The organism is Marinomonas lutimaris (assembly GCF_019426345.1).
Classification (GTDB): domain Bacteria; phylum Pseudomonadota; class Gammaproteobacteria; order Pseudomonadales; family Marinomonadaceae; genus Marinomonas; species Marinomonas lutimaris.
This window is the reverse complement of the sequence record NZ_JAHLLW010000004.1, coordinates 173,015-230,685: the sequence shown is the minus strand read 5'-3', so window position 1 is coordinate 230,685 and position 57,671 is coordinate 173,015. Positions and strand designations below refer to the sequence as shown.

Here is a 57,671-nt window from a genome sequence, read left to right as displayed (position 1 = left end):
TTCTGCTGTAACAATGTCGGTTGGTGCTAATGCTAAGGTTTCAGTTGACTCTATATCAACTGGACGGACATCAATACCAAGTGGTGTTCCGGCTTGTTTTAGCATGGCTCCTAATTGACCGGCTCCTAATACCCATAGAACTGACATAGATTAAGCCTCTCTTGGGTCTGGATTAGCCAATACAGTTTCAGTCTGATTGGTTCTGAACGCTTCAATTTTTTTAGCAAGTTCTGGATTGGAAATGGCTAGAATTTGACAAGCCAATAGGCCGGCATTAAAAGCCCCAGCACTACCAATGGCAAGTGTTCCAACCGCAACGCCTTTTGGCATTTGAGCGATAGACAATAAACTGTCCATGCCGTTTAATGCTTTGCTTTGCACTGGTACGCCTAGAACAGGTAAGCGTGTATGAGCAGCAACCATGCCAGGCAAATGAGCTGCGCCGCCAGCGCCACCAATAATTACCTTAAAGCCTTTGTCTGCAGCGCTTTCTGAAAATTCTGCAAGTTTGACTGGTGTCCGGTGAGCGGAGACAACTTCGACGTGGTAACTTACGCCAAGAGCGTCCATTATTTCTGCGGCACCTTCCATTGTCGCCCAGTCACTTTTTGATCCCATTATTAGGGCTACATCTGCTTGCAAAACTCTTCTCCTATAAGTGGTGTTCAACGGGGTGCTGAGGGGGTTGTACGTTGAACCTAATTAGTAAGTTTGTCTTGTCTAAACGTGGCCTAACACATTTTTGCATGACAATAATGGCGGCTAATATAGCCGATTTTGAAGAAAACCGCGAGCTTTGAAGGTCGTTGAAATACGTAAGTTGGAAGATAGATAGAGGCAAAAGAAAAGAGCGACTAGAGTCGCTCTTGAAGGTATTTTTCATAATCTGGAATTTGCCGCTCAAATTCGTTTTCGAATAAGGGAGACGTAACCAGAAAATTAGCAGAAGAAACGCTACAAGCAATTGGGATATTCCAAACAGCAGCGACTCGAAGCAGGGCCTTAATGTCAGGATCATGGGGCATTGGCTCAAAAGGATCCCAGAAAAAAATCAGCACATCAATCTTACCTTCGGCAATGAGTCCCCCAAGTTGTTGGTCTCCGCCGAGAGGGCCGCTAATCAGAGAGTGAACTGGAACGTTTAGTTGCTTTTGCATTAAGTTCCCAGTCGTACCTGTAGCCATCAAATTGTGTTTTATCAATTTTTCTTTATGCTTTTCTGTCCACTCAATAAGAGCGGGTTTCATATTGTCATGAGCAACCAGAGCGACGTTTTTACGCTCTGGTGTCGTGATCGTTTTTTGTTGCAACGTTTTGCTCTTCACTGTGAATTATTCCTCAACAGCGCCGACTTTTACGACTTTCATCATATTGGTTGTGCCGTAGCTCACCAAGTGATCGCCTTTTGTTACAATAACCAGATCTCCATCTTTGATTAGGCCAAGAGATTTAACATGATTAACTAAGCCCGCAACGATAGTCTCTACGTTGAACTCTTGTGAAGAGAAAGCCACCGGCGTTACACCACGATAAAGATTTACTTTATTCAGTGTTGCTTGGTTTGGAGACAATGCGTAGATTGGCAAACCAGAGCTAATGCGAGACATAAGTAGTGGTGTTGTACCTGAATCAGTCAAGCTGATGATCGCTTTTACGCCTTCCAAGTGATTGGCAGCGTACATTGCTGACATCGCGATCGTTTCATCAATGCTGGTAAAGGTCACATCGATACGGTGTTTAGAGCGATTGATTGCAGGTTGCTTTTCAGCACCCAAGCAAACGCGGTTCATGGTTTTAATAACTTCTTCAGGGTATGCGCCAGCCGCTGTTTCGGCTGAAAGCATGACAGCATCTGTGCCATCTAGAACAGCGTTAGCTACATCAAATACTTCAGCGCGAGTTGGCATTGCACTGGTGATCATGGTTTCCATCATTTGAGTTGCTGTAATAACAGGGCGGTTCAACTGACGGCAGCGCTTGATCATGTGTTTTTGTACACCGATCAATTCTGCATCACCAATTTCAACACCAAGGTCACCGCGAGCAACCATGACGGCATCAGAGGCTAGAATAATAGCATCCAATGTTTCGTTGTCAGCTACGGCTTCCGCACGTTCTACTTTAGAAACAATACCTGCTTTAAGGCCAGCAGCTTCAGCTAGTGCGCGAGCTTCGTGAAGGTCGTCTGCGCAGCGAGGGAAAGAAACAGCTAAGTAATCGGCTTTTAATGCAGCAGCAGTTATAATATCTTCGCGATCTTTATCGGTAAGTGCCGCTGCTGAAAGTCCACCCCCTTGACGGTTGATGCCTTTGTTATTAGACAAAGCTCCACCAACGATGACTTTAGTAATAACTTCTTGGCCTTTTACTTCTAGTACTTCAAGAACGACTCGTCCATCATCAAGTAGCAAAACGTTACCGGGCTGTGAGTCTTTTGCTAGTTGTGGGTAGTCGATACCAACGCGAGTTTCGTCGCCATTGTTTTTGTCAAAACCAACATCAAGAACAAACGTTGCACCGTCTTTTAGCTCGACCTTGGTGTTTTTAAAGCGAGCGATACGGATTTTAGGGCCTTGTAAATCACCCAGAATCGCCACGTGACGACCATTTTTTTGAGCCATTTCACGAACTACTTTAGCTCGTTCGATGTGATCTTCAGGTTGGCCATGAGAAAAATTTAGACGGAAAACGTTGGCACCAGCAAGGATCAATTTCTCAATCATTTCTGGGGAGCTGGAAGCAGGGCCTAAAGTGGCAACAATTTTAGTTCTACGAGTCATTTTAAATACCAAAGATTAGAAAGCGTGAAGAGAAGTATAAGAGACGACGAAGGCTGCGTCAGCAGCCTTCGTGTATTTTGACTATTTCGCAGCCATTAATGCGATAGTATTATCAAGCATTCGGTTTGAGAAGCCCCATTCGTTGTCATACCAAGCCATGACTTTGACTAATTTGCCTTGTACACGAGTTTGTGTCGCATCGAAATTAGAAGTGTAGGCATTGTGATTGAAATCAGAAGAGACAAGAGGTTCATAATTGACATGCAATACTTGCGCAAGAATTGGATCCGCTTTGATAGCGTCTTCAATGATTTTGTTAATTTCTTCTACTGTCGTTTCTCTAGGTGCTAAGAAAGTTAAATCTACTAGCGAAACGTTGATAGTAGGTACGCGAACGGAAAGACCATCAAATTTACCAACAAGTGCTGGGATAACAAGGCCAACCGCAGCTGCTGCACCAGTTTTACTTGGAATCATGTTCATTGCAGCTGCACGTGCACGGTAAAGATCTTCATGATAAACGTCTGAAAGACGCTGATCATTTGTATAAGCATGAATTGTCGTCATCAAACCGCTTTCAATGCCAAGCTTTTCGCTTAGTGGTTTGGCAAATGGTGCTAGGCAGTTAGTAGTACAAGAAGCATTTGAAATGACCGTCATTTTAGATGTCAGTACATCTTGGTTAACACCGTATACAACAGTGGCATCCACTTCTTTACCAGGTGCTGAAATAATAACTTTCTTCGCGCCAGCAGTGATGTGAGCACTTGCCTTTTCTTTTGTTGTGAAGAAGCCTGTGCATTCATAAACGACATCAATATCTAGCTCAGCCCAAGGAAGGTCTGCTGGATTGCGTTCAGAGAAAGTGCGAATTTTATCTTTGTTGATATAAAGCGCTTCTTCATCAAAGGTGACTTCTTCGTTGAAGCGACCGTGGACAGTATCGTATTTCGTCAAATGAGCGTTGGTTTTTGAATCACCAAGATCATTAATCGCTACGATTTGGATTTGATCACGCTTGCCTGATTCATACAAAGCTCTAAGCGTATTGCGTCCAATGCGTCCATAACCGTTGATAGCTACCTTAATCGTCATACTCACCTCTAACATAGTGCAAAAGTTGCTTGATGTTCGAATTCGAACAACATGCGTTCAATTTTATTCTTTACGTAAAAATACTACATAAGTAATTTTTTAAGCAAGGATTAGTAACAAATTCCTGTCAATATGGATGTTTTTTGATCATCTATTGATCTAAGACTAACATTGTACAGAATTATGTTACAGAAGTTCGGGTATATTAGCTGAAGAAGCGCCTTTTTCGAATTCTTTTTGTAAAAAAATTACATAATAATGCGGTTTTATTAGTTTTTTATCTGTTTTAGGCGTGAAATAAATTAAAAATGTAGTAATATTACATAATATTATAGTGTCAGGCCGTGTGCTGAGATAACTGAACTAAAAACGGAGAGAAGCATGAATCCGATTGTTGCTAAGGTAACGAACGACATCATTGAACGAAGCAAAGCGCTACGTGAGCAATACCTTAAAGATATGAAGAAAGCGCAAGAGCAAGGGCCGCACAGAGGAACATTGTCCTGTGGTAATTTGGCTCATGGCTTCGCGGCATGCCAACCTCAAGATAAACAAAAGCTGACTCTCATGGAGGAAGCGAACATAGGCATCATATCTTCTTACAACGATATGTTGTCGGCTCATCAGCCTTACGAAAATTACCCAGATCAAATTCGTGCAGCGATTAAAGAAATGGGTTCTGTTGCTCAGTTCGCTGGCGGTGTTCCTGCTATGTGTGATGGTGTCACTCAAGGGCAAGACGGCATGGAGTTGAGTCTATTTAGCCGTGACAACATAGCACAAGGTGCGGCAATAGCGCTTTCTCATAATATGTTTGATGCCGCTATCTACTTAGGTATTTGTGACAAGATAGTTCCTGGCCTGTTGATTGCTGCGCTACGTTTTGGTCATTTGCCTGCCTTGTTTATTCCTGCGGGCCCAATGCGTTCAGGCATTACTAACGCGGCTAAAGCGGCTGTTCGCCAGCGCTATGCTCAAGGCCAAGCAACTCGTGAAGAATTGCTTGAGGCGGAATCGGCTTCTTACCATAGTGCAGGTACTTGTACCTTTTATGGTACTGCTAACTCGAATCAGTTATTAGTCGAAATTATGGGGCTTCAGCTTCCTGGTTCTTCTTTTGTTAACCCAGATGATCCATTGCGAGGCGCTTTAACTAATTATGCCTCTCAGTTGTCCACGAAGATCACTGCACTTGGCCGAGATTACCGACCTTTATATGAAATAGTTGACGAGCGCAGCATTGTTAACTCGATTGTTGGCTTGTTAGCGACGGGTGGTTCCACTAACCACACCATGCATATTGTCGCTTATGCTCGTGCTGCAGGCATTATTGTTACATGGGATGATTTTTCAGCTCTTTCTAAAGTTGTGCCATCATTGACTAGAATTTACCCGAATGGCCAAGCTGATATTAACCATTTTCACGCGGCTGGCGGTATGGCGTTTTTGGTTAAGCAATTACTGAAAGGTGGCCTAGTGCATGAAGATGTAAACACCATCGTAGGTAAAGGCTTAACTCACTACACCAAAGAGCCTTTCTTGGAAGGCAATAATCTTGTTTGGCGTGATGGTACGGATGAAAGCTTGGATCTGAATGTTGTCCGGCCTATTGATAATCCGTTTAGCAAAGAAGGCGGATTGGCTTTATTGAAAGGTAACCTTGGTCGCTCTGTGATTAAGGTATCAGCAGTAAAAGATGAAAATCGAATTATCGAAGCGCCTGCAGCAGTGTTTCATAGTCAAAATGCTTTGGCTGATGCGATTGCAAGTGGTGCATTGAAACGCGATTGTGTGGCGGTTGTACGTTTTCAAGGACCGAAAGCATTGGGTATGCCTGAATTGCATAAATTAACACCATACCTTGGTAATTTACAGGATCAAGGTTACCGAGTGGCCTTAGTGACAGACGGCCGCATGTCTGGTGCATCCGGTAAAGTACCTGCTGCGATTCATTTGACGCCAGAAGCGTTAGCTGGCGGTTTGATCGCTAAGATTCATGATGGTGACATGATTCGCTTAGACGCAGTCGAAGGTACTTTGTCTGTACTGATTTCTGAAGAAGAGCTGAGTAAGCGTGAAGCGGCTCACCAAGATTTAACTGACTCTCATCAGGGTATGGGGCGTGAATTATTTAGTGCGCAACGTATTTTGGTGAGTGGCGCAGAGCAAGGTGCTTGCAGCTTGTTTAATGATTAAACCTTTCCTCTGACTACTAACATTTGTTAGTAAATGGTGTTTAGGGGCTTGTTTCAAGCCCCATTTTTTTGCCTGAAATTTGCCATTCTTGTTTATCGTTTCAAATCCTTTACTCTTTATTTCACCCATAGTATATCGATGAATCATTAACCGAATATCATCTTAATTCAAATCAAGTCTCTATATTTTAAAGATAAAAAAAGGCCCGAATCTGAGTGTGGATTCGGGCCTTCTTAAGTAACTAGCTCAAAAGAGCAGGCTATTTAGTCCATTGTATCTAGTGCTTTTTCGTATTCATCAAAAGAATCTGTTACAGACTCTTCTGGAGCGCCTGTTGCTAGGCTTACTACAAAAATAGCAATAGTCGAGAACAAGAAGCCTGGAACGATTTCATAAAGATCGAAAATGCCACCAGTTAATTGTTTCCATACCACAACGGTAACGCCACCAATAACAATACCCGCTAGAGCTCCGTTACGGTTCATGTTACGCCAGAACAAGCTTAGAAGGATAGCTGGGCCAAATGCAGCGCCAAAACCAGCCCAAGCATAAGACACTAGGCCAAGTACTGAGCTTTCTGGGTTCAATGCAAGCACTAGTGCAATAATAGAAATAGCCACAACCGCAAAACGTCCAACGTTGACGATTTGTTTTTGAGTTGCTTCTTTATTGAATAGTTGCTTGTAAAAATCTTCGGCTAGTGCAGAAGAAGATACCAGAAGTTGAGAATCTGCTGTACTCATGATAGCCGCTAAGATTGCAGCAAGAAGGATACCAGCAACCACCGGGTGGAAGACCGCATTCACTAGAATCATGAAGATTTTTTCTGGGTCAGCTAAGTCACCGGCTAGATTACTATCGACAAAGGTTATGCCGACTAGGCCGATAAGTAGTGCGCCAGCCATGGAAATCAATGTCCAGATAACTGCGATACGACGAGCTGTTTTAATGTCTTTGTTAGAGCGAGAGGCTTTAAAACGCGCTAGGATATGCGGTTGACCAAAGTAACCTAGACCCCAAGCGACGAGAGAGATAATCCCTATTGCTGTCAAAGGTTCGCCACTGACATTAGTCCAGATATCTAGTAATTCAGGATTTTTTGTCATTAACGTGTTAGAAAGATCAGACCAGCCGCCATCGATGGCAACAAGAGGGACGATGACTAGTGCCGCGCTCATCATTAGGCCTTGTACAAGGTCTGTCCATGCTACCGCAAGAAAGCCACCAAATAGCGTGTAGGAAACCACACATACTGTGCCGATAATTACTGCATAGGTGTAATCTAAGCCAAATACTGTTTCAAACAATTTGCCGCCTGCAACCAAACCGGAACTTGTATAGAACAAGAAGAACAGCAAAATGAACAGAGCTGAAATGGTTTGAATAAGCTTCGATTTATCATTGAAGCGTGTAGACAAAAAGTCTGGAAGTGTTAGTGCGTTGTTTGCTTTGATGCTGTACGTTCTTAGGCGTTTTGCACAGATTAGCCAGTTAAGCCAGGTACCAACAAAAAGGCCACCTGCAATCCAGAACGATTCTAAGCCTGCTGCAAAAGCGTAGCCTGGTAAGCCAAGTAATAACCAGCCGCTCATGTCCGAGGCGCCTGCTGATAGTGCGGTAGGCCAAGGTCCTAAAGAGCGTCCGCCAAGAAAGTAATCTTCAGAGCTGGAAGTGCGTTTGTAAGCGTACAACCCAATTCCTAGCATAACTACTAGATAGGCTAGGAATGTAAAGCTGATCGCATAGCTGCTTTCTATCATTATTGTTGTCCCCTAATGAAATTATTACGGGTGAAATAACCTTTGATGGATAAGGTTATTTATCAGTATGGATAGTCTTTATCCTTATATTGCGCTGTTCAGCAATATCTACTGATTGAAAGATTGCGCTTAAAAAAGCTTCGTCTAGATCACACCCGAAAGAGTTATAATTGTTAAATCGTTATTGTGATAGCCGTTGATATCAAATGTAAAAATAATCACCTGATCGTAAAGAGAATGGATCGCATTTTTGACATATTTCAAGACCTGCGCCGATTCTAAGTGGCTGAGATCGGATAATCTTTCAAATTTCTCTGACAAAATTACGAAAAAATCTGATGCGCTTGGCAAACTGATTGGTTTGGGTAAATATCTTGTGATCTGAGGTGATTTCGCAAAGCTAACGTAAAAAAATAAAGGCACATGAAATGTGCCTTATATTGTGTAGTTATTTCTTTTCAACTTTTGGTAATCGAGTGTCTTGTACGCTTTGTTTCAGTTTTTTTAGATGGGCGTTGAATTCTGGGCCGCGTTTTAACAACACGCCAGTAGCCAATGCATCGATTAACGTAAGATAAACAATACGTGAGCTCATTGGCGTATAGATATCGGTATCTTCAGTTTCTTCAATCGGTAAGACGATAGAGCAGTGCTCTGTGAGAGGAGAATCTGGATTAGTGATACCAATAACGGTAGCCCCAGCTTCACGAGCGACACGAGCTGTTTCTATTAACGGCAAGGTGCGGCCTGTATAGGAAATGATGACGATAGCATCGCCAGAATGGGCGCCAGCGGCAGCCATGCGTTGTACTAAAATATCCGTGTAAGCAACAACCGGCATGTTTAAGCGGAAAAATTTATGATGTGCATCTTTGGCAACTGGGCCTGATGCACCTAAACCATAAAACTCGATTCGACGAGCTTGCGCCAATACATCAACTGCTCGACTTATCAGTGACTCAGGTAAAATGTCCTGAGCTCTGGTGAGGTTGTTTTTGGCGGCTTCAAAAATTTTCGCCGTAACGGCGCCTGGAGCATCGTCAGGTTCTACGTTTAAGTTGACGTAAGGTGTGCCTGTCGCAAGGCTTTGGGCAAGTGATACTTTAAAATCAGGAAAGCCACTACCTATTAGACTACGACAGAAACGGTTTACCGTAGGTTCACTCACTTCAGCTCTAGCGGCAAGTTTCGCAATACTGGAGTGAATGGTTGTTTTTGGATCGGCAAGAATCGCTTCCGCTACTTTTCGCTCGGATTTGCTTAACGTGCTCAGTCGTTCTTGTATCTTACGAATAATGTCTTCGTGTTTAATCATTGATCTGCTTCAAAGTTGACTATTGACTCGGATGGTTCAGTTGTTCATTCTGACAGCCACTTACAATTCTGGCAATAAAATGATTAAAAATGACCGTTCTATCTGAGTATTTCTTAAAAATGGCTGACATATTACCAGCCACCATGGAGGTTGAAACTACTTTATTTGAGGAAGGCTTTTCAAACAAGGTGTATTTGATTCATTGGGAGCAAGTTTCTCGTTTTGTATTGCGCATTCCCTATATTGATATTAGTGCTTTTTATATTAACCGTACGGAAGAAATGAATACCTTAAAACATGCTGCATCTATTGGGCTTTCTCCTGCTGTTGCTTGGCACGACAGTGATGGCAGCTTTGCTTGTCAATTTGTCTCTCAGCCTTCTCTTGATTGGACTGTGTATCATCAAGATAAAGATATACCGCGAATTGCTCAAGCCTTAATAGCGGCGCATAGTTTGCCAATGGGTCATCATCACTATGATGTGTTTGAAGTAATTAAGCATTATTTGAATGGCATTCAACGTTATGACGTTGAAACACCAAGCTTGATGGCTGAATATGATTACCTTACTGCTCTTTTGAAGCAGCTAAAGCCGCCAGAAATAATTTTACCGTCAGTACTTTGCCATAACGATTTAAACCCTAAGAACGTTTTAATGGACAGCGATAAGCTCTGGCTTATTGATTGGGAATATTGTGGAGTTGGAGATCCATTATTTGATCTTGCTGTAGTGGTTAAGTCTCACAATTTAGACGCAAGACAAACTGCATTATTACTACGTTCTTACCGATCAGATCTTCCGAAAGAAAAGGCTTTAAATACGATCCAAGAGTATGTGAAAGCCTACGGATTAAGGGAAATGGCTTGGTTGTTATTGAAGCACTTAGTCACACCTGAGGATAAGCTGTCGCTGCAATATTATTATGAATTTAAAGCGACGCCAGCATTAAACCCTTTTTATGAAACCAAAAGCAGTGCAGAGAATAAAGTGAGCTAATGATGAATTTAACGGGTGATTGGCAAGAATATTTAGCTGATGAGTTTGAGAAAGACTACATGTTGGCTTTGCTAAAATTCTTACAAACAGAGAAACAAAATAAAACACTTTATCCTGCAGAAACAGAATATTTTACAGCGTTAAATGTGACGCCTTTCAGTAAGCTAAAAGTGGTGATTCTTGGCCAAGATCCCTATCACGGAGAAGGCCAAGCTCATGGTTTATCCTTTTCGGTAAAGCCTGGTATAAAAGTTCCTCCTTCATTGGTGAATATCTACAAAGAGCTTGAGATGGATTTGGGTATCACACCAGCCCAGCATGGTTTTTTACTACAATGGGCAGAGCAAGGCGTCTTATTGCTAAATAGTGTGTTGACCGTCGAAGCGAGCAAGGCAGGTTCTCACCAGAATAAAGGTTGGGAAATATTTACTGATAAAATCATCGAGCTCATTAACAACAAGCACCAAGGCGTTGTTTTTATGCTGTGGGGATCTTACGCACAGAAAAAAGGCCGTCATATTGATCGTGATAAGCATTGTGTGCTGGAAAGTGTTCATCCATCACCATTGTCGGCATATCGTGGATTTTTAGGTTGTCAGCATTTTTCCAAGGCGAATAATTATCTAATTGGTCTTGGCAAAGAGCCTATTAAATGGGCATTAGAGCCAGTCAGAAATAGGGATGAGGTAGAACAAAATCAGCAGATTGGTTTGCCATTCTAAATTAATTTTATAGCGCCTATCTGGCGCTATAAAATACCTCGAATATAGCCTCTATTTCTTGCTATCTAGCGAGTAGGGAAGTGGAAGTAAGGTGATTTCTTGGTTATCCAAAAGGATTTTTTCTGCGTCACTTGGATCAATATTCAAAATAACTTGTGCGTAGTGTGTGTCTTGAATATAAGTGAAATCAAAGATTTGCCCTATGTTTTTGCCTTGTTCATCTACAATGTCTTTTGTCGTATCGAGATTTCCTTGCCAAGTTACTAATGCTAGCTGTTTTTTCGACTTGCCTTTATATTGCATGCGAGCAACGATTTCTTGTCCTGTATAGCAGCCTTTTGTGAAGCTGATGCCGCCCGTACTTTGCATGTTAAGCCATTGAGGCAAAATAGTTTCACTTTGCTCTAGATTAATAAGTGGACGGGCTGCAAGTATTGCTAATGCAGCCAATTCTGAATTCTTCTCCTCAATTTCTGCTTTGGCTGAGGTAATCAGAAACTGAATTTCTAATGGCTCCTGGCTAATCGTCAATGTAATGATGTCGTTATCTTGAGTGGTTGTAAAAATACTCGATGCTACATTGGAATCATCTTCTATTTTTTGGTTCACTAGCCTTGTATAAACCGCAAAATGATCTTGTTCATCCGTCAATGTTGTTTTGAAAAACACTGCGTACTTTTTTAGATGTAATAAGGTTTTCTCGACTAAATCTTTTGCCATGATCATCAACACATCGTCATTGCGTTGAACGATATAAAAGCTGCTGATAATACGTCCTTTAATGCTACATATAGCACCGTATAGACCATTATCTTGGGACAGTTTGTTCATGTCGCAGGTTGTCTGACCTTGCAGGAATTTCTTTGAATCTAAACCAGATACTCGCAAAACGCCGATATCCTGCTGTTTCATGACGACGTCTTTGTTTTGCAGTGTTGAGTCAATAATATCGTGAAGAGAAGTCATAAAACGTTCCATAAAATAGATCGGGCATAAAATAGGTTGCAGTTGTTCTGCGTGAATAGCCTATCAGTAATGCCTAAATTTTACTTTTCAATGGGCAGATCGATAATGATTTTTTATACACCTAAGACTATTCGGCAAATTGTTTTTGTATTTCAAGTAGTTTGGGTAACTCTTGTTGGAGTAATGGAATTAGCGTTGGATCAAAGTGTTTTCCACTTTGCTCAGTGATGTAATGAATTGCTTCTTCAGTAGACCAAGCTTTTTTATAAGGGCGCGCACTGGTAAGTGCATCAAATACATCAACTAATGCAATGATACGACCTTCAATAGGAATTTCTTCGCCGGATAAGCCATTCGGATAACCAGAGCCGTCCCATTTTTCATGATGTGTCATGGCAACAGAGTGGGCAAGTTCGATAAGATAAGAACTTGGGTTAGAAAGAATTTCACCACCGATTTGAGCATGTGTCTTCATGACTTCATACTCTTCTTCTGTAAGCTTGCCCGGTTTTAGCAGTATGTTGTCTGCTATGCCTATTTTTCCTATGTCGTGCATAGGTGCTGCCATCATTAAATCGTTCGCTGATTCTTCACAAAAGCCGTATGCCGAAGCAATGACTTTTGCATATCGGCTCATGCGTTGTACGTGCATACCGGTTTCGTTGTCTTTGTATTCGGCAGCTCGCCCAAGCCTTTGGATCAAATCGATATGCGTATTTAGCAACTCATCCGCTCTAATTAATGACAGGTGTGTTTTGACACGAGCTAAGACAATAGCAGGTACGATGGGTTTGACGATGTAATCAACGGCACCAATTTCAAAGCCTTTTGCTTCATCTATACTGTCTTTCAATGCTGTGACAAAAATCACTGGAATATTAGCTGTTGTGGGATTTTGTTTTAAGCGTTCGCAGACTTCTAAGCCTGTCATATCTGGCATCATGATATCGAGTAGTATGAGGTCCGCCGGCTCTTTTTCTACTAGTTTTAATGCGTCTTGCCCTGATCGAGCAAAAGATAAACGGTATCGAGCTGCTTGCAATACTTGCTTTAAAACTCGTAAGTTTGATGGCTCATCATCAACTAATAGGATGCGAGGTGCGGGTTTACTTCCGATTCTCATTTGGTGGCTGTCTCCTGTGCAATTAATTCTTTTAAGCTGGTAAGGCTGTTAATAGCACTATCAAATTCAAAGTTAGAGAGAGCTTTACTTGCTTCGATGGCTTGTATTTTCATGTTTTTTGAGACGCTGTTAATAAGCAAAGCTATGTTGTCGTCATCTACTTCGCCTGAGTCTGCGGAGAAAATAAGTGCATCGATAAGTGCTATTAATTGTGTGGTAGAAAGTTCATTCTGAATGTCTATCTCTGGTATCTCAGAATGGATACAATGTTTATTAATTAATAGCTGTAGCTCTTCAAAGAAGTGAGCCAATAAAGCCGTTAAATATTGGACGCTTTTGAGAAATTGATCATAGTCTTCTGTCTGTGCTGCTCGCTCTATATTTGCCATACAATTAGAAATATTTAACAATGCAAGATTACCTGAAGAGCCTTTTATCGCATGCGCTAAAGCGTAAGCCTCTTGGTATTCTTGATTGTCTACATGAGTTGTTAGTCTATTGACCAAATTTGCGTTAGTTTCTGCAAACCTAGATAGCTCTGTGATGTATACTGGAAGGTCGCTCCACAGCGATAGACCTTTATCCATATGGATTTGCGGATTTTTATGATTAACTTTTTCGTGATTACTATCCTGCTGATGAATCAATGTGGGCGTTTCATTTAAGATTCTCGCCATTTCAATTATTAAAGCCTGAATATCAATGGGTTTATTGGCAAAGCCATCCATTCCCGCTTGTTGAGCATCTAATTTATCTTCTATTAGGACATTGGCTGTTAAGGCAATGATCGGAGTGTGAATAAGCTGATTTTCTTTTTCATAGCTGCGGATAATTTGAGTGGCGGTTAAGCCATCCATTTTCGGCATCTGAATGTCCATTAGAATGATGTCAGGTTTGATCATTTTAAATTGGTCAACAGCATCAATACCGTCTTTTGCAAAAAATATGGCATGACCATGTCGTTTAAGTAAAATAGTCAGCAGCGTTAGGTTTTGTTCTACGTCATCAGCCAATAGTATTCTTTTAGGTGTGATAACAGGCTGCAGAGTTGTTTCTGCACTCGCTGGCATATCCGTTTCTGTAAGTGGTAAATCAAAAGAGAAGCAACTCCCCATTCCGACTTCACTTGTTACATGAATTTGACCACCCATGAGGGTTACTAATTGCTTAGATATGCTAGTACCTAAGCCTGTGCCGCCAAAACGACGGCTCATAGATGCATCAGCTTGTGTAAATGGGTCAAAAATGTGCGTTAAGCGTTCTGCTGGTATTCCTATCCCAGAGTCTGCAACTGAAAAGCGTATTTTATCATCTTGTAGTTTCGATATTGTTAAGGTCACATACCCTTTTTCAGTGAATTTGATCGCATTGCCTAGGATATTCATGAGTACTTGGCGGATGCGATCTTCAGCTCCCCAGTAGGCGTCGGCAACATCTGCTTCTATATGAATGTTTAGTTCTAGACCTTTATTTCTGGCTTGTAGCCATAGAGTTGAAATTACAGTGTCTACTGAATTGGCAAGTACAAAAGGTTGTATGTCTAATTCAAGTTTGTTTTTTTCTAATTTAGCACTGTCGAGTATATCGTTGAGAAGGTGTAGTAGAGATCGAGCAGATTTACTGATAATTGAAAGGTGTTTTTTATTTTCTCCCGATATTTCTGATTCCAATAAAATGTCAGAAAAGCCAATAATAGCATTCATTGGCGTGCGGATTTCGTGGCTCATGTTTGCTAAGAAAGACGCTTTGCTTTCTGCTGATGCTTCGGCTTTTGCTTTTGCTTGACGAAGTTCATCTTCCATCACAACACGTTGTGATATGTCTAAAATGACACCATCAATCCATTCGGGTTTGCCATCTTCGTTATAGATGATTGAGCCATTTTCGAGCACCCAAACATAGTGACCTTTTTTGTGCCTTAATCGGTATTCTAATTTATGTGTTTTACGTTCTCTAATAGCCTCGTCCATAACAAGAGAGATATTTTTTTCATCATCAGGGTGAACGAGTTTGGCGAAGGAGGCTGTTTTATCGTAGAAATCAGATGTTTTCCATCCAGTAATATCATAGATAGCATCACTTACAAAAAGAGTGCTCCAATGTTCATCCATTAAGCAGCGAAAAGAGGCGCCAGGTATATTTTTTATTAAGGAGCTGTATCGCTTCTCACTTTTTTTGATGGTTTCTTCCAACGATTTTCGAGTCGAAATATCGGTAATAAAGCCAACAAATAATGTATCACCGTCAGGGATATCAACTTTTCCAACACCCAGTCTAATAGGAAAAACATGCCCATTTCTGTTGGTTGCATAAATTTCTCGTTCAGTGCCTGCTATGTTTATTTCGCCAGTATCACGAAATGAGGCTAGAAAATGATTGAATTCATCGGCGTATTTTTGAGGGAATAGAATGCCAAAGTGCTGATTGATTATTTCATCTTCTTGCCAACCAAAAATGACTGAGGCAGCTTTATTAAATTCTTTAATAGTGCCGTAGCTGTCTATGGATATAATGCCATCTACAGCGGTGTCTAAAGTTGTTTTTAGCCGAACTTCACTGGCCGTTTTTTCCAATAATAGTTGACGGTAACGCAATTGTGATGCGATGTTTGCTGCCAGAATAGAGAGCAATAATGTAATGATAGCAACAACGAACGAAAGTTCATTATTAGAGTTTTCTTGCATGTGAGGCATTCCAGCATCACCGGATGAAATGAACCTTGCTCCTGCCATGCCAGCATAATGCATACCAGAAATAGCGGCTCCCATAATAATTGCACTGATGCAGCTGACCCACTTGGAGCTTAAATTGGTCCAAACTTTTCTAACATAGTAATGGGTTGATAAGGCAATAAAAGCAAGAACCACAGCAATAATCAGTGATGCTAAAAACCACACTGGATCATATTTCAGTTCAACGTCCATTTTCATTGCTGCCATGCCGATATAATGCATAGCACCAATACCACTACCTACAAATACACCATTAACGAGTAGCTGCCAGATGGTAAGATCACTTCTGGTTAATCGTTTCAATGTTATATAGGAGGCCAAAATAGCGGGTATTAGAGAGATAGCTGTTAACAGTGGGTCATAAGAGATTCCATGTCCCATGTTAAACGCCAGCATACCGACAAAATGCATACTCCAAATACCGCCAGCCATGATGAAAGATCCAGAAACTAGCGCAATTTTTTTATACCTTTCGATAACAATGTGTTTGGCAATGGAAGCGAAATGCAGCGCAAAAAAAGAGGCGCCTGAAGCGAGTACAATAGAAAGGGCAACAAGTAGGTAGTTATAGTCGCCCATAGCCAGATGAATGTTATCTACTTGAGTGACAAAGAAACTATTTAGTAAATGCATTAATTCTACTTCTTTCCTGCATTAGATGACGGATCGTTAATTCACTTAATGTTATTTATTTTGTTGATTAGATATGAAAACTAACGATTTTTATTATTTAGTTGTACTTAAAAGGCCTATTTATAGAATTCTATTGACTCTTTTCTCTATTATTTCGAGTATGAAACGCTATGGTCATAGTGGTGTAGCATGCCATACAAAAATTAAAACAAAATACTACTTTTGATGAAGAAGAGTAACGAAATGTATTTAGGTCTTGATCTTGGAACTTCAGGTTTGAAAGGCGTCGTTATCGACGATAAAGGTAATGTTTTGGCACAGGAGTCCGTGCCTTTAGCTGTCGATAGTCCGCACGCCACATGGTCAGAGCAAGATCCATTGACGTGGTGGCAAGCTTGTAAAGATGTTGTTGCTCAATTGCAGCAGCGTTTGGATTTGAGCAAATTGAAGGCGTTAGGATTGTCAGGTCAAATGCATGGCGCTACCTTGCTTGATGCAGAAGGTAATGTATTGCGACCTTGTATCTTATGGAACGATGGTCGTAGCCAAGCGCAATGTGAAGCCTTGATGACGCAATTTCCTGACTTGATCGAGCGTTCTGGAAACCTCTATATGCCGGGCTTTACTGCACCTAAAATACGTTGGGTACAAGAAAATGAACCAGAGGTATTTACCAAGTTGGCTCATGTATTGCTGCCGAAAGACTATTTGGCTTATCGATTGACAGGGGGGATGTCATCTGACTGTTCTGATGCTGCAGGTACGCTTTGGTTAAACCCTGAAACACGCAAATGGGATGATGCTCTATTGGCTGCAACTGGCTTGACTCAAGCCAATATGCCAAACGTGCATGAAGGTTGTGATGTCGTCGGTACCTTGTCTGAAGCAGTTGCTCATGAACTAGGACTTCCACAATTACTTGTCGTGGCTGGCGCTGGTGATAATGCTGCAGGGGCCGTTGGCATGGGCGTGACTAATCCTGGTCAAGGCTTTATTTCATTAGGGACGTCTGGCGTATATTTCACCGTGAGTGAGTCCCATAAAGCCAACCCACAAAATACCGTGCATGCTTTTTGTCATGCCTTGCCTAACCGTTGGCACCAAATGGGCGTTACCCTTAGCGCTGCAAATTCTTTAGCCTGGTTCGCTAAGCTGGTGGATAAGTCTGTTGCAGAATTACTGGATGCCCTTGAAGACAGTCATATCGAGCGCACTAATGTGTTGTTTCTGCCTTATCTAAGCGGTGAGCGAACTCCGCATAATGATTCGTTAGCGAATGGGCAATTCGTTGGTTTAAGCAATACAACCAATGTCGAAGCTATGACTTTGGCGATATTGGAAGGTGTGGCGTTCTCTCTATTGGATTGCCAAAACGCCTTGAACAGTGCAGGAAGTGCTGTTGATGAGTTGTCTTTAATCGGCGGCGGCGCGCGTTCTGTAATGTGGCGCCAAATTATCGCCAATGTGTTAAATAAGCGTCTTATTTATCGTGATGGTGGTGACGTAGGGCCGGGCTTGGGCGCAGCTCGTTTGGCTCTTTTGGGCGAACAGCAAAGCCAAGGTAAAGATATTGAGTCACTGATTGCTGAATATTGCATCATGCCGGATGTATTGGCAGTGCATGAGCCTGAAGAGGCTTTGGGGTCTTACTATCAAGAGAAGTATGCTTTGTACCAATCCCTTTATCAATCGACAAAAGACCTAAATGAAAAGCTGATGCTATTGTCGTCTTAGTCGTCATCTTTGTTTTAATAAAAAGCGCCGCGAATATTGTATATTAGCGGCGTCTCTTTCATCGCATTAAGGCTTCTGTTGAACTATGAAACGGGTGCAATACCTTCAATGTGAATGTTGCTTTGAGTGCGGAAATCTCGAGGAGTGACGCCTTTTAACTCATGAAACCGGCGATTAAAGTTAGCTACATTATTAAACCCAACTTGAAAACAAATCGTTGCGATCTGCTGATCTGTTTCGGTTAGCAAACTGCAAGCACGACTGACTCGAACGCGGTTTACGAATTCAATAAAGCGGTTTCCAGTGGCTTTTTTAAAGAAACGCGAAAAATGGCTATCTGACATACCAATCAAATTGGCTACGCTAGAAAGTGTAATATCTTGGCCATAGTTTTGAGAAACATAATCGACCACAGTGTTGATTTTACGCTGTAGTGTTTCATTAGATTTTAAGTCAATCTGCACTGTGGAAAGTAAGCGGTAACTTCGGCTTTGAGCCAATTTTTGAAGCAGAGGAAGCGCGAGGATTAATCTCGACAAACCACTAGAGTCACGTACTTTTTGAAAAATATCTTTTAGGTATTCGTGGTCTTGATCAAAAAATTCAATGCCTGATTTTGCTCTCGCTAACATAGGCAAAATTTCGGCTAACTCAGGGATGATTTTCATACCATTTGAAAAAGACTCATGGTCAAAGCGAATTACCATATCCCTAAGTTGAACGTCTTCTTGATCGTGTTGGCAGATCCAGTTATGAGGGAGCCGAGGGCCTGTTAAAATGAGTTGTCCTGGCAAGTAGTTACCAATGTAATCACCTACAAAAACTTTGCCCGATGTCGCGACGATAAAGTGCAACTCGTAATCATCATGGGCGTGCCATCGAATAAGGTCACACGGATAACCGTGTTCTAAATAGCGAATGGTTTCGTTATCTTCGACAATTTCGTATTCGGGCGTTATGCGTTTGGCGGTATTAGACATAATCTTCTCGCTCAGCAGCTTTCTAGTTGATATAGGACTTTAATTCTTTATCTCTTAAATTACTCGCTGCTTTTTCTTATTTTTAATAAAAAATACACTCAAGAAACTAAGGCAAAAGATTGTCGTTATTCGCCTTAGACTCTTGAATTAGATACTTTCATTTAGATGATAACTATCTAAGCATACTTTGCCATGCTTGTCTGAATTGCTTCAGTGAGTTGCGTAACAAAGTCTGGGAACTGTGTTGGAATATTACCCCATAAGAAGCGATCTGTTACAAAAGCCTGAATACCTGCCTTGTCATTGCTGAAAGCGGCTAGAGAAGCTTTATTTGGCTCATGATAAGGCGTGTTGAGCTTGCCTTGAGCAGATAGCTGAATAAAGGTGAACCAGCTGGCGATGCCTTGGATAGTTTTAACCGGAGTTCGACCTTTGCGATAAGCGCCTTCCAATGTGGGGAAAACAAAGATCGGAAATTTAGCATAGCCATCGGTGCAGATACGTTCCACAGTATCGCCAATATTTGCGTTGCTAAAACGCTGCGCAATAATACCGAAATAAGCTGGTAGATCGACCACAGAACTCCCAATTGCAGGAATTGAGTCTTGCAGAATAAAGTCCGTAAAATACTGCTTTAATTCATCGTCACGCATGGCTTCATCAAAGTAGGTGAGGCCTTTTAATGCGGCTTGATAAGTCACACAAGTATGGCCAGCGTTTAAAATACGAATTTTAGCTTCTTCAAAAGGCACGACATCTTTAACAAATTGCACACCAACGAGATCAAGAGCGGGTTTTTTACCAGCAAACTTGTCCTCAACGACCCACTGAATGAAATCTTCGCCCATCACTGTCATGTTGTCATCAACACCGAAGCGCGAACGGACATCGTCTACATGCTGCTGGCTTGGCTTAGGTGTAATTCGATCCACCATAGAGCAAGGGAAAGACACATTTTCTTCTACCCATTCCGACAGCGCCGAATCTTGCTTAGCATCCAAAAACTGCATTAGGCCAGTTTCGAGTAATTCACCATTATGACGAAGGTTATCGCAGCATAATAGGGTGATTTTCGCCTTAGATGTTTCGCTACGCAGTTTAAGTCCAGCATACAGAAAAGCATAAAGTGTATTACGAGCGCCTTCTATATCGGCTTTAATCGCTGGATGTTCTAATATCAAGCGGCGATTTTCATCAAGGTAGTAACCGCCTTCAGTAACCGTTGATGTGACGAGCTGAGTCTTAGCATCGGCAAGGGTCGAGTCAACTTTTTCTGGAGTTTGAGCACCATCAATTTGTTGAACAATAGAGCGGATATGTTCGTACTTTGTCTCACCATCAGCGGCCATAGTTTTTAAAACGTATTCGCCTTCTTGCTTAATAAAGCGAGCAAAAGATTGACTATCTTGTGGGCGAATATTAACGCCGATAATGCCCCAGTTTTGTTGTGTGTCATTAGCTAATAGTCGGTCGATGTACACCGCTTGGTGGGCACGATGGAAAGCACCGACCCCCAAATGTACTATGCCAGCTTGAATTGCTTCTTTTGAATAATTCTGAACAGAAAGCTGCTCTACATTTGAGGCAGCTTGTAAATAATTAGCCATATTAAGCCTCCTCTGGAATAACAGAGATGACACGATCATTTTCGTTAAACAAAATGATTTCTGAAATATCAATTTTGAGACTAACTTCTTGCCCGTCTTTTAGCTCAGTTCGAGCTGGTGCCTTGATAATAATGGTTTGATCGCTAGACAGCTGAAGATGTGCATACGCTTCGGAACCTAGATGTTCAACTAACTCAATGCGACCGGACAAATCTCCGCCTTCTTCGACTAACGTCATATGTTCAGGGCGAATACCGACAACGACTGAATCTGGTAGTGGGCCTTTTAAGCGCTTAGCAGGAAAAAGAATTTGCTGTCCAAGCAATTCAATCGCTAGATTATCTTCATGACGAACTATTTTGTTTGCTGCGATTAAGTTCATTTTTGGTGTGCCAATGAACTCAGCCACAAAGCGGCTATTTGGCTGGCGATAGAGTTCGAGCGGTGTGCCAACCTGTTCAATTTGTCCAGCATTTAAAATTACTACTCGGTCGGCCAAGGTCATGGCTTCAACCTGGTCATGGGTTACATAAATCATCGTCGTGCCGAGTTTCTTGTGAAGACGAGCCAATTCCAAGCGCATTTGTACACGTAGTGCGGCGTCTAGGTTTGATAGAGGCTCATCGAACAAGAAGACTTTTGGTTGACGCACAATGGCGCGACCAATGGCAACACGCTGGCGTTGACCACCAGACAGTTCTTTTGGTTTACGTTCTAATAAGGCGTCAAGTTGTAAAGACGCCGAAACTGAACGTACTTTTTCTTTGATTTCAGCATCAGATACTTTCGCAAGACGAAGAGCGAAGGAAAGGTTATCGGCCACCGTCATGTGTGGATACAAAGCATAAGACTGGAACACCATAGCAAGGTCGCGTTTTGACGACGCCACTTCGGTAATGTCTCTGCCGTCTAGTTCTATGCTTCCGCCAGTGCTGGATTCTAAGCCTGCAATAGTCCGTAGTAATGTGGATTTACCACAGCCAGATGGCCCAACGAATACGACGAATTCACCTTCAGTAATACTTAGATTAATGCCGCGCAATGCGTGGTAGCTGTCGTAATGTTTTTGTAGATCTGTGATCGCTAAGTAAGTCATAAAGAAACTTCCTAATAATTATTTTACGGCGCCGAAAGTTAAGCCTTGGACCAATTGTTTTTGACAGAACCAACCGAAAATAACGATTGGTGCGCAAGCAAGTGTGGATGCGGCTGATAATTTCGCCCAAAACAGACCCTCAGGGCTCGAGTAAGAGGCAATCATCGCGGTTAATGGAGCAGCATCGGATGCAGTCAAGTTGAGAGACCAAAAAGCCTCATTCCAACAAAGCACGATAGATAAAAGAGCAGTTGACGAAATGGCACCAACAGAAAGAGGTAGCACAACTTTCACCACTTCATCCCAAGGCGTGGCACCATCCATTCGCGCGGCCTCGAGGATTTCTTTTGGTAAATCTTTGAAGTAGGAAAACAACATCCACACAATAATAGGCAAATTCATCAGAGTGAAAATGATCACCAGAGCCGTTTTTGAATCCAATAATCCATAGTCTCTGCACAGGATATAAATAGGAACTAATACACCTACCGCTGGCAGCATTTTTGTAGAGAGCATCCAGAGCAAAATGTCTTTCGTACGCTTTCCAGGGAAAAACGCCATGGAGTAGGCGGCAGGAATGGCAATCACCAGAGCTATAATGGTTGAGCCAAATGACGTGACGACAGAGTTCCATGCGTGATGGATGTAGTCACTACGTTCTTGAACGATTCTGAAGTTATCTAGTGTCGGTTCAAAAAACAGCGATGGCGGCACAGATATCGCCTGAAGTTCGGTTTTGAACGAGGTGATAAACATCCAAAAAATTGGAAAAAATAACACCAATGCTACCGACCATGCGAACAATCCGGTAAGAATGGTTTTGAGTTTACGTTGTTGATTAAGAGTCATCGTATTTACCTCACACCGTTAAGTTTTTGCCAACGGCACGAATTAAGAAAAAGGCCACGATATTGGCAAGCAATACGGCAAACAAACCACCAGCAGAAGCCACACCAACGTCATATTGCAGAAGCGCTTGGTTATAAATTAGATACGCCAAGTTAGTACTGTCGTAACCTGGGCCACCACCAGTGGAAACGAAGATTTCAGCAAACACCGCTAGCAGGAAGATGGTTTCTATCATCACAACCACGGCTATTGGACGTGCAAGATGAGGAATGGTTAGGTAACGGAAAATGTGTAAGCCCGTTGCTCCGTCCATTTGTGCAGCTTCTTTTTGTTCCGTATCTTGTGATTGAAGAGCAGTAACAAACACCAAAATAGCGAAAGGTAACCATTGCCAACTGACCATGATAATGATTGACACTAACGGGTAACTTGATAGCCAATCTATGGGTTCAAAACCTAGCGATTCTGATATCCACGCAAAAATGCCGTAAACAGGGTTCATCATCATATTTTTCCAAATCAATGCGTTGACTGTTGGCATAATGAAGAAAGGGGAAATTAACAAAACACGAACAATGCCTTGTCCAAAGAAAGGTTTATCTATTAAAGCCGATAGCATCACACCTAAGACCACAGTGATGATTAAGACGGACAGTAGCAAAATTAAGGTGTTCGATACCGCTGGAATAAAGCCAGGGTCAGTAATAAAGAATTCAAAATTCATCAAACCGACGAAGTTATTCTGACCTGGGTACAATAAGTTGTAGCGGATGGTGGAAAAATAAATGGTCATGGATAACGGGATGATCATCCAAACCAAAAGCATGATGACTGATGGTGCCATTAATAAGCGAGTGATTGAGCGCTTCATGTTGAGTTTCTCTTATTATAAGCAGGGAAATCTGTTCTTAAGTAGAACGAATCAAAAGTAAGAAATAGGGCTTAGCCCTATTTCTTTGTCGAGCTTAATGAATGGTTAGTAATAACCCGCTTGACGCATTTGACGATCTGCAGAAGTGTTTGCAGATTTCAAAGCTTGATCGACTGTCATAGAGCCAGACAATGCGCCTGAGATCATTTGCCCTGTAGTCGTACCAATTGCTTGGAACTCAGGGATAGCAGCAAACTGAACACCTACATAAGGAGACGGTTTTAGCGTACTGTCAGTTGGATCAGCTGAATTGATGGCTTTTAATTCCGCATCAGCAAATACTGCCGCTTTTTGGAACTTAGGGTTAGCATAAGTGCTGGCTCTTGTACCTGTTGGTACCGCAGCCCAGCCATTTTTTTCGCCAACCAATTGGATGTATTCTTTAGACGTCGCCCAACGAACGAATTTTTGCGCAGCGTCGGCGTTTTTAGTCGCAGCCGGGATACCAAGAGCCCATGACCAAAGCCAGTTCGCGCCTTTTTCTGTTACAGCATAAGGAGATTGAGCGAAGCCCACTTTGTCAGCGACTTTACTTTGTTTAGGATCGGTTACGAAAGATGCCGCGATAGTTGCGTCAATCCACATGCCGCATTTCCCTTCATTGAATAACGCTAGGTTTTCGTTGAAACTGTTGCTGCTTGCGCCTGGAGGTCCGTATTTATTTAGCAGGTCAACATAGAAGTTAACGGCGTTTTTCCATTCCGCTGTTTCTAGTTGAGGTTTCCAGTTTTCATCAAACCAACGAGCGCCGAAAGAGTTCGCCATGGCGGTCATGAATGCCATGTTGTCACCCCAGCCAGCTTTGCCACGTAAGCAGATACCATAAATGCCTTTTTCTGGATTATTTACAGCTGCTGCTACATCACGAATATGTTCCCAGCTGTCACGATCATTTATTTCCATGCCAGCGGCTTTCACAAGGTCCTTACGGTACATGACCATAGAGCTTTCGCCATAGAATGGCGCTGCATACATTGTGCCCTTATAAGAAAGGCCACCACGAATAGATGGCAGGATGTCTTTTGCATCATAGCTTCCACTGGTGTCGACAGCTTGTAGCCAGCCACGTTCACCCCAGATAGGCGCTTCATACATACCAATAGTCATGACGTCATAAAGACCACTTTTGTTGGCGATGTCTTGTGTAACGTTTTGACGTAAAACACCTTCTTCTAAAGTTACCCATTTAACTTTGATGTCTGGGTTGGCTTTTTCAAATTCAGGTGTGAGTTTCTGCATTTCGATCATGTGGCCATTGTTTACAGTAGCCACTGTGATTTGAGTTGCTGAGAAGGCGCTAGCAGCTGTCATAGCCGCCGTGATAGATACCGCATAAGTTAGGGTATTTTTGGTAAGGCGTTTCATAGGTTTCCCCCAGTTTGGAGTTCTTTGTTTTTATAGTCGTACCTAATTCTTGATAATTGCTCATCAAGTGATCATTAATATAGGCTATGTCAGAATTGACCTGTTAATACATAAATAGCCAATAATTGTACTATTTTGTTTCATTTTGGGGTTATTGATAGAAATTGAGTCAATTTAATACTCTTTTGATGTCCTTTAATTGACTCTATCTCTATGTCTAATAAGGTTTTATGTGATAAATATCAGTGAATGATGCTAAGGCATTTTCGTTTTTTTTGTATAAATGGCTATAATGGCGACATTCTATTTCAAGGGTAATGTCATGAGTGAAACCACAGATTCGATTAGTTTTAAACGTCTTAAAATGCAGTGTCGTCGTGGCATGTTGGAACTTGATGTTCTGCTTGAGCCTTTTTTAGCGGATGTGTATTTGACGTTGGAAGAGGAAGATAAACAGCGCTTTGTTAATTTGCTTGCCTGCGAAGATCAGGATCTCTTCCCTTGGTTTATGCAAAGTTCTGTGCCTGAAGATCCTGATCACGCACGTATTGTTAATATAATTTTGTCTCGTGTTCAGCCTGAAAACTACCGAGCTTAAATGCTCATGGATCAGTATAGGGCTTTGGCTATTGTTAGTCGTGGCTTATGCTGCTCTGTTACAGGTTTATTGGATGCCTGCCTTTTGGCGGGCATTGCTTTATCTGAGTGTTGGCTTAGGATGGTTGGCACTACTCATTCGAATATTTTTTCAATCTTCCCAGCAGATAGGAATCGATGAACAAGGCGCGTTCCTATTAGATCGAGGGTGTTATGAAAGGCTGCTTTTTATCCGTGTCAACGGCGTTCAGCTGATTGCTAAAGTGGATCAAGGGCAGACATTCTGGGGGCTGATTTTTCCCAAATATCGAGTGATATATCGAGATAGTGTGTCGGGAGATCAGTACAAAATACTGCGCTCTTATGCGGCACAGCAAATTTTTCTGCGCCGCAGTGAAGATGCTAAAAAACGTTTAAGTTCAAAAGCTTAGCTCTAAAAATTTATGTGTTCTAAAAAATTAAAGCGCAGCTTAGTCTGTGTTTTTTGGTGTCAGTATCGTCGGTGTACTGGTGGTTAGCTTATTTGGATAATCTAACGTGAAGTGCAAGCCTCGGCTTTCTTTTCGAGACATGGCTGAGCGTATGATTAAATCTGCTACTACTGCTAAATTTCGCAGTTCGAGTAAATCATTAGAAATCTTATAGTTAGCGTAAAACTCTTGGATTTCTGACAGTAATAAATCAACTCGGTGCTTTGCTCTTAATAGGCGCTTATCCGTTCTAACTATCCCTACATAATCCCACATGAAACGTCGTAATTCTTGCCAGTTGTGGGTAATTACTACGTCTTCATCAGAGTTTGTCACCTTACTTTCATCCCAATCTGGAATCGTTACATCATTGGTTTGTAAATGGTTCTCAGAAATGTGATGAGCGGCAGAGCGAGCAAAAACAATACATTCTAATAAAGAGTTACTTGCTAGACGATTAGCTCCATGAAGACCGGTATAAGCGGTTTCACCAATAGCATAAAGGTTGTCTATATCGGTTGCGCTGTGACGGTTAACAACCACGCCACCACAAGTATAGTGCGCAGCAGGTACGACAGGGATTGGCCCTTTCGTCATGTCATGGCCATATTCTAAACAGCGTTTATAAATGGTTGGGAAGTGCTCTTTGATGAACTCTGGATCTTTATGAGAAATATCCAATAAAACATGGTGAATCCCAAGACGTTTCATCTCGTGGTCAATTGCACGTGCAACAATATCTCGCGGTGCCAATTCCTCTCGTTTATCAAACTTCGCCATAAAGCGAGTGCCATCCGGCAATAAGAGTTTGCCGCCTTCGCCACGAACCGCTTCAGAGATCAAAAAAGTTTTGGCTTTTGCATCGTAAAGGCAAGTAGGGTGGAATTGATTGAATTCCATATTGGCGACTCGACAACCTGCACGCCACGCCATGGCAATGCCATCGCCAGAAGCCGTATCTGGGTTACTTGTGTAAAGGTAAACCTTGCTGCTACCGCCGCATGCCAATGAGATGAAACGGCCATGAAATACTTCAATGACATCATCGTCTAGATTCAAAGCATAAACACCAACCGCTCTATTTGGGCCTGTGATACCGAGTTTTTTAGTGGTGACCACATCAATGGCCACCCGATCAGGGAAAAATTCGATGTTGGGGTGATTGCTCGCATTTTTAATAAGCGTTTTTGAAATCGCTAACCCTGTCGCATCGGCGCTATGAATAATGCGTCTGTGGCTATGACCGCCTTCTTTTGTTAGATGGTATTCCTCGCTTTCCCCATAACGGGTGAAAGGAACGCCTTGATCGATTAGCCAATCAATACTTTCTTTAGAGTGTTCAACGGTAAAGCGAATGGCTTCCGGATCGCCAAGCTCAACACCCGCATCTATGGTGTCATTTATGTGTGAATCTATCGTGTCTTTATCCGACAATACAGCAGCGACACCACCTTGAGCATATAAAGTGGATCCTTCGCGTATATCTGCTTTGGTCAAAATGGCCACGCGGTAGCTATCGGCCAGCTCAAGAGCAAGCGTTAGCCCCGCGGCTCCCGCACCAATAATGACGATGTCGTGTTTATAATGTCGGCTCATGTTATTGATCTGATTATGGCTAAAAAATTAATGTTACTATTGTTGCCAACAAATAGTGAACACTTTCTGAGATCACATTTTGAATATTCATCATACTTCATTATTTAGAGTGGGTTAGTATTTCTTTAAATAATGATATTGATAATATGAAATGGGAACTCGCTGGGTTGAACGTTGTCTTCTCTTGTAACAAGCAAGGGCGCAGACGAGTAGTTTTTTATATGAGGTGCCTATGCAGCACGAAACGTCTTCTGATCAGGCGTTAGTTGAGAAAGTACAGCAGGGTGACAAGCGGGCATTTGATCTGTTAGTTATCAAATATCAATATAAGGTCATCGGTTTAATTGGACGTTATGTACAAGATAGAAGTGAAGTACTGGATGTAGCTCAAGATAGCTTTATTAAAGCGTATCGTGCGATAGGTAGTTTTCGTGGGGAAAGTGCTTTTTACACTTGGTTGTATCGTATTGCTGTTAATACAGCGAAAAATCATCTTGTGAGCCGTTCTCGTCGCCCTCCAGAATCAGATGTTGAGTTGGACAATGAAGAGGTATTCAGCGTGTATGAGTCCTTAGCGGATATAGACACGCCTGAAGCAAAGTTAAACAGTGATCGCCTTGAAAAAGCGATTCATTATGCAATTCAACATTTGCCTGAAGAATTGCGTAGTGCATTAACATTACGTGAATTTGATGGTCTGAGTTATGAAGATATTTCATTGATCATGGACTGCCCAGTAGGAACAGTTCGATCACGCATTTTTCGCGCTAGAGAGGCGGTAGAAAAACACATAAGTCCATTGATGGATGCAGGAGAGTAAATATGACAGCTTTAAACGGCAGTTTTCCAAAAAATGATTGCTCCCGAGAAAATGATAACCCACCAGAAGTTCTTTCTAGCTTGTCAGCTATGTTTGATGGTGAAGCGACGGAGCAAGATATTGAGCAGCTATTAGAGAGCGATAGTACTGAGTTAAGTCGTAAGTTAGAAACTTATCATTTAATACAGCAGGCGCTACATAAAGATTCACCGGTTGCGGTTGGTCTTGAAGATAGCTTGATGCTGCGCATTCGCGCAGGAATGAATGTAGATGCATCCTTCCCTGAAATGCAAGACCCGAGAAGTGATAATAATCTACTTCCATTTGTGTTGCCGAACGAAAAAAAGTCAGTTCGATCGGCTTGGCGTGTTGCATTTTCTAGTGTTGCTGTAGCTGCTAGTGTGGCTTTTATGATTATTCTGGGTGGCAACGAATTATTAACACCCGACTCTACAACCTCTAACTTAGTGGCTGAAGTACGATCTCCCGCTGCCAATATGGTGGTAACGCCATTAGAGGAGTTGGATAAAGATACTCTGCAGATAGATAATGTGAGGTTGCAGAACTATCTTCGACAACATGCAGAACAAGCCGCTATGACGGTAGGTCAAGGGATGATCCCTATGGCTAGAGTCGTTAGTTACCCTGTAAAAGAGTAAGTTATGAGATTATTTTCGCCATTACATATTTTTTTCACACTAGTATGCCTTACTATTTCGGGTGTTAGCCTAGCAAGTAATACTAAGCCCGATGATGCATTGCATTTATTGAGAAGCATGACGCAGTCGTTTTCTACGCTGAGTTACGATGGCGTGTTTGTGCACTCTGAAGCAATGAATATGAACAGTATGCGTGTTCGTCATGATTTGATGGGCGGAGTGGAATATGAAAGTTTGGTGGATTTAGACGGCGACAAGATTGAAGTCTTGCGTATTAATGACAAAATCATTTCTGTCTATCCAAATGCACTTGTTGCGAATATGCGGGCTCCTTTAGTGCCGCCTTTTAAACGCTTTAAAGATGTAGAAAGTGATCGGCTTATTAAGGGCTACGATATGATCGTCGGTGACCATACGAGTCGAATTGCGGGCCGTAAAGTGGTGGCTGTAAAGCTTGTTCCTAAGGATCAATATCGTTATGGACACCAATTTTGGTTAGACGAAAAGAATCACTTTCTTTTAAAGCATGACATGATGAAAACCGATGGTAAATTGCTGGAAAGAATTCAATTTACCTCTGTTAATTTTGCCCCTGACTTGAAAGATAAGGACTTTGTCCCAAAAGAGGGTAGTTACACTGAACCCGTTATAGAAACTCAGCCAAGGCGTGTGAAAAACCTTTGGCAATTTGACTGGTTACCAGAAGGTTTTTCTCTGGTTTGGCCTGAAGCAAGATCTTTAAATCATGGTACCAGTATGTTGCTGTTATCTGATGGAATGGCGACAGTATCTATTTTTGTTGAGCCGACGATGAAGCCCAAAGCAATGTCCATTTTAAATATGGGCGCGACCATCGCAGGTGAACGTAGTATTAAAGTAAAAGATCGGTTGTATTTGTTGACTATGGTTGGCGAAGTTCCAGAACCTACCATTGAAAAACTGATGACCGTATTTATGCCAAGGCAAGAGTAATGATTGAAGAAACGGGAAGAGTATTATCTGTAGAAGATGGTTTTGCTGATGTAGAAACAATACGTACTAGCAGTTGTACTTCTTGTCGTGCTCGTCATGGTTGTGGGCATCACGCTATTGCTCAAGTATCTTCTTCGAATCGGATGCGTATGCGGGCAATTGACCCTTTATCTGTGGCGGTCGGACAGAGTGTTGTCGTTGGAATTCCAGAAGATACTTTATTGCAGGCCTCTGTTTGGATGTATCTGATTCCATTGCTCGGTTTGGTTGGCGGAGCGGTTATACCGTCCTTGTGGGGCGGTGAATCTGGCATCGCGGTTATTTTCTCTATTATTGGTTTTGCTGGTGGTTTGTTATTAGCCAGAAATAAGTCAAAACAAGAAATGAATAACCTTGATTATTACCCCAAAATTTTAAGAATTGAATCGCTTAACGATGGTTATATTCCCTTGGTCGTGACATCGTAAGTATCTAAATGTCTTCACCTGGCACTGTAATGAATTTGGTACGTCTTAAGGAGACCAATCAATGAACAGATTGCTTAAACAAGTTAGCGTGGTTGTCGTCAGTGGTTTTATGATGGCGTCGATGTTGACTCATGCGGCTTCACTCCCTGACTTTACTGAGTTAGTGGAAAAAGCCTCTCCCGCTGTTGTGAATATCAGTACGGAACAAACTGTAACCACAAAAACGGCTAACGAAGGAGGTCAGCAATTAGGGCCTAACAGTGAAGAGCTTAATGAGTTCTTCAAACACTTCTTTGGTCAACAGCCTTTTGGCCAACAAGCACCGCCACAGCAGGGACAGCGCAGTTCATTGGGATCTGGTTTTATCGTTTCCCATGATGGTTATGTATTGACCAATAATCACGTTATTGATGGTGCGGATGTAATTCATGTGCGTCTTAATGATCGACGTGAATATGTCGCCAAACTGGTTGGTACAGACCCTAGAACCGACTTGGCTCTACTTAAAATCGAAGCTGATGACTTACCTATCGTTAAAATGGGGGATTCAGATAAGCTTAAGGCTGGTCAGTGGGTATTGGCGATTGGTTCTCCATTCGGCTTTGACTACACGGTGACCGCCGGTATCGTTAGTGCAACAGGGCGAAGCTTACCATCTGATAACTATGTACCATTTATTCAAACGGATGTAGCGATTAATCCAGGTAACTCTGGTGGTCCTTTGTTTAATTTAGACGGTGAAGTTGTTGGTATTAACTCACAAATTTACACTCGTTCTGGTGGTTTTATGGGCGTGTCGTTCGCGATTCCCTCTAAAGTTGCCATGTCTGTTGTGGATCAGCTGAAGAGTGACGGTAAAGTATCTCGTGCTTGGTTGGGTGTGTTAATTCAGGATGTAAACAATGAGCTTGCAGAATCGTTTGGTTTAGACAGATCAAACGGGGCGCTGATAAGCCGAGTATTGCCTGACTCACCAGCAGAAAAAGCTGGTTTAAAATCTGGTGATATCATCTTGAAATTCAATGGTGAATCAATCGCGCATTCCGGTGAGCTGCCTTACATTGTTGGGCAAATGAAAGCGGGTGAAAAAGTTGATGCCAGAGTCTATCGAGATGGTAAGGAGCAAACTATTTCCGTGACGCTAGAGGCACGACCAAATGACCCTAAAGTGGTGGCGCAATCTCAACAAGATCAAAACCGTCTTGGTATGATTGTAGGTGAAGTGCCTGCAGACATGGCGAAGAACTTTGATATTGATAATGGTGTTGTTATCGAGCAAGTACTTGGTGGCACAGCGGCACGTAATGGTTTGCAGCAAGGTGATGTGATCACCATGTTAAACGGCGAGCGTATTACTAGTGTTGAGCAATTTGGTGAAGTAGCCAAAGACATTCCAAGTGGGCGTTCTGTGCCAATGCGAGTTATCAGACAGGGTTACCCAATGTTTATTCCATTTAAAATAATGGACTAACAGATAATCAGTTAAAGTAGTAAAAAATAAAAAGGCGACCAATCGGTCGCCTTTTTATTTCAATTTATAGGGTATTTAAAATGACAGGTTCACACCACAAGCGAATATCTAAAGTGCCTTTGAAAAGATTTTAGAATTTCGTTGGTAATTGTACAGTGCTTGCTTTTGCGTTGGTAAACTCGCCAACGTCGTTTCACTAAAGCCACGCTCAATAAACCAATGAGCAGTTCGCGTGGTTAGCAAGAATAGGGTTGAAAGGTTAAGGCGCTTAGCGGCTTGTTCTATGCCTTTTAGTAAGCGTTCACCACGGTTAGAGCCACGATAATCTGGCGATACTGCCAAACAAGCTAATTCACCTGAATACTCTTGCTCAAACGGATAAAGTGCTGCACAGGCGACAATTGCACCATCGCGCTCTATAACAATAAAGCGATCTATTTCGTTTTCTAGTAGTTCGCGAGATCGTCTTACCAAGACACCTTTTTCTTCAAGCGGAGCTAACAATGCCATCATGCCGCCAACATCATCAATGTGAGCAGGGCGCAATTGCTCATAGCTGTCTTCATCAATCATGGTGCCTGAGCCTTCACGAGTGAAGAGTTCTTGTAATAGGCCACCATTTTCATTGTAAGAAATTAAATGTGCTCTTGGTACGCCTTGGCGCACGGCTTGAACGCAGGCGTCCAATGCGGCGTGGGTGATGGTAGAAAGCGTTTTTTCCTTAAGAATCGCTTCGGCGTCTTTGGTTAATAGCTCTGAGTAGAGTTCGCCGTCACTTTTGAATACGCCCTCTTCTTCAGAGAAAATAACCAGCTTGTCTGCTTTAAGTTGTACCGCAGCTTGGATGGCAACGTCTTCGCTTTTTAGGTTAAATACTTCACCTGTTGGGGAAAAGCCAAGATGAGGCAAAAGCACCATGTTGTCATCTTCAAGCAAGCGAAAAATGGCTTCGGTATCGATTCGGCGAACTTCACCTGTGTGTCCATAATCTATACCATCCACGACGCCCAACGGTCTGGCGATAACATAATTACCACTACACACTTTTAGTCTAGCGCCATCCATTGGGGTGTTTGAAAGCCCCATGGAAAGCTGAGCCTCGAGTTGCACGCGCACCGCTGCAGAGGCTTGGATAATATCGAGTAGCTGATCTTGTGGCGTGACGCGATAGTCATCTTCGACACGGCTGACTAAATGTCGATTAGATAGCGCTCGGCTTATCTGTGGACGAGCGCCTTGTACTAAGACAAGGCGAATTCCCAGTGAGTCCAGCAAGGCAAGGTCGTGAATGATGCTTGAAAAGTGAGCGCATTCTACCGCCTCACCTGGAATCAATATGACAAAGGTTTTTCCCCTATGGGCATTAATATAGGGGGAAGAATGGCGGAACCAGTCCACATAATTGAATTCTTCAGGCACGCTATTCCTCATTTTTTTGCTCGTTTAATTGAAGGCAAAAACGCTCGATTAGACCGCGAATTACCTTTTGCATAGGCTGGATCTGATCCAGTGCCATAAATTCATTTGGCTGATGGGCTTGATCAATAGAGCCCGGGCCTAAAATTAAGGTTTCCATTCCCATTTGATTCAGGAAGGAACCTTCTGTTGCAAACGCCACTGTACTTGCTTGACGATTGGTTAAGGCTTCACAGGCTTTTATGATATCCGATTCGATTGAGGTATAAAAAGACGGAACATCAGGAAATAAACTATTTAGTTGTATTATTGTGCCAGTTTTTTCTTCGATACGCGGTAATATTTGAGCAATTTCCGCCATTAATGCTTGGTTGCTCATACCTGGTAGCGCCCGTAAGTCAAACTCTAGTTCACAGCGTCCGCAAATACGGTTTGGGTTGTCGCCACCATGAATGCAACCGAAGTTCATCGTTGGATAGTCAATGACAAAGCTAGCATCGCGATAGTTTGTTTTAAGTTGCTGACGAAATATCATTAATTCGGACATCACATCATGCATGGCATCCAGCGCGTTGTTTCCCAAGGAAGGGTTAGAAGAATGTCCAGATTGCCCTGTCACTTGGATACGCTCCATCATAATGCCTTTGTGTGCGTAAATAGGTGTTAATGAGGTGGGTTCACCGATTAAGGCGTATCGTGCCTTTAATGAACCTCGCTCAACCAAGGCTCTTGCTCCAGACATTGAGCTTTCTTCGTCAGCGGTTGCCAAAATAATAAGTGGCTGTTTTAAATTAGATAGCTGCATTTGACGAACGGTATCGAGCACAATAGCAAAGAAGCCTTTCATATCGCAGCTGCCAAGGCCGTAAAGTTTTTGCTCTCTTTCTTCCAACTTAAAAGGGTCTGATTTCCAGCGTCCTTTATCGTAAGGGACCGTATCTGTGTGGCCTGATAGCACCAAGCCTCCATCGCCACTTCCGAGTGTTGCAATTAAGTTGAACTTATTAGGTTGGTCTGGCAATGGCATGACTTCGCACTGAAAGCCTTGGGAGCTAAGCCAGCTTTCAAGTAATTGAATCACGCCTTTATTTGACTGATCCCAATGGGCTTGACTACAACTGATAGAGGGCGAAGCAATAAGTTGAGACATCATACTAATAAGAGATGGAAGTGCGGGCATAAAGGATATTCCTTGAATCCGAGTTATTTTCGAATATTACTACGGTAAGCTAGGCATCTGGTACACTTGCTCGCACATTATTTTTTCTTTGTTGTTTGCTCAACAGCAAAGGTTTTAGAGGTTTGTATATTATGGCTACCGAGCTAGAGCTAAAGTTAATGCTTCACTCTGAGTATCTCAAGTCCGCGAGTGAATTTCTTGATGAATTTTGTGCATCTTCTAAAACAGATGAACAATCTCGTCAGCCTACATTGGCCTTGATGAATGCGTATTTTGATACGCAAGACGCGGATCTGATGCAAGGTGGTATGGCGCTGCGTATTCGTGCTGTTAACAATAAGTTTATTCAAACCGTAAAAACGCGAGGCAGCAACCGCATTGGCATGCATGCACGTGGTGAATGGGAGTGGTTTGTACCCAGCGATCAATTGGATTTGTCTTTATTAAAAGATGTTCCTTTGCCCGATTCACTGCAGGATATGTCTTGGTGTAGCAAATTGATCGAAGTTTATCGTACGGACTTTGAGCGACAGGTTTGGAATATCAAAACCCAAGAAACAAAAATGGAAGTGGTTTGCGATCAAGGTTTGGTAACCTCTCCTTATGGTAAGGACTCGATTTGTGAGTTAGAACTGGAGCTGAAAGAGGGCAACGAGGCGGGTTTGTATGAATTTGCACTGCAACTTGCAGAGCGAGTACCCGTTCAAGTCAGTATTGTTTCCAAGGCGCAAAAAGGTGTGCGTTTAAAATACGGACAGATTGAATTTCCTAGCAAGCCTGTAAATACGTCTAATTCTCTAGAATTAGCCGCATATTGGTATGAAGTGTGGTTGGTTTATTGGGAAGCCATGTATTTTATGAAAGACGAAGCACTCATGCAGCCTTTGCGTCATTCTATGGCTCAATTAAAAGCCTGTTTGCCCAACGAATTAGCGCAAGGATTAGAGCGCCTAGATGGCGAACTGGAACAACAACTTGTCGAGGAAGAAGACTTGTTGCTGAAAAAACTAGTAGGCATGACTCAAATTGGTATAACTATGCTGACAGTTGGGCAATGGTTAAACCAACAAGCTGTGTAAAAAATAAAAAGAAGATTTTGTAAGGAAGCCCAGTGATACCTCCGCATTTGAATCCGAACTACGCGATATTTTGTGAACAATCCTTGTCTCGTGCTTTGCTATTGGAGCATGTTCAAGACGCCCGAGAAAGACATGGACTTGATTCATTAGACCAAGAGCAAATTGACACGTTAGAGCCCTTGTGGATTTTGAGTGATTATTTACATCAGCAATTTATTCGTTTTCCCCATTGGCTAGATGATTTGTTGGCGCTTAAAAAACTACCTGAAAAGCCGTCCAAAGAAGCCTTGATGGCTGGCGAAGCATTTTTTTCATGCGAGGCGAGTGCTTGCCAGACAGAATCACTAGAGCCATTAGATGAAGCCGGTTTTATCAAACGTTTGCGTTTGTATCGTCAGTGGTGGATGGCACGGTTAATAGCTTTGGACATTCAGCAGCGGCTTTCATTGACCGAGCTGACGTCACGTTTAAGCGCGTTAGCGGATGCTTGTGTTAATGCCAGTCTACAATGGACAACACAGCACTATCTTGCCCTGTATGGTCAGGCGTTGGATAGCAAGGGCTTACCTCAGTCGATGATTGTCATTGGTATGGGGAAACTTGGCGGAAACGAACTAAACCTGTCTTCTGATATAGATTTAATTTTTGCCTTTCGTGAACATGGTGATACTCAAGGCGGAAAGAAAAGTCTGTCACATCAAGAGTACTTTACCAAGCTTGGTCAAAAACTGATTCAGCATCTAGACCAGGTCAACGCTGACGGCTTTGTTTTCCGAGTCGACATGCGTTTGCGGCCGTTTGGTCAGTCTGGTGCTTTGGTGCTCAATATGGACTCCTTGGAGAATTATTACCAAGATCAAGGTCGAGATTGGGAACGTTACGCCATGATCAAGGCGCGTGTCATGTCGGGTGATGCTTTAGATGTTCGTGAATTTGAGGCCTTACGAAAACCCTTCGTTTATCGTAAATATCTTGATTTTGGTGCGATAGGCGCGCTGCGCGATCTTAAGCAAATGATTGCCAAAGAAGTGCGCCGTAAAGGGATAGAGCACAATATTAAATTGGGCGAAGGTGGTATTCGTGAGGTTGAGTTTATCGCTCAAGCTTTGCAGATATTACATGGTGGCCGAGACCAAGGTTTGCAAACGCCAGCCTTGTTAAAAGTCTTACCTTACCTTGCTCAGCAGGATTATTTACCCGTCGAAGAAATGGATCAATTGCGTGAGGCGTATCTGCTTTTACGACGAACCGAGCATGCATTGCAAGCGGTGAATGATGAGCAAACACAGCTCTTGCCTGAAAATGAAAGCGCGAGAACTCGCATTGCTTTAATTGTTGGTTTTCCCTCTTGGGAAGCATTGGATAAACGCCTTTGGGAGGTGCGCAAAAATGTACATCGTTCTTTTGTTGCATTAATCGATGATGGCCATGAAAGCAGCGAGGAAGTTAAAAGTCAGGAAACATGGCGCTTGCTGATTAAGCATCCAGAGGATCGAGAAGCCATACAAGATGCAATTGAGCTGATCTCTTGGCAAGATCAAGAAGCGAGTATTTCACGTATTTCGCAGTTGCTTAGCTCGCGCACTGTGGTGTTTATGCAGCCGATTGGTCATGAGCGACTTGCTGTATTTTTAGCAGCTCTGATTTCTAAGTTAACAGACGAAGCCAATCCAGATTTGGTGTTAGAGCGCGTTTTCCCTATTCTAGAAGCGGTGTTACGTCGTACTGCTTATCTTGTCTTGTTGTGTGAAAACCAAACCGCATTGACACACCTTATTCGTTTATGTCGGGAAAGTATGTGGTTTACCGAAGCCATTTCGACAACGCCAGCATTGCTGGACGAACTGCTGGACGCTAATACACTATTTTCACCACCAGATAAAAGCATGCTAGCAGAAGAGCTGCAGCAGATATTATTACGTTTACCTGAAGACGATGAAGAAGCTCAAATGGACGCCATGCGTCGGTTTAGGCGTTCTATTATCTTGCGTATTGCTGCCTGTGATATCACCGAAATATTGCCTGTGATGAAAGTGAGTGATCACTTAACTTGGTTGGCAGAAGTGCTTTTAGATCAGGTGTTGCAGCAATCTTGGCAATATTTGACGAAGAAACACGGCTTCCCAGTAAGCCAAGGCGAGGTTGCTTTCACTCCACAACTGGCGATTATTGGTTATGGTAAGTCAGGTGGTTGGGAGCTTGGCTACGACTCAGACCTAGATCTGGTGTTTATCCATGATGCACAGGCAAACGGTAGTACAGACGGCGATCGCAGTATCGACAATCTCACTTTTTATACGCGTCTCGGCCAACGTTTAATTCACATGATAACCAGCTTTACCGCTGCTGGTCGTTTGTATGAAGTCGACATGCGTTTACGACCTTCAGGTAACTCTGGTTTGTTGGTTTCTAGTTTAGAAGCTTTTAAAGATTATCAACAAAAAGAAGCCTGGGTTTGGGAGCACCAAGCATTGACGCGTTCACGTGGTTTGGCTGGTGAGCCCAAATTGCTGGCTAAATTTGAAGATTGTCGTAAAGAGATTATTGCAACAGTTAGAGATCGAGATTTACTAAAAGCTGAAGTCATCAAGATGCGAGAGAAGATGCGTGCTCATCTTGATACTGGTGGCAAAGAAAAAGGTTTTGATCTGAAACAAGGGGCTGGTGGCATTATTGATATTGAATTTATGGTGCAATATTTAGTGTTGGCTTGGTCATGTAAATACCCAGAACTGATGCGTTTTTCAGATAATGTTCGTCAGCTAGAAGCCGCTGCTTTGGTTGGTTTGATTGGCGCTGAACAGGCTGGAAAAATGACCGACACCTATACGCTTTATCGGTCCCTAACTCACAGGTTGAGCTTGCAGCAACAAGGCCGAGTGGTTCAAAAGGATACTCTGGTTGATAACCAGAATTTGGTGAGCCAATATTGGGAAAGTTTTGTTAATGATGACAAAATCTAAACTTTGTCTTTGCTTTCTTGTTACAAAAAGGTGTTCGTAAATTAGCCAGTCACCCGCTATACTTTACCCATAGATCAGTTTTTTCGATCCGCCATTCACAATTGATAGGAGGAAGAATGCCAAGCATTAATGGTGTAAGTAGTCCTGCGATGAGCTATGCAAGCGAAGTTTATAGCGCAAATTTAGCTAAGGCCGCTCAGATACAAGAAGGCAAGCAAAACCTTGATCTGCTGGCAGAAGCTGCAAAAAATGTCACGCCTGCAGCCAGCAGCGGATCACATGCCACGACAGATAACTTAGGGCAAAACATCAACGTTAATGTTTGATGCTAATAAGTTATCCAATTGATTTGAAAAACGCTACATAATCAAAGGCCCCGTTAGATTGCATCTGGCGGGGCCTTTTAGTTTTATTTAAATAAAACCCTAATTGTTTGTTTCGATAAAATGCTGGTCTTCATCTGGTAAAGGTTGATTATCGATTGCAGCTTCAAAGGCTTTTAGGCGTTTGTAGATAGATAATAACTCTACGATGGTTGTCCATGAATTGACCAGAAATTGAAAAGAACCTTCCACTTGATTAAAGGCGTTACTGATACGTTGAAAGATACCTAAAGTAAGTGCGCCAGCCACAATAGATGGACCGAGAGCGATTAGAGGTACCAAAACACCAGCTTGTAAGTAGCCATATCGAACGATATTGAAATACAAATAGTTTGCATAAAGGTTGAAGTAGTTTTTGCGTACGTTGGTGAATAGTTCGGCTAGCTTAATTGGCTCAGCTCTGTCTGCGTGATCTTCACCGTAGACTAATTCTTTCCTGTAAGCCGCTTCGACACGTTGGTTTTTGAATTCTAGTCCAGGAAGTCTGATACCAGCTACAGCCAAAAGCGTTGTACCAACAATAGACCAAAGAATCGCAATGAATACCAAAGCTTGCGGCACTTCGCCTACGAATGGTAATTCTTTCACATATGAAGACAGTCCCCATAATACAGGTAGGAATGCCAGTAGTGTCATCATAGAGTCTAAAAAGCGAACACCTAGAGTTTCAACAATGCTAGCGAAGCGCATGGTATCTTCTTGAATCCGCTGAGATGCACCTTCTATGTGGCGTACTTGCTGCCATTTAGAGGCGTAGTAATTATTCATGGCGGTACGCCATCTAAAGACATAGTGACTAACAAAAAAGCTATTTAATACAGCGACTGCAATAAATACAAATGCGATACCCGCAAAAGTGAAAAGTTGAGCAAAATATTCATCTATGGTGATGCTATTGGGCGCGCTTAGTGCTTTTTGAATTAAGTCGTAAAAACTACCGTACCATTCGTTAATCATGACGCTAACTTGTACTTGGAACCAAGTAATGAACACAATTAATCCTGAGCCAACCACCGACCATTTAGCCCATTTCTGACCACCATAAATGACCCAGCTGCCAATAAATATGGCATAACAAACGGCCATATATTGATATAACCAAATATCGAATGCTGTATCTTGTGCGCTCTTAAAGGCGGCTTGTGCCGCGGCATCAGCGCCTTCGGCTAACGCTGCTGGAAAATGAACGCCAAATAGCGAGCCAAGGCTTAAGATGCTCCCTAAGTCTTGGACTTTTGCATACCAGCCAATAACACAGATAAGTGCCCAGAGGGCAAAACTAAGAAAGAATAGCTTGGGTTTAGGAAAGAAAGATTGAAACACAGTTTGGTTGCTCTATAGGTTGAATGGTTCATAAGCCATTGATTTACGCTAAATTGTTTAATGGCACTTTATCGGAGCTTAAACCAGTCAAGTGATAATCACAATCAAACAGCTCCTAAGGAATCAGCAAAAAAGACGATAATCCATTAATAAAGTGTCATTTTAACTATAATAGAGCGTTAGGTTACGGAATCAGGGTATAGGGTAATTATATGGCACAGGTTGATGTGTATTTAGTCCGAGCTTTTTCTATCTCTGGGCAAGGAGGGAATCTAGCAGGAGTGGTGTTATATGCAGATGCACTAACGGATTTGCAGAAGCAATCTATTGCGAAGCAAGTGGGTGTCTCTGAAACCGCTTTTGTTAGTCAAAGTGATAAGGCGGATTTCCAGTTATCTTTTTTTACTCCAACTGTAGAGGTTGATTTTTGCGGTCATGCCACCCTAAGTGCATTTTGGTTGTTACGTTATTTGCAGCATATTTCTGCTGGGAGTTATCAGCAGGAAACCAAAGCTGGAGTGTTGCCAGTTGAAGTAGCCTTAAATGGCGACGTTTTGATGAGTCAAAGTTTACCAATTTGGTCGGCCGAATTTAATGCTGAACAAATTGCCCCTATGTTAGGTCTTCAGCCTCAGCTTATCGCCCAATCAGGTTTGCCTATTCAAGCCGTATCTACTGGGTTGGTTGATGTGTTAATTCCTGTTCCCTACGGTGTATTGGATTGCCTTGAAATTGATAATGATGCGATAACGCATTTTTGTCAGCAGTATCAATGTGTCGGATTTCACGTATTTGAAATGAACCCGCCAGAGGCGCCTTATACGGCAAGCTGTCGAAATTTTGCACCAGCTGTAGGGATTCCAGAAGAGTCTGCAACAGGCAGCTCAAGCGGAGCGCTAGCCTGTTATTTGAATCGACACTTTGGTTATCAGCAAGCTGTTTTTGAGCAAGGTCGAGTAATGAAAATGCCATCGCGTCTAGTGACTCAATTAACAATAAAAAGTGGCGTGTTAACCCAGGTTCAAGTTGGTGGGGAAGGAGCGTTTTTCAAAAAAATAATGTTAACCTGCTAATACAGATGATTGTTGCAGATGGCTTGTTTGGTTATTTGATATTGGAGAATATTCTATATAGATATTGTTAGTTTTCAGGGGGAGGGCAGCTCGTTATTCCTTTATCAAAACATGTTTGATAATGTTTTCCCATGTTGATACGTAGATTGGAGCTTGGATGGCTCGATAGAAAATCGGATAAATTATTATCTTCTTTATTTTCTTCTGTCCTGGTAGCAGGCTTATCGTGTATTTGATCAATATTACCAATAGAATCTTGTTCTATTCTTGTTAATATGGCTCCCAAGCTTGAAGGGGGGATACCCGCTGTCAAGGCATGTTTATAAGCAAACTGGTCTGCCTGAGCTTCATAATGTCGAGAATAGACGCTGCTGACAAGAAATGAACCAACGCCAATACCTAAATCAGCTACAGAGCTCACATCTCCTAATATCAAGGACGAAGTAACTGTCATGATACTGCCTTCGATGACTTTTTTTAAGGCATGTTTATCAACAATATGACCCATTTCATGCAGTAAAACGATATCCACTTCACTTTGATTTTGTGTCAGTTCGACAAAGCGATCGGTTATTATAATATTGCCATTAGGCAGTGCTAGTGCATTAGCGATACTGTCTTTTTCATTTAATGGCCAGCGACGAAAGTATAATGAAAAGCGTGGTGCATTATTTGCTTGATAAAGAGGCGCGATATTTTTTTCAAAATGTTGGCGAATTTTATCTTGCTGTAATGCGGGAAGCTGGCTTGGTTTTAAAATGCTGGCGTCTAAAAATTGCAAGGCATGGCTGGATAATATTTGATTGGCTGAATCAGGTAGCGCTTCTGCAATAATATGACTAACCGCTGGCAATCCCCATCTGATGCCTGAAAAAAATAGTCCAGCAATAATAAAAATACTTAAAATGACTAAAGTCAGATTTTGTTCTAATTGATGAACAAAAACCATGAAGTGAGAGGATTTAGTCTGTTTTTTTAGTGATTGGTCTATTGCGTCATTCGCTTTTGTTTCAAAGACGCTGCCATCTTTAAGTGTTATTTTACGCGCAATATTGCCTAGACGGTGGGATACTTCAAGTTCATCAAGTTTGCCATTCATAGAAAAATGGTCGTTAGCATAAAGCTGAAAACCATCCTCAGAGATGTGCAATTGGGCAGGAAGGGATTTTGCACTTCCTGCCAAATAAAGCTTGCCATTGATCATTAAAAAACGAGGCCGCCGATGTCTGCATTAAAGGCATCACCAAGCTCTTCTCCTAGTGGGCCCTTGTTGTCACTCTGTGTACTGATGAATTGGTCAAAACCTTGCTCAGCTTGAACACTGACACTTTCGATTGAATAACGATACAGGCGTATTGCAGTCCATGGATAAGCCAAACCTAGAGTGCAGATAAGTAGTAATAGGTTTGTGAACATAACGCCAAAATATTTATTTGTCGTAAGTGTAGATTCAAATGTGATCGAATTGTCTAATATGGTTTCATTTAAAAGATATGTGCGTTGGTGTGCTTTTGTATAAGCAAGTGCATACATACTAATGAGAAGAAGCGTGACATAAAATACTACCAAACTATAAATAATTAAGCTGCTTGGTCTTGCTCCTTGTCCTAAATCACTAATATTTTGCATTAGTGAATTAATTTGGCTTGAGTTTATGCTCATATAAGCCATACCAGAAAAAATAATCGCAGCAGCTAGCAAAAGTAACAAGGATATTCCTGTAGCCTTTAAAAAGATAATAAGAAAAGGTTTGAATTCAAGTTTACTATTTACTTTACCTTGGCCAAAATGAATGCCATTTACAATGTAGCTATTTACTACTTTAGTTGTCATTGCAAGATAGGCAGGGTAAGCCATAACGGTTAAGATAGCTGCTAGCCAAAAGGAAATTGAACTGGCTAAAGATACGGCACCAATAACGACTAATAACATTCCGATAGGATAAGCTAGTAATACGACATAAGATCCAGAAAGCTGGCCATTGAACCCAAAGTGTACATTGCGGTAACTTGACATACGAAGATTAAACTTCATTGAACGCCAAATAATCCAAGGTAAAGCGATAAGAAGAGCAATTGGTAAGATGATTCCTAATGCTGCATTTATTCGGCTTATAAAGACGTATAAGAGAAGCAATGCAATGGCAATAATGAAACTGACAAATAGTTGTTTGCCCGTTGCATGGTATTCAAAGTTTGCATTATCAAGTTCTGTATTGCCGTAGAAGTAGCGCAATGTTCGAACTTTAGCCCATGGTCTATATAAACCTAGTGTAATAATTGTCAGTAGGATATTCACTATCCAGATTTTGAAATATTCTGAACCAGATCCATTGAATTTAAGTGGAGTCATTTCCTTTTGCCCTCTTATACATCTTAAAATTTCGCTGATATTATCGTTATATTAATTTTTATTCAATCTTTTATATGACGATGATGTGCAGAGGAATATGTATTATTGAATACTTTTAATCAGATTTACCTTTTAAAGATGATGTCAGGGAAAGTGGATAAGAGCTTTTTCGAGATGTAATAATAAAAAAATCGGACCGAAGTCCGATTTTTAAACATATTACCTAGTGCTAATTCGCTTACGCAGCTTTATTGTTAGCAATTACTGTCGCAATGGCTTTATCAAGTCGAGCTAGGCCGTCTGAGATGTCTTTTTCAGGAATAATCAAAGATGGCGCTAAACGTAAAACGTTTGGACCTGCAACAAGTACAAATAAACCTTCTGCAGCTGATGCTTTAACAATTTCGCCCGCTTTGCCTGCAAGACTGTCAATCACTTCAGCGCCGATTAAAAGACCCATGCCACGGATATCTTTAAAGATATGATATTTTTCATTTAAGGCTTTTAGTCCTTCAACAAATAAATCGTGACGTTTTGCAACACCGCCCAAGACTTCAGGAGTATCGACGATATCAATTACTGCTTCGGCAATTGCGCAAGCCATTGGGTTGCCACCATAAGTACTACCATGAGTACCAAAGGCTAGGCTTTTTGCCGCTTTTTCTGTTGCTAGCATAGCACCAACAGGGAAGCCGTTACCTAATGCTTTTGCAGTTGTTAGTACATCAGGTTTTACGCCAAGTTGCTCGTAAGCGTATAGCGTACCTGTACGGCCTACACCGGATTGAACTTCGTCATAAACCAATAGCGCATTGTATTGATCGCACAATTCACGAACTTGCTTGGCAAATTCAATGTCGGCAGGAATGATTCCGCCTTCGCCTTGAATTGGCTCCATGACAACGGCACAAGTTTTATCGCTAATGATAGCTTTAAGCTGTTCTATGTCGTTGTAGTCGCAATGCTTTATGCCACCTGGAGTTGGCTCAAAACCTTCTTTGTATTTTGCTTGTCCGCCTACAGAAACGGTAAACAAGGTACGACCATGGAAAGATTTATAAAAGGCGATAATTTCGTGTTTTTCTGGTCCAAAATTATCAAACGCGTAACGACGAGCTAGTTTAAAAGCAGCTTCGTTGGCTTCTGCGCCACTGTTTGCAAAGAAGACTCGGTCAGCAAAGGTTTTTTCAGTCAACTTCTTAGCTAGTCGTAGTGCTGGCTCATTGGTCATAACATTGGATAGATGCCAAAGTTGTCCAGCTTGCTCGCGCATGACGTTGACTAGAGTCGGGTGTGAATGACCCAATGCAGTAACGGCAATGCCGCCTGCAAAATCGATGTATTCTTTGCCTTCTTTGTCCCATACGCGAGAGCCTTCGCCACGCACTGGAATAATCGCAGAAGGTGCGTAGTTAGGAACCATTACTTCATCAAAGGTTGCTCTCGTTACTTGTTGTGTCACTTTTATATACCTCTTAAAAATAGGTGGCCGCAATGGCGGCCACCAGTTGGTTTATATCAGATTTCTCAACTCACGAATAGCGACAGTTACCATAGCAAGTGTTAATTCGCTTTCGGCTTTTATTTCACTAAAAGTCGCGCGGTAATGCTTGATGCTGTCATTATTTGATTCGCGCCAATGAGTCAGACGTTGCTCCAGTTTCTTGATATCGACACTGGACTGAATGACCTCTTGAGTGAGGGTTCTTAAACTATTATCCACTTCGTCGCCTAGACCTGCTTTTGCACGACGTTGCCACATATCGTCAGCCGATAGCTCGCTAACTTTATGACGCAACCAATGCAGCTCTAAGTCCATTTCAAGAGCAAAGTAGGTTTGAGCGACATCCAATACTTCGGTCTCGGTATTTGCCGCGACGCGAATGATATCTAATCCGTAGAATAGGTAGTGAAGAGACGACAGTCTTTCTGCTACTTCAGCTGGGATGTTTTGTTCCACAAGGCTTGCAGCAATATCGGCCAAATGTGCTTGGCTAGATTCTGTCAAAATCGCCTGCATGTTGGCTCGAATTACTTCAACACCTGGTTTGTAAGTGTCTTTCAAGCGCTGAATCGATAAGCTTTCGCGAGTGTTACGCAATAGCCAAAGTGTCGCACGCTCTAGAAGGCCTTGGATACGGATCAGCAAGCTGTTCAATACAGGGTTAGAAACGGTGAAGTCTAGACCGTTAATCGCATCCCAAAGTGCTGGGATACCAAAGATGTCTTCCGCCGCCATGTAAGCACGCACCACGTTCAAAGAAGACGCTCCAGTCTCTTCTTGCATGTAGGTGCTGAACGTTGGTCCCATACGGTTGCCTAGGTTGTTCGTCACATGTCCAGCGATGATTTCTTGAATCAACGGGTGTGACGCCATTTGGCCGCCGAAGTGTTTGGTTAGCTGAGTTGGAAAGTACTCATTGATTTGAGTTGTCAAATCGACGTCTTCACCAATACCGTCTTCTACTAATTGCTCAGACAATTTGATTTTTGAATAAGCCAGTAGTACAGAAATCTCTGGGCGTGTTAAGCCTTGACCTTTGTTTAAGCGCTTTTTAATTTGCGTATCACTAGGTAAGTACTCGATTTCACGATTCAAACGACCTTCACGGACAAGGGATTGAATCAAACGCCAATGATCTGCTAGACGTACTGGAGCTTGCGCATTTGCCAAGGACAAAACATGACTCTGGCCGCGGTTATGGCGCAATACTAAATTGCCCACTTCGTCGGTCATTTCTGCAAGCAAGCTGTTACGTTGCTTCTCTGTCAAATCGCCGTTCTCGACCACGCGGTTTAGTAGGATCTTGATATTTACTTCGTGATCCGAGCTATCTACACCTGCAGAGTTATCAATCGCATCTGTGCTGATTAAGCCGCCTTTTTGAGCGAATTCAATACGACCTAGCTGTGTTAAACCTAGGTTGCCGCCTTCGCCAACAATTTTGCAACGTAGTTCTTTACCGTTTACGCGCAGTCCGTTGTTAGCGCTGTCGCCTGCATCTGCATGAGATTCGCCTTCCGATTTAACGTACGTTCCGATACCGCCGTTCCAAAGTAGGTCAACGGGGGCTTTTAGAATAGCGTTGATCAAATCCGTTGGTGCCATGGATTTGATGTTGCCTTCGATACCCAATGCTTTACGAATATCCGCATTGATTGGAATGGATTTCGCAGAGCGATTAAAGATACCGCCGCCTTTTGAAATAAGCTCTTTGTTGTAATCTTCCCAAGAAGAGCGAGGAAGTTTAAACATGCGCTCACGCTCTACAAAAGACGTCGCCGCATCAGGCGTTGGGTCGATGAAGATATGCATGTGGTTAAACGCAGCGATCAGACAAGTATGCTTAGACAGCAACATGCCGTTACCAAATACGTCGCCCGCCATGTCGCCGATACCAACTGTGGTGAAATCAGTTGTTTGGCAATCAATACCGATTTCTTTGAATTGACGTTTAACAGATTCCCAAGCCCCACGAGCTGTGATACCCATCTTCTTATGGTCGTAACCATTGGAACCACCAGAAGCAAAAGCATCGCCTAACCAGAAGCCATATTTCGCAGAAATACTGTTTGCCAAGTCAGAGAAGGTGGCTGTGCCCTTGTCTGCAGCTACGACCAAGTACGGGTCGTCTTCGTCGTAACGAAGTACAGACAGAGGAGGAACTACTTCGTTTTGAACTAGGTTGTCAGTAATGTCTAGTAAACCGCTAATGAAGGTGGTGTAGCAGTGAATGACTTCTGCTTGAACCTCTTCACGAGAAGCATTCTTTTTCAATTGTTTGGCAACAAAACCACCCTTTGCTCCAGATGGAACAATAACGGCGTTTTTGACCATTTGCGCTTTTACTAGGCCAAGTACTTCAGTACGGAAATCTTCCATACGATCAGACCAGCGTAAACCACCACGCGCGACTTTGCCGCCGCGCATGTGAATGCCTTCTACCCATGGAGCATAAACGAAAATTTCGAATTTCGGTCTTGGTAGTGGTACCGCTGGAATCAAGGTTGGGTCTAGTTTGAAAGAGACGTAATCTTTGACTTCGCCTTCAGCACCAGCTTGGTAGAAGTTAGTGCGCAACATTGCCTGAATCACAGAGAGGTAGTGTTTCAGAATGCGGTCTTCATCCAGGTTGGCAACTTGATCCAATTCTAGGTCGATCTTCTCAAGTAGCTTTTGTACTTTTTCGTCACGCTTTGCTTCTTGGCTAGGGTCGAAGCGTTGTTCGAATAGTTGAACCAAAAGGCGAGCGATGCCTGCGTTTTTCTCTAGAGTTTGCTGCATGTACTGCAAAGAGAAAGGCACTTGAAGTTGCATCAAGTACTTGGTCAACGCGCGAAGCATAGTAACTTGGCGCCATGTTAAGGAGGCGCTTAGGACTAAGGCGTTAAAGCGGTCGTTTTCAACACGACGGCTGAAGACTTGGTTGAATGCATCTTGGAACGCTTCACGCTGAGAGTTTTTATCAAGGTTGATATCCGCATCCACACTGATGGCAAATTCAACCACCCAAGTGTTCGCTGTGCCGTCACCATTTTGGTCTAACTCGTATGGGCGAGCTTCTAGTACTCGTAGGCCCATGCATTCCAAAATAGGCAAAACGTCAGATAGAATAAGCGTTGTACCAGCGCCGTATACTTTGAAGAAGTAATTGTTTTTGGTTTGGCCTACTTGGCGGTAAATGTGTGTAGAAATGTCACCTTCACCAGCCAATTGGCCTAGTCGTTCAATATCGAGAACAGCTGCATTCGGCGAGAAATCTTCACGGTAAGCTGCTGGTAAATAAGGCACGTAGTCGTTGAAAAGAATATTGCCGTTTTCTTCGCCATGGCTCTTATGTAGTGCCATTAATAGTTTATCTTCCCATGAGCTCATAGCATCTTGCATCTTACGCTGAATGTCTTCTGCATCGATGGTTGGGCTTTGCTTAGGATCTGCAATTTGAATGGTGAAGTTAACGCGAGCTAAAACAAGCTGCGAGAATTGTACGTTGAATTCAGAGCTGGTGCCGTTGCACGCGCTCATCAAGATGTCTTGCATCTTCATTCGCAATTCAGTGTTGTAGCGATCGCGAGGCACGTAAACTAAGGCGTTCAGGAAACGACCGTAAATGTCTTTGCGAAGGAATACACGCAATTGACGGCGTTCTTGAATGGCAAGAATGCTTTCGATGGTGCCAAAAAGCTCATCAACAGGAGCTTGCAGCATTTCATCGCGTGGGTAGCTGTTTAGAATGTGTTTAAGGTTTTTGCCCTTGTGGCTGTTTGGATCCACGTTGGCTTTTTCGACAATAATATTGAGCTTTTTGCGCAATAGTGGAATGTCTTGCAAGCGAGCAATATAAGCCGCAGAAGAGTACAAGCCAAAGAAGCGCCATTCGCCAATTACATTGCCTTTTTTGTCGAAGCGTTTTACGCCAAGGTAATCAAGGTGAACTGGGCGATGAACAGTAGAAACCGCAGTGGACTTGGTTAGCACTAGAATGTTGCTGCTATCAATGGCTAGCTTGGCAAGATTATCTCGTAAAACGATATCGCGTTTTACTTTTTTATCGTTGATGTCGCGGAAGGTCCCTAGACCTGAGCCTTCTACCAATTTAAGGTGTGTTTCGTCACCTTCCACTGAAAGGTCGTAAGCACGGAAGCCAATAAAGGTGAAATGATCATTAGCAACCCAGCGTAAGAAATCCAGGATTTCTTGATGTTCTTCGTTCTTTTTAAGATGCGTAAGTTGTTCAGATTCACTAATGATATCGCTTAGTTTGGCTTTCATTGTTGGCCAATCTGCGACAGTTTTCTTTACATCGACTAAGCTCTTAAGTAACTCTTCTTTAATTTCGTCAAGCAAGTTGATATCAGACAAACGATCGATTTCAAAACGCATCATGGCTTCGTGTGATGTTGAAGACGGGTTGATACCTTGTAGCTCGCCTTTTTTATTACGGTCAACTGGAACAACTGGATGTGCTGTTAAGTGAATGGTGTGGCCAAGACGAACCAACGCCATATTGAAAGACGAAACAAGGAACGGCATGTCATCCGTTAAAATTTCGATAACGGTATGGGTAGATTGCCAGCTGTGTTCTTCGTAGTTCGGATTGTAGACACGAACTTTTGGTTGGTTGACTGGGCGTTGTTGTAAGAAATCCCATAGGCAGATAATTGTGCCATATAGGTTCTCGATAGATTCATTGACCAAATCTTCCGTTAAAGAGTCCTGGAAGTAGAGGTGCGTAAGTTGAATCAAGTTGTTCGCTTCTGCAGTGCTGAAGTTTTCGTTTATCTCTACTTCAACACGTTCGATTAATTCGTTTTTTTTGTAATCAGTCATTAGAACTCATCCCTCGTGAGTGGTGTTCTTAATAAAACTAGTTGTTAATGCAATTTTACGAAAGTATTCGGTTTGGACTCTGGATATGATTATTATGAAAATTTCACTCCTTTGATAGTTGGTAACTTATCTAATTGCGACATATTGTTGCGATGTCTGGTTAATTGGACTAAAAAAGCCTTGCTCAATACGAAAAAAACCTTTGTTATCCATTTTAAACGAAATAAACTCCTTTTTTGTCTATAGTTCGCAGGATAATATTTTGTACAAGACTGAATTCGCATCAAGAGAAATCATGCAGGCAAGTAAAAAGCCATTAAAATACGGTTTTTTGCTTTTGCCTCATTATTCTATGCTGGGGTTTTCTTCCGCTATTGAAACATTGCATATGGCGAACTGGGTGACAGGAAAAGAGCTTTATTCTTTTTGCACCATTAGTCATGAAGTAAGGGAGATCCCTTCAAGCACGGGGGTTACAACGGTTTCAGACTATCTGACAAGTGATGCTCCAAGCGATTTAGATGCGATTTTTGTGTGTGGTGCATCGCCAGTGATAAAAAACGAAAGTCAGACTTTAGAAAATTGGATAAAAAAACAGGCAAAAAAACAGGTTGGGCTTGGTGGCGTTTGCACTGGAAGCTATTTATTAGCGAAAGCAGGGTTGTTAGACGGTTACCGAGCTACGATTCATTGGCGTAGTCTTGCCAACTTGCGTGATGAATTTTTACAGACGATTGTTTCCAATCACCTTTTTGAAGTCGACAGAGACCGTTATACTTGCAGTGGTGGCACAGCGGCGATGGATATGATGCTTTTTCTGATTGGCAAGCAGCATGGTATGACGCTCGCTAGTAGTATTTCTGAGCAATTTGTTTGTGAGCGTATTCGCACTCATGAAGATCCGCAAAGAATTCCTTTGCAGGCTCGTATTGGTTCAGGCCAACCTAAGCTTGTTGAAGCTGTTCAGCTAATGGAAGCCAATATTCAGGAGCCATTATCATCTGACGATATTGCTTATCATGTTGGTGTTTCTCGGCGACATTTGGAACGGCTGTTTAAAGGCAATTTAGATATTGTGCCTTCGCGGTATTATCTAGAATTACGCTTACAGCATGCTAAGCAATTGATCACTCAAACGGATAAAGCAATTACAGAAGTTGGTGTGGAGTGTGGATTTGGATCTGCGCCCCATTTTAGTACAACCTACAAAGGTTTTTTTGGCATTACGCCAAGAGAAGAACGTAATAAAACCCATAATAAAAGCGTTGCGCCTGTCCAAATGGACAAGAAAAAGAGGCGGCTTTGGAAAAAGTAACTTAAAATACGGGTTACATTGTTCTTGGCGTGATTCTTGTATTCTACTTGATTGCGTCAGCTGATTGTTTGATTAGTTAGTCGCCAATTAAGAGTTGCGTTGTTATTACGGCAAAAATAATAAGTTCATAGAGACCTTTGCACGACGTGACGAGCGAAGCCAAGACGAGACAAAAATAGACGAGAAAGCAGAGTTTATGGGTTATAAATGAGCATTTCGAGCCTATTTTTAACAAAGTATTGGCAAGCACAGTAGTCGTGAAATGGTTTCTCATAAAATAAAAGAAGGTATAAAACATGTCGAAAGTCCCGGCGTTAGAGCTCATTGATATCCATAAAACGTTTGGTGATATTGAGGTGTTAAAGGGAATTTCCCTAAAAGCTTACGATGGTGACGTCATTTCAATTCTTGGTTCTAGTGGCTCAGGTAAAAGTACTTTTTTACGCTGTGTTAACCTACTTGAAAATCCTACTCGAGGCGATATTCTTTTTAATGGTAATAAGCTTGATTTGATTCGAGGTGAATCAGACTTAGTCGCCAATAATATGAAGCAACTTACTCAAATGCGCCAGCAAATTGGTTTTGTCTTTCAAAGCTTCAATTTATGGCCGCACATGACGATTTTACAGAATGTGATGGAGGGGCCTCTTCATGTTTTAAAGCGTCCTAAGCATGAAGTTGCAGAATACGCTGAACACTTGCTGCGTAAAGTCGGTATTGCAGAGAAAAAGGACATGTATCCTAATCAACTATCTGGTGGTCAACAGCAACGTGTTGCCATCGCCAGAACATTAGCAATGGATCCACAAGTCATTCTGTTTGATGAGCCAACATCAGCGTTAGATCCTGAGTTGGTTGGCGAAGTGCTGACTGTTATGCGCAATTTAGCGGAAGAAGGGCGTACTATGCTTATTGTGACGCATGAAATGAACTTTGCTCGTGAAGTATCTAGTGAAGTTGTGTTTCTGCATCAGGGTGTGGTGGAAGAAAAAGGCACGCCTGATCAAGTGTTTGGCGCACCAAAGTCAGAACGCTGTAAGGCGTTTTTATCCAGTGTTTTTTAGGTATTATTTCGTTATTCAAGCAATAAACTATAAAAGACAAAATGATTAAATAAACAAATACACTAAGGGGATTACAATGAAATTGAAAAAAATGGTTTTGGGATCAGCGTTGTTGTTAACAGCGGCATTGTCAGCTGTTTCTGTACAAGCGGCAGATAAAGTTCGTTTCGTAACGGAAGGGGCTTGGGCACCGTTTAACTTTATTGATGAAGCAGGTAAGCCACAAGGTTTTGATGTTGATATCGCTCGCGCATTGTGTGCAAAAATGGAAGCTGATTGCGAAATCTTAACTCAGGATTGGGATGGTTTGATTCCAGGGCTTAAAGTTCGCAAATTTGATGCGATCATTGCGTCTATGTCTATTACTGAAGACCGTTTGAAAGTTGTCGATTTCACTAATAAATATTATTCAGGCGGTTTGCGTTTCATGGGGCGCGTTGGTGAAACATTTGATCTTGCTAAACTGGACGGAAAAACTATTGGTGCGCAGCGTGCGACTCTGGGCGCTCAATATCTTGAAGATAACTTTGCTGGTAAAGCGAACCTAAAATTCTACGATAACCAAGATAACGTTTATCTAGATCTTATTTCTGGTCGCTTAGACATCGTTCTATCTGATGAGTTGCCAACTTATAACTGGTTGAAAACATCAGAAAGCGGTTCTAAATTTGAATTCAAAGGTGATGCTTTCATGAAAACTGACAACATTGCCATTGCTATTCGTAAGGGTGATGACAAGCTAAAAGCGAAATTGAATAAAGCGCTTGATGCTATTTTGGCTGACGGTACCTACCAGAAAATCAATGCTAAATACTTCCCGTTCTCTATCTACTAAGTGTAGATATTTCTTAGAGTTTCTCGGCGCTATTGCGCTGAGAAACCTACTTTAAGCTTACTCTGAGAAAAAACTATGATTGATCTTCATGGATTCGGTGATCAGCTGCTGCAAGGTGCTGTTGTTACCTTAGAGCTAGCGCTGGCTTCGCTGTTTGTTGGTTTGATTCTGGGATTATTAGGCGCCTCTGCTAAATTATCCTCTATCGCAGTTATCCGATGGATCGCTAATGGTTACACCACTATTATTCGTGGTATTCCTGAGCTCCTAACCGTGCTTATTATTTATTTTGGTGCCACCAGTGTTTTGATGGCGATAGCCGGTTTATTTGGTTACGACGAATATATTGAAGTGGGCGCGTTTGCAGCGGGTGTGACCGCACTTGGCTTGACGTTTGGTGCCTATGCGACAGAAGTGTTTCGTGGCGCCTTACAATCTATTCCGAAAGGGCAGCATGAAGCGGCAATCGCTTTAGGGATGGGGCCAATTCGAAAGTTCTACCGTATTATTTTGCCGCAGGTATGGCGAATTGCACTGCCTGGGCTAGGGAATTTATTTCTGGTTTTGCTAAAAGATACCGCCTTGGTATCTGTTGTCGGGCTAGACGATATTATGCGTAAGGCAAATATTGCTGTAAGCAGTACCAAGCAAGCGTTCCTGTTTTATTTGGTGGCAGCATTTATGTATTTGGCTTTAACCATTATCTCTATGGTGTTCGTTTCCTATATGGAAAAACGAGCGAGCCGTGGTTTGACTAGGGGATAATGTATGGATTTTTCAGTTGTTGTTGAATATTTTCCCCGTTTACTTGAAGGGGCTTGGGTCAGTCTTCAGTTAGTGCTTATTTCTATTGTACTAGGTGGTGTTTTTGCTTTGCCGATTGCGTTAGCAAGGATTTCACCGGTTGCATGGATTAGAGCAGTGCCTTTTGCTTATATCTTTTTCTTTCGTGGAACGCCCCTGCTAGTGCAGATCTTTTTGGTGTATTACGGCGCATCACAATTTGATGCAGTGCGAGAAAGTTTCCTTTGGCCGGTATTGAGAGAGCCTTTTTGGTGTGCCATTATCGCCTTTACGCTAAATACCTCTGCTTATACGGCTGAGATCTTCCGTGGCGCGATTCAGGCAATTCCACAAGGGGAAGTTGAGGCATGTAAAGTAATTGGCATGACGAAGTTTCAGATGTACCGGCGTGTCTTGTTACCACGTGCGTTTGGCATTGTATTACCAGCTTATGGCAACGAGATTATCTTGATGCTAAAAGGCAGTGCATTAGCCAGTACCATTACCATTTTGGATTTAACTGGCATGGCACGAACTATCATTGCAAGAACCTATACGCCGATGGAGATTTTCTTGGCGGCAGGTGCTATCTATTTGGTGATTAGTATCGTGATTATTGCTATTTTTCGCCAAATAGAGCAGCGTCAAAACCGCTATTTGGGTACGTTATCTATCAAGGTTCCTGACAAGGGTTAGCTTTGTGGGACATTGGTACTTAAATAAAAAAGAGGCTTTTTATTAGCCTCTTTTTTATTTTATTATCTTGATGTTTTGGTGATAGCTTAGATCGCTTCAGCGCCCGTTTCGCCAGTACGAATACGGATGATTTGTTCTAACGCTGTAACGAATATTTTTCCATCTCCAATTTTGCCAGTGTTTGCACTGTGTTGGATAGCTTCAATAGCGCGCTCAACTTGGTCAGTTTCGACCGCAAGCTCTAGTTTTACTTTTGGTAGGAAGTCGACAACGTATTCTGCGCCACGATAAAGTTCTGTATGGCCTCGTTGACGCCCAAAACCTTTCACTTCTGTGACGGTAATGCCATTAATCCCAATTTCAGAAAGCGCTTCACGCACCTCATCAAGTTTAAAAGGCTTAACAATGGCCGTAATTAATTTCATTTCTTTTCTCCATATAAATTGAGAAATCTTCGCACGACTACTGTGCTTGTAACATCGAGTGAAGATTTCAAAGCATTATTTAGTCTAAAAATACCACTCTATTGTAAAAGTCGCCACAGGCTCGATGATTATGATCTACATTTAGTGAACATATCTTCACAGGAATGGAGTGCTTGAAATGAAAAAAATAACATCAAGCGAGTATTTTAGAGCGGGCTCTGAGTCTTTTTTTGCTCACATAGACGCTTTATTATCTCATCAAGCGGGTGTGCAATTATCCAGTGTGTCTTCGCCTCAAAGCGTGGCTTGCTATCAAGTCAAAGGTGTGAGTAGCAATCTGCAATTGAGGTTAGTGCTGATTCCACTTACTGGTGGGGAGGTATTAGGAAGGTTGTCTTGGCTCGACTGGCGTGGTATCGATCATATATGTTGTTATGTGAACGAGGCTTTCGATAGTTTAGTGATGGCGTCAGATGGTATTTGGAAAAAACAGAAGAAGAGTGCTGAAGTGTTATGTATACAGGGTTTTGAAACCTTGGTAGCGTAAATTTACAAAGACCTTTGCTTGGGATTTAGGCAAAGGTCTTTGCGACAAAATACTATTTCTTGTCAGTTACCTGATCTTAAAGACCATTTAATGCGTCTAAGTCGTCATACTTAGGTTCGTGGTATTTTTGTCCTAACTCATGAACCGCATCGATTAAGTATTTAGGGTGATCAGGATTTACAAACTGGTGAATGCCGTGACCTAGGTTAAATACATGACCGCTGCCTGTGCCGAAGCCAGACAATACGTTTTCGACTTCACGTTCGATGACATCTTTGCCAGCGTAAAGTACGCAAGGGTCAATATTTCCCTGTAGTGCTACTTTATCCCCAACGCGAGCACGCGCTTCTGCAATATCTGTTGTCCAATCTAAACCAAGTGCGTCAGGTCCCGTTGCGGCCATGTTTTCTAGCCATTGACCGCCATTTTTAGTGAATAAAATAACGGGAATTCTTTTGCCTTCGTGTACACGAATAAGGCCATCTAGGATTTGCTTCATGTAGAGCAAAGAGAACTGTTGGTACATAGGGCCGCTTAACACACCACCCCAAGTATCGAAAATTTGCAGCGCTTGTGCGCCAGCTAAAATTTGACCGTTCAGATACGCTGTAACGGATTTAGCCAGTTTGTCTAATAGCGCGTGTAAGGTTTCAGGAGAGCGATACATCATGGCTTTGATATGACGAAAGTCTTTACTCGAACCACCTTCGACCATGTAAGTTGCTAGCGTCCATGGGCTACCGGAAAAGCCGATCAGTGGCACATCGCCGTTCAGGGCATGGCGGATCGTAGTCACAGCTTTCATGACATAACCTAAGTCATTCGCAGTCGTTACTGGGATGGCATCGACATCGGCTTTGTTCCGAATCGTGTGCCTGAATTTAGGGCCTTCTCCCGTTTCAAAATACAAGCCTAGACCCATTGCATCGGGAATGGTGAGTATGTCAGAGAACAAAATAGCTGCGTCTAGGTCATAGCGTTTAAGTGGCTGAAGTGTTACTTCGCAAGCGAACGCATCGTTTTTGCAAAGGCTCAAAAAGTCTCCGGCTGTGGCGCGGCTGGCACGATACTCTGGTAAATAGCGTCCGGCTTGTCTCATCATCCATACAGGTGTTGTATCGACTGGTTGTTTGAGTAATGCGCGCAAGAAGCGGTCATTTTTGAGCTCTGGAAACATTAGGACTCTCCGATATAAATTTTCAGTTGGCGCATTTTACCTAAGTTGGGCAGGAAAAGCAGAGTGAATAAGTACAATTTATGAGATGGTTGTTGAAAAGGCTAATATTATTGATCTATGGCAGGGTTTGCTAATGGCTATTTGAGTGCTTTTTAAGGTTGCGGTGCTTGCAGATAGCTTTGAGTAAAGGTCTCTAGGTGATTGTTTATTTCCTAGGATGGTCAATCACCTAGATAGGTTTTAAGACTATATTTTTGGACACGCTGAGCCGCATTTTCTATGTCTTTATTGGAGTGTAGCTCGGCTAGAACCTTGGGGAAGGCGGCTTTTGTTTGTGCGACGTCCATTCCAGGTTTGAGATGAGAGGAATAGAGGGCTTTAAGCAGTAAATAATCCAGTGGACTAAGATAGGTATCTACGCTGACATCGTTAAACACAGATGGAAAAACATCGTTAGAGTCATTCGGTAGCCCTAGTAATTGAGTTATTTCCTCAACGATACAATCCAAAAAACGTGCTTTTCTGCGTGCATAGTCGACAGGGATAATAATACTTCCCTTGATTATCTCGTATTTGCCATTGCGACTGAAATTGCCTAAGCAAATAGCTTCGTTAAGTGCCGCGCGAATTTTTTCTGGATCGCCAATATATTGCCTGACTTTGTTTTCGATATTGTCGTAGGTGGTGAAGATAACAAAAATATTGGCTTGTTTAGGATCATTGGTAAAGTCGATGGGCAGGCCAGTGATATGGGCAAGGTGTTGGGCGTGAACACTGAGTAATTCTTTTTGCAGG

General features: G+C 42.3%; 48 protein-coding genes (2 of these 48 running past the window's edge). 21 read left to right on the top strand and 27 right to left on the bottom strand.

What is annotated here, in order from left to right; genetic code table 11:
- The 5 genes from purK to gap all read right to left on the bottom strand — a co-directional run.
- Positions 1–147 carry the beginning of a 5-(carboxyamino)imidazole ribonucleotide synthase gene (gene purK, locus KPL72_RS07430; protein WP_212917936.1) on the bottom strand. Its footprint begins 918 nt before the window's first position, so 147 of the gene's 1,065 nt are visible here — the first part of the coding sequence; the start codon lies at positions 145–147; the stop codon falls past the left edge of the window.
- A gap of 3 nt (positions 148–150) precedes the next feature.
- On the bottom strand, positions 151–642 hold the full coding sequence (gene purE, locus KPL72_RS07425) for a 5-(carboxyamino)imidazole ribonucleotide mutase (protein ID WP_048813927.1): 492 nt from the start codon (positions 640–642) through the stop codon (positions 151–153).
- 212 nt (positions 643–854) lie between these two features.
- Positions 855–1,325, bottom strand: a complete 471-nt coding sequence (locus KPL72_RS07420) for a methylglyoxal synthase (protein WP_219702337.1) — start codon at positions 1,323–1,325, stop codon at positions 855–857.
- A gap of 6 nt (positions 1,326–1,331) precedes the next feature.
- Entirely contained in the window at positions 1,332–2,780 is a 1,449-nt protein-coding gene (pyk, locus tag KPL72_RS07415; RefSeq protein ID WP_212917938.1) for a pyruvate kinase, read from the bottom strand.
- 81 nt (positions 2,781–2,861) lie between these two features.
- A complete protein-coding gene (gene gap, locus KPL72_RS07410) occupies positions 2,862–3,875 on the bottom strand; it encodes a type I glyceraldehyde-3-phosphate dehydrogenase (RefSeq protein ID WP_072839492.1) in 1,014 nt (337 codons plus the stop codon).
- 381 nt (positions 3,876–4,256) lie between these two features.
- On the opposite strand from gap, the gene edd reads away from it, so the two are divergent.
- Positions 4,257–6,071: a phosphogluconate dehydratase gene (gene edd / locus KPL72_RS07405; protein ID WP_219702336.1), complete on the top strand. Its 1,815-nt coding sequence runs from the start codon at positions 4,257–4,259 to the stop codon at positions 6,069–6,071.
- Positions 6,072–6,334: 263 nt separating this feature from the next.
- Here the strand turns inward: edd and putP are convergent, their stop codons facing one another.
- The gene (putP, locus tag KPL72_RS07400; RefSeq protein WP_219702335.1) at positions 6,335–7,831 is read right to left on the bottom strand and encodes a sodium/proline symporter PutP; all 1,497 of its coding nucleotides are present in this window, start codon (positions 7,829–7,831) and stop codon (positions 6,335–6,337) included.
- Positions 7,832–8,279: 448 nt separating this feature from the next.
- Positions 8,280–9,146 (bottom strand): MurR/RpiR family transcriptional regulator, encoded by an 867-nt coding sequence (locus tag KPL72_RS07395; RefSeq protein WP_012068799.1) that lies wholly within the window; start codon positions 9,144–9,146, stop codon positions 8,280–8,282.
- Between the two features lie 89 nt (positions 9,147–9,235).
- On the opposite strand from KPL72_RS07395, the gene KPL72_RS07390 reads away from it, so the two are divergent.
- On the top strand, positions 9,236–10,144 hold the full coding sequence (locus KPL72_RS07390; RefSeq protein WP_219702334.1) for a phosphotransferase: 909 nt from the start codon (positions 9,236–9,238) through the stop codon (positions 10,142–10,144).
- Positions 10,144–10,866 (top strand): uracil-DNA glycosylase, encoded by a 723-nt coding sequence (gene ung, locus KPL72_RS07385; protein ID WP_219702333.1) that lies wholly within the window; start codon positions 10,144–10,146, stop codon positions 10,864–10,866. Before KPL72_RS07390 ends, ung begins: the two co-directional genes overlap by 1 nt.
- Before the next feature lie 51 nt (positions 10,867–10,917).
- On the opposite strand, the gene ygfZ is transcribed toward ung, so the two are convergent.
- From ygfZ to KPL72_RS07370, 3 genes are all read right to left on the bottom strand, one after another.
- On the bottom strand, positions 10,918–11,832 hold the full coding sequence (ygfZ, locus tag KPL72_RS07380) for a CAF17-like 4Fe-4S cluster assembly/insertion protein YgfZ (RefSeq protein ID WP_219702332.1): 915 nt from the start codon (positions 11,830–11,832) through the stop codon (positions 10,918–10,920).
- Positions 11,833–11,959: 127 nt separating this feature from the next.
- Entirely contained in the window at positions 11,960–12,955 is a 996-nt protein-coding gene (locus tag KPL72_RS07375) for a response regulator (RefSeq protein ID WP_219702331.1), read from the bottom strand.
- Positions 12,952–16,320: an MHYT domain-containing protein gene (locus KPL72_RS07370; protein WP_219702330.1), complete on the bottom strand. Its 3,369-nt coding sequence runs from the start codon at positions 16,318–16,320 to the stop codon at positions 12,952–12,954. Before KPL72_RS07370 ends, KPL72_RS07375 begins: the two co-directional genes overlap by 4 nt.
- 243 nt (positions 16,321–16,563) lie before the next feature.
- Here KPL72_RS07370 and xylB point away from each other — a divergent pair, with 243 nt between their 5' ends.
- Positions 16,564–18,054, top strand: a complete 1,491-nt coding sequence (gene xylB / locus KPL72_RS07365; RefSeq protein WP_219702329.1) for a xylulokinase — start codon at positions 16,564–16,566, stop codon at positions 18,052–18,054.
- Between the two features lie 83 nt (positions 18,055–18,137).
- Here xylB and KPL72_RS07360 read toward each other — a convergent pair whose 3' ends face one another.
- The 6 genes from KPL72_RS07360 to KPL72_RS07335 form a co-directional block, all read right to left on the bottom strand.
- A complete protein-coding gene (locus KPL72_RS07360) occupies positions 18,138–19,034 on the bottom strand; it encodes a helix-turn-helix domain-containing protein (RefSeq protein ID WP_212917947.1) in 897 nt (298 codons plus the stop codon).
- Positions 19,035–19,210: 176 nt separating this feature from the next.
- Positions 19,211–20,641, bottom strand: a complete 1,431-nt coding sequence (locus KPL72_RS07355; RefSeq protein ID WP_219702328.1) for a mannitol dehydrogenase family protein — start codon at positions 20,639–20,641, stop codon at positions 19,211–19,213.
- 1 nt (position 20,642) lies between these two features.
- The gene (locus tag KPL72_RS07350; RefSeq protein ID WP_219702327.1) at positions 20,643–21,737 is read right to left on the bottom strand and encodes an ABC transporter ATP-binding protein; all 1,095 of its coding nucleotides are present in this window, start codon (positions 21,735–21,737) and stop codon (positions 20,643–20,645) included.
- A gap of 18 nt (positions 21,738–21,755) precedes the next feature.
- Positions 21,756–22,586: a carbohydrate ABC transporter permease gene (locus KPL72_RS07345; RefSeq protein WP_212917950.1), complete on the bottom strand. Its 831-nt coding sequence runs from the start codon at positions 22,584–22,586 to the stop codon at positions 21,756–21,758.
- Between the two features lie 10 nt (positions 22,587–22,596).
- Positions 22,597–23,457, bottom strand: a complete 861-nt coding sequence (locus KPL72_RS07340) for a carbohydrate ABC transporter permease (RefSeq protein WP_072839505.1) — start codon at positions 23,455–23,457, stop codon at positions 22,597–22,599.
- A gap of 105 nt (positions 23,458–23,562) precedes the next feature.
- Positions 23,563–24,882: an ABC transporter substrate-binding protein gene (locus KPL72_RS07335; RefSeq protein ID WP_212917951.1), complete on the bottom strand. Its 1,320-nt coding sequence runs from the start codon at positions 24,880–24,882 to the stop codon at positions 23,563–23,565.
- 322 nt (positions 24,883–25,204) lie between these two features.
- On the opposite strand from KPL72_RS07335, the gene KPL72_RS07330 reads away from it, so the two are divergent.
- Together KPL72_RS07330 and KPL72_RS07325 are read left to right on the top strand one after the other, a co-directional pair.
- On the top strand, positions 25,205–25,480 hold the full coding sequence (locus tag KPL72_RS07330; protein ID WP_212917952.1) for an FAD assembly factor SdhE: 276 nt from the start codon (positions 25,205–25,207) through the stop codon (positions 25,478–25,480).
- Between the two features lie 73 nt (positions 25,481–25,553).
- Positions 25,554–25,910 (top strand): hypothetical protein, encoded by a 357-nt coding sequence (locus tag KPL72_RS07325; RefSeq protein WP_212917953.1) that lies wholly within the window; start codon positions 25,554–25,556, stop codon positions 25,908–25,910.
- A 39-nt stretch (positions 25,911–25,949) separates the two neighbouring features.
- Here the strand turns inward: KPL72_RS07325 and nadB are convergent, their stop codons facing one another.
- Positions 25,950–27,545, bottom strand: coding sequence for an L-aspartate oxidase (gene nadB, locus KPL72_RS07320; RefSeq protein WP_212917954.1), 1,596 nt, complete (start codon positions 27,543–27,545; stop codon positions 25,950–25,952).
- 232 nt (positions 27,546–27,777) lie between these two features.
- Here nadB and rpoE point away from each other — a divergent pair, with 232 nt between their 5' ends.
- From rpoE to KPL72_RS07295, 5 genes are all read left to right on the top strand, one after another.
- Positions 27,778–28,365, top strand: coding sequence for an RNA polymerase sigma factor RpoE (gene rpoE / locus KPL72_RS07315; protein WP_212917955.1), 588 nt, complete (start codon positions 27,778–27,780; stop codon positions 28,363–28,365).
- Between the two features lie 2 nt (positions 28,366–28,367).
- Positions 28,368–29,024: a sigma-E factor negative regulatory protein gene (locus KPL72_RS07310; RefSeq protein ID WP_212917956.1), complete on the top strand. Its 657-nt coding sequence runs from the start codon at positions 28,368–28,370 to the stop codon at positions 29,022–29,024.
- Between the two features lie 3 nt (positions 29,025–29,027).
- Positions 29,028–29,996: a MucB/RseB C-terminal domain-containing protein gene (locus KPL72_RS07305; RefSeq protein WP_219702326.1), complete on the top strand. Its 969-nt coding sequence runs from the start codon at positions 29,028–29,030 to the stop codon at positions 29,994–29,996.
- Positions 29,996–30,463: a SoxR reducing system RseC family protein gene (locus KPL72_RS07300; protein ID WP_212917958.1), complete on the top strand. Its 468-nt coding sequence runs from the start codon at positions 29,996–29,998 to the stop codon at positions 30,461–30,463. The genes KPL72_RS07305 and KPL72_RS07300 overlap by 1 nt, the downstream gene beginning before the upstream one ends.
- A 61-nt stretch (positions 30,464–30,524) precedes the next feature.
- The gene (locus KPL72_RS07295; RefSeq protein ID WP_212917959.1) at positions 30,525–31,934 is read left to right on the top strand and encodes a DegQ family serine endoprotease; all 1,410 of its coding nucleotides are present in this window, start codon (positions 30,525–30,527) and stop codon (positions 31,932–31,934) included.
- Positions 31,935–32,042: 108 nt separating this feature from the next.
- On the opposite strand, the gene argA is transcribed toward KPL72_RS07295, so the two are convergent.
- Both argA and argE read right to left on the bottom strand, forming a co-directional pair.
- Positions 32,043–33,365 carry an amino-acid N-acetyltransferase gene (gene argA / locus KPL72_RS07290; protein WP_212917960.1) on the bottom strand — a complete coding sequence of 441 codons (1,323 nt, stop codon included), beginning with the start codon at positions 33,363–33,365 and terminating at the stop codon, positions 32,043–32,045.
- Positions 33,355–34,530 (bottom strand): acetylornithine deacetylase, encoded by a 1,176-nt coding sequence (argE, locus tag KPL72_RS07285; RefSeq protein WP_212917961.1) that lies wholly within the window; start codon positions 34,528–34,530, stop codon positions 33,355–33,357. Before argE ends, argA begins: the two co-directional genes overlap by 11 nt.
- Positions 34,531–34,661: 131 nt before the next feature.
- Here argE and KPL72_RS07280 point away from each other — a divergent pair, with 131 nt between their 5' ends.
- The 3 genes from KPL72_RS07280 to KPL72_RS07270 all read left to right on the top strand — a co-directional run bounded on the left by KPL72_RS07280 (position 34,662) and on the right by KPL72_RS07270 (position 38,898).
- Positions 34,662–35,609, top strand: coding sequence for a CYTH domain-containing protein (locus KPL72_RS07280; RefSeq protein WP_219702325.1), 948 nt, complete (start codon positions 34,662–34,664; stop codon positions 35,607–35,609).
- Positions 35,610–35,641: 32 nt separating this feature from the next.
- Positions 35,642–38,572: a bifunctional [glutamate--ammonia ligase]-adenylyl-L-tyrosine phosphorylase/[glutamate--ammonia-ligase] adenylyltransferase gene (gene glnE / locus KPL72_RS07275; protein ID WP_219702324.1), complete on the top strand. Its 2,931-nt coding sequence runs from the start codon at positions 35,642–35,644 to the stop codon at positions 38,570–38,572.
- 116 nt (positions 38,573–38,688) lie between these two features.
- Positions 38,689–38,898: a hypothetical protein gene (locus KPL72_RS07270; RefSeq protein ID WP_249422134.1), complete on the top strand. Its 210-nt coding sequence runs from the start codon at positions 38,689–38,691 to the stop codon at positions 38,896–38,898.
- Between the two features lie 99 nt (positions 38,899–38,997).
- Here KPL72_RS07270 and sbmA read toward each other — a convergent pair whose 3' ends face one another.
- Positions 38,998–40,278, bottom strand: coding sequence for a peptide antibiotic transporter SbmA (sbmA, locus tag KPL72_RS07265; RefSeq protein WP_219702323.1), 1,281 nt, complete (start codon positions 40,276–40,278; stop codon positions 38,998–39,000).
- A gap of 212 nt (positions 40,279–40,490) precedes the next feature.
- Between sbmA and KPL72_RS07260 the strand changes: the two genes are divergently transcribed.
- Positions 40,491–41,351 (top strand): PhzF family phenazine biosynthesis protein, encoded by an 861-nt coding sequence (locus tag KPL72_RS07260; RefSeq protein ID WP_219702322.1) that lies wholly within the window; start codon positions 40,491–40,493, stop codon positions 41,349–41,351.
- 67 nt (positions 41,352–41,418) lie between these two features.
- On the opposite strand, the gene KPL72_RS07255 is transcribed toward KPL72_RS07260, so the two are convergent.
- The 4 genes from KPL72_RS07255 to KPL72_RS07240 all read right to left on the bottom strand — a co-directional run bounded on the left by KPL72_RS07255 (position 41,419) and on the right by KPL72_RS07240 (position 50,034).
- Positions 41,419–42,555, bottom strand: a complete 1,137-nt coding sequence (locus tag KPL72_RS07255; protein WP_219702321.1) for a M48 family metallopeptidase — start codon at positions 42,553–42,555, stop codon at positions 41,419–41,421.
- Positions 42,555–43,703, bottom strand: coding sequence for a YjgN family protein (locus KPL72_RS07250; protein ID WP_219702320.1), 1,149 nt, complete (start codon positions 43,701–43,703; stop codon positions 42,555–42,557). Before KPL72_RS07250 ends, KPL72_RS07255 begins: the two co-directional genes overlap by 1 nt.
- Positions 43,704–43,941: 238 nt before the next feature.
- Positions 43,942–45,165, bottom strand: a complete 1,224-nt coding sequence (locus tag KPL72_RS07245; RefSeq protein WP_212917966.1) for an aspartate aminotransferase family protein — start codon at positions 45,163–45,165, stop codon at positions 43,942–43,944.
- Positions 45,166–45,216: 51 nt separating this feature from the next.
- Positions 45,217–50,034 carry an NAD-glutamate dehydrogenase gene (locus KPL72_RS07240; protein WP_219702319.1) on the bottom strand — a complete coding sequence of 1,606 codons (4,818 nt, stop codon included), beginning with the start codon at positions 50,032–50,034 and terminating at the stop codon, positions 45,217–45,219.
- A 295-nt stretch (positions 50,035–50,329) separates the two neighbouring features.
- Between KPL72_RS07240 and KPL72_RS07235 the strand changes: the two genes are divergently transcribed.
- From KPL72_RS07235 to KPL72_RS07215, 5 genes are all read left to right on the top strand, one after another.
- Positions 50,330–51,349, top strand: coding sequence for a GlxA family transcriptional regulator (locus KPL72_RS07235; protein ID WP_219702318.1), 1,020 nt, complete (start codon positions 50,330–50,332; stop codon positions 51,347–51,349).
- A gap of 296 nt (positions 51,350–51,645) precedes the next feature.
- A complete protein-coding gene (locus KPL72_RS07230) occupies positions 51,646–52,413 on the top strand; it encodes an ABC transporter ATP-binding protein (RefSeq protein WP_212917969.1) in 768 nt (255 codons plus the stop codon).
- A gap of 76 nt (positions 52,414–52,489) precedes the next feature.
- Positions 52,490–53,248, top strand: coding sequence for a transporter substrate-binding domain-containing protein (locus tag KPL72_RS07225; RefSeq protein ID WP_212917970.1), 759 nt, complete (start codon positions 52,490–52,492; stop codon positions 53,246–53,248).
- A gap of 75 nt (positions 53,249–53,323) precedes the next feature.
- The gene (locus tag KPL72_RS07220; protein ID WP_212917971.1) at positions 53,324–54,013 is read left to right on the top strand and encodes an ABC transporter permease; all 690 of its coding nucleotides are present in this window, start codon (positions 53,324–53,326) and stop codon (positions 54,011–54,013) included.
- A gap of 3 nt (positions 54,014–54,016) precedes the next feature.
- Positions 54,017–54,727 (top strand): ABC transporter permease, encoded by a 711-nt coding sequence (locus tag KPL72_RS07215; RefSeq protein ID WP_219702317.1) that lies wholly within the window; start codon positions 54,017–54,019, stop codon positions 54,725–54,727.
- A gap of 86 nt (positions 54,728–54,813) precedes the next feature.
- Here KPL72_RS07215 and KPL72_RS07210 read toward each other — a convergent pair whose 3' ends face one another.
- Positions 54,814–55,152 (bottom strand): P-II family nitrogen regulator, encoded by a 339-nt coding sequence (locus KPL72_RS07210; protein WP_110577288.1) that lies wholly within the window; start codon positions 55,150–55,152, stop codon positions 54,814–54,816.
- A gap of 178 nt (positions 55,153–55,330) precedes the next feature.
- Here KPL72_RS07210 and KPL72_RS07205 point away from each other — a divergent pair, with 178 nt between their 5' ends.
- Positions 55,331–55,699: a hypothetical protein gene (locus KPL72_RS07205; protein WP_212917973.1), complete on the top strand. Its 369-nt coding sequence runs from the start codon at positions 55,331–55,333 to the stop codon at positions 55,697–55,699.
- 76 nt (positions 55,700–55,775) lie between these two features.
- Here KPL72_RS07205 and hemE read toward each other — a convergent pair whose 3' ends face one another.
- Positions 55,776–56,876 (bottom strand): uroporphyrinogen decarboxylase, encoded by a 1,101-nt coding sequence (gene hemE / locus KPL72_RS07200; protein ID WP_212917974.1) that lies wholly within the window; start codon positions 56,874–56,876, stop codon positions 55,776–55,778.
- Positions 56,877–57,097: 221 nt separating this feature from the next.
- Positions 57,098–57,671: the 3' portion of a DUF2927 domain-containing protein gene (locus KPL72_RS07195; RefSeq protein ID WP_249422133.1), read on the bottom strand. The gene runs 239 nt beyond the window's last position; 574 of the gene's 813 nt are visible here — the last part of the coding sequence; its start codon lies off the right edge, out of view; it ends in the stop codon at positions 57,098–57,100.

Coding starts and splice junctions, on each gene's coding strand:
- pyk (WP_212917938.1), bottom strand. CDS start 2,780: ATGACTCGTAGAACTAAAATTGTTGCCACTTTAGGCCCTGCTTCCAGC.
- gap (WP_072839492.1), bottom strand. CDS start 3,875: ATGACGATTAAGGTAGCTATCAACGGTTATGGACGCATTGGACGCAAT.
- edd (WP_219702336.1), top strand. CDS start 4,257: ATGAATCCGATTGTTGCTAAGGTAACGAACGACATCATTGAACGAAGC.
- putP (WP_219702335.1), bottom strand. CDS start 7,831: ATGATAGAAAGCAGCTATGCGATCAGCTTTACATTCCTAGCCTATCTA.
- KPL72_RS07395 (WP_012068799.1), bottom strand. CDS start 9,146: ATGATTAAACACGAAGACATTATTCGTAAGATACAAGAACGACTGAGC.
- KPL72_RS07390 (WP_219702334.1), top strand. CDS start 9,236: ATGACCGTTCTATCTGAGTATTTCTTAAAAATGGCTGACATATTACCA.
- ung (WP_219702333.1), top strand. CDS start 10,144: ATGATGAATTTAACGGGTGATTGGCAAGAATATTTAGCTGATGAGTTT.
- ygfZ (WP_219702332.1), bottom strand. CDS start 11,832: ATGACTTCTCTTCACGATATTATTGACTCAACACTGCAAAACAAAGAC.
- KPL72_RS07375 (WP_219702331.1), bottom strand. CDS start 12,955: ATGAGAATCGGAAGTAAACCCGCACCTCGCATCCTATTAGTTGATGAT.
- KPL72_RS07370 (WP_219702330.1), bottom strand. CDS start 16,320: ATGCATTTACTAAATAGTTTCTTTGTCACTCAAGTAGATAACATTCAT.
- xylB (WP_219702329.1), top strand. CDS start 16,564: ATGTATTTAGGTCTTGATCTTGGAACTTCAGGTTTGAAAGGCGTCGTT.
- KPL72_RS07360 (WP_212917947.1), bottom strand. CDS start 19,034: ATGTCTAATACCGCCAAACGCATAACGCCCGAATACGAAATTGTCGAA.
- KPL72_RS07355 (WP_219702328.1), bottom strand. CDS start 20,641: ATGGCTAATTATTTACAAGCTGCCTCAAATGTAGAGCAGCTTTCTGTT.
- KPL72_RS07350 (WP_219702327.1), bottom strand. CDS start 21,737: ATGACTTACTTAGCGATCACAGATCTACAAAAACATTACGACAGCTAC.
- KPL72_RS07345 (WP_212917950.1), bottom strand. CDS start 22,586: ATGACTCTTAATCAACAACGTAAACTCAAAACCATTCTTACCGGATTG.
- KPL72_RS07340 (WP_072839505.1), bottom strand. CDS start 23,457: ATGAAGCGCTCAATCACTCGCTTATTAATGGCACCATCAGTCATCATG.
- KPL72_RS07335 (WP_212917951.1), bottom strand. CDS start 24,882: ATGAAACGCCTTACCAAAAATACCCTAACTTATGCGGTATCTATCACG.
- KPL72_RS07330 (WP_212917952.1), top strand. CDS start 25,205: ATGAGTGAAACCACAGATTCGATTAGTTTTAAACGTCTTAAAATGCAG.
- KPL72_RS07325 (WP_212917953.1), top strand. CDS start 25,554: ATGCCTGCCTTTTGGCGGGCATTGCTTTATCTGAGTGTTGGCTTAGGA.
- nadB (WP_212917954.1), bottom strand. CDS start 27,545: ATGAGCCGACATTATAAACACGACATCGTCATTATTGGTGCGGGAGCC.
- rpoE (WP_212917955.1), top strand. CDS start 27,778: ATGCAGCACGAAACGTCTTCTGATCAGGCGTTAGTTGAGAAAGTACAG.
- KPL72_RS07310 (WP_212917956.1), top strand. CDS start 28,368: ATGACAGCTTTAAACGGCAGTTTTCCAAAAAATGATTGCTCCCGAGAA.
- KPL72_RS07305 (WP_219702326.1), top strand. CDS start 29,028: ATGAGATTATTTTCGCCATTACATATTTTTTTCACACTAGTATGCCTT.
- KPL72_RS07300 (WP_212917958.1), top strand. CDS start 29,996: ATGATTGAAGAAACGGGAAGAGTATTATCTGTAGAAGATGGTTTTGCT.
- KPL72_RS07295 (WP_212917959.1), top strand. CDS start 30,525: ATGAACAGATTGCTTAAACAAGTTAGCGTGGTTGTCGTCAGTGGTTTT.
- argA (WP_212917960.1), bottom strand. CDS start 33,365: ATGAGGAATAGCGTGCCTGAAGAATTCAATTATGTGGACTGGTTCCGC.
- argE (WP_212917961.1), bottom strand. CDS start 34,530: ATGCCCGCACTTCCATCTCTTATTAGTATGATGTCTCAACTTATTGCT.
- KPL72_RS07280 (WP_219702325.1), top strand. CDS start 34,662: ATGGCTACCGAGCTAGAGCTAAAGTTAATGCTTCACTCTGAGTATCTC.
- KPL72_RS07270 (WP_249422134.1), top strand. CDS start 38,689: ATGCCAAGCATTAATGGTGTAAGTAGTCCTGCGATGAGCTATGCAAGC.
- KPL72_RS07260 (WP_219702322.1), top strand. CDS start 40,491: ATGGCACAGGTTGATGTGTATTTAGTCCGAGCTTTTTCTATCTCTGGG.
- KPL72_RS07255 (WP_219702321.1), bottom strand. CDS start 42,555: ATGATCAATGGCAAGCTTTATTTGGCAGGAAGTGCAAAATCCCTTCCT.
- KPL72_RS07250 (WP_219702320.1), bottom strand. CDS start 43,703: ATGACTCCACTTAAATTCAATGGATCTGGTTCAGAATATTTCAAAATC.
- KPL72_RS07240 (WP_219702319.1), bottom strand. CDS start 50,034: ATGACTGATTACAAAAAAAACGAATTAATCGAACGTGTTGAAGTAGAG.
- KPL72_RS07235 (WP_219702318.1), top strand. CDS start 50,330: ATGCAGGCAAGTAAAAAGCCATTAAAATACGGTTTTTTGCTTTTGCCT.
- KPL72_RS07230 (WP_212917969.1), top strand. CDS start 51,646: ATGTCGAAAGTCCCGGCGTTAGAGCTCATTGATATCCATAAAACGTTT.
- KPL72_RS07225 (WP_212917970.1), top strand. CDS start 52,490: ATGAAATTGAAAAAAATGGTTTTGGGATCAGCGTTGTTGTTAACAGCG.
- KPL72_RS07220 (WP_212917971.1), top strand. CDS start 53,324: ATGATTGATCTTCATGGATTCGGTGATCAGCTGCTGCAAGGTGCTGTT.
- KPL72_RS07215 (WP_219702317.1), top strand. CDS start 54,017: ATGGATTTTTCAGTTGTTGTTGAATATTTTCCCCGTTTACTTGAAGGG.
- KPL72_RS07210 (WP_110577288.1), bottom strand. CDS start 55,152: ATGAAATTAATTACGGCCATTGTTAAGCCTTTTAAACTTGATGAGGTG.
- KPL72_RS07205 (WP_212917973.1), top strand. CDS start 55,331: ATGAAAAAAATAACATCAAGCGAGTATTTTAGAGCGGGCTCTGAGTCT.
- hemE (WP_212917974.1), bottom strand. CDS start 56,876: ATGTTTCCAGAGCTCAAAAATGACCGCTTCTTGCGCGCATTACTCAAA.